Origin of the sequence: Lysinibacillus sp. KCTC 33748, from assembly GCF_002237755.1 — a bacterium.
GTDB lineage: Bacteria > Bacillota > Bacilli > Bacillales_A > Planococcaceae > Lysinibacillus.
In genome coordinates this window covers 1-57,671 of record NZ_MWSJ01000016.1, presented here as the reverse complement: position 1 = coordinate 57,671, position 57,671 = coordinate 1, and the positions used below count along the sequence as shown (strand labels likewise).

Here is a 57,671-nt window from a genome sequence, read left to right as displayed (position 1 = left end):
CTACTGGCGATTTTATAATCATTAACAAGGCTCCAAATCCCGGTGGTCCTTTTGGAACAATGTGGATGAGTTTATCTAAAGAGCATTACGGTATTCATGGAACTAATGATCCTAGCTCTATTGGTCATGCTGTTTCACGTGGCTGTATTCGTATGCATAATAAGGATGTCGAAGAGCTTGCAAGCATTGTCCCAATCGGTACTGGAGTTTTTATTCATCCATAAAAAGCCTCCAGACTAAAAACATTCCTAAAATTTTATCGGAATGTTTTTTAGTTTTATCGGAACATTATGTAGATTTATCGGAATGTTTTCCAAATTCATCGGTACATTATGCTGATTTATTGGAATAAAAAAGCAACCTGAAATCAAACCTCAGATTGCCATCGCTTTTAACCTTCACCTCTAGATTGTGCAAGCTTCGATAAATAGTATTGCTCCTCTCTTAGCATATGATCCGCCATTAGAGCTGTAAACGTTCCTAATACTTCTGCACTTAACTCCATTTCCTCTAACTCGCGTAAAAACGTTTTGAATAATTTCATTTCTAGATCTACATCTTGATTAAAGCGAGTTAATGCAGGGAAAGAGTCTATATTTGAACGTAAATATCCTGTAAGCTCCACTGCTTTTAAATAAAACTGTTCAAAATGTTGGGCAAAGGTAGTACTTTTTTGTCTCAATCTTCTTTCTACGCCATCCAAATCGTCATGAATAATACCTGCATGTCCTGAAGCATCTAAAAGCCAGAGTAAGTGATGATGTAGCTCATGAAAGATTGGCGGGACTTCCCCTTTCTTCAGATAGCTAAGTACATTTTGATATTCCTCTAGTTCATTCACCATGTGATTAATAAAGGAAGGTGATAAATGGATATTAATATTTCCCGATAATTGCTTTCGAAGGATATAAAATTTAAATTGCTTTAATTGCGTTACAGCTTCATCGACAGTAAGTGAAAAAGAAGCCGCATTATTGGCATCAATTGAATTCACATAGGTAAGAAGCTGAGAAAATTGATGAATAAATGAACTTGCTCTTTTTATATCCTCTGTTTCCGATGGATACAATGAATCATGAATAAATTGAGAATGGTCTTTTAATATTCTTAGCCAAAACCTATGTTCAAACATCGCATGCTGTAAGTAATTCGACAACCAGTCACATCCCCTTTATGCTCTACGTTCCTCTATTCTATTCTTCTTGAAAACCTAATATTATTGCCAAATGTTCTTTTCGTATAGGATGAAACGCTTCAAGCTATACTACATAATGCGAAATAAATCCAATGACATCCAAAACACTTGAAAATTAGGAGGAGATATACTTGTCCACAAAAAACAATACAGTATCAATTTTCGCCTTAGGTGGCATTAATGAGATTGGTAAAAATATGTATGTAGTACAGGTTGGGAATGATATTTTAATTATCGACTGTGGCGCTAAATTTCCAGACGAAAGCTTATTAGGCATCGATTTAATCATTCCTGACATTACGTACTTACAGGAAAATAAAGAGAAAATTAAAGCATTAATTGTGACACATGGTCACGAGGATCATATTGGCGGTATCCCTTATCTGCTTAAAAAAATAAATGTCCCTATTTATGCTACACGCTTTACGCTTGGGTTAATCCAACTAAAGCTGAAAGAGCATAAGCTTTTAAGAGAGTCAGAATTAATTGAAATTAATTCCGATTCATCTTTAAATTTCGGACAAGTTGATGTTAGTTTCTTTAGAACAAACCATAGTATACCTGATTGCTTAGGTATCGTTATGAATACACCTGAAGGAAATGTTGTACACACTGGCGATTTTAAATTTGATTTAACACCTGTCAATGATCAGTTTGCAGATATTCATAAGATGTCCGAGATTGGATCAGAAGGTGTACTATTACTTATTTCTGAAAGTACAAATGCAGAACGACCTGGTCTAACTCCTTCCGAGAAGCTTGTCGGTAATCATATTGAAGATGCTTTTTTACATGCCGACCGTAAAATTGTGATCTCTACTTTCGCCTCTAATGTTAATCGCATACAGCAAATTGTAAATGCAACGATTGCTACAAATAGAAAGCTTGCATTACTTGGCCGTAGTATGGTGAATGTTGTAGATGTCGCACTTGAGCGAGGCTATTTAGACGTTCCAGAGGATTTGTTAATTGATGCACGCGAAGTGAAATATCTCCCCCCTGAAGAAATTGTTGTACTATGTACGGGAAGTCAGGGAGAGCCATTAGCTGCACTCTCTCGCTTAGCAAGCGGCAATCATCGCGAAGTGAAAATTTTACCTGAGGACACAGTTATTTTAGCTTCATCCCCTATTCCAGGGAATGAGAAAGGTGTATCACGGATCGTTGATAATTTATTCCAGCTAGGTGCGAAAGTTATTTATGGTTCCTCTAGTCATACAGGTATGCACGTTTCTGGTCATGGTCATCAGGAAGATTTAAAACTGATGCTGACACTAATGAAACCTAAATTTTTCATTCCGATTCATGGTGAATTCCGTATGTTACATCAGCATCGTTTACTAGCTGAGTCCGTTGGTGTCAAAAGAGGACATACGTTTATTATGAAAAACGGGGATGTTGTTGATATTGAAAATTCCATGGCTAGACAAACACGTAAAATTCCTTCAGGGGATACGTATGTCGACGGAATCGGTATCGGTGAAGTCGAAGGAATAGTTTTACGCGATCGTAAACAGCTTTCTGAAGACGGTATGCTTGTCATCGTGATCACACTTAATAAAGTAGATGGTGCCTTTATTTCAGAACCAGATACAATTTCACGAGGCTTTGTTTATGCTAAAGACTTTGAGGCGCTTTTAACGAAAGTAAATATTCTCGTGAAAGAAACGGTAAATGAGCTTCAAGAAGAAAATAAGCAGCAAATACATGTTTTAAAAAGAGAAATCAAAAGAGCTGTCGGTCAGTATCTATTTTCGCAAACAAAAAGAAAACCAATGATTTTACCAATAATCATTGAAATTTAAAAATGTCGGTGTAAAGGCACAAGCCCAAACACCGACATTTTTATCCCGTAAATTGAGGCTGTGATGAATTTATTTATGCTCACCCTTAAAAATTTTATATAACATATGATTGTAAAGATACTGAGCCTGTTGAAACCCATAATGTAAACTTTTTGAATGATGTTCAACTTGCACCGAAACATTGTCAAAATGCTGCGGTAGCCCCTCTACTGCTGTCAACAACGGCTCTTTACTTTTTAATAAAAGCTGAATCGTATTTAAAGTTTGCACTATTTTATTTTGGATATCTATCATCGGAAGATTAATCGGTATATGGTACAAATGCTGCCATTCTTTATTCATTTTATACCATCTAAGAAAATGTAATAAATAATCGCTTAAAACAATTGTTTCATTTGGAATAATAGCAACGATCTCACTTGCGATACATAGTTCAGTTTCACTCTGATATATATATTTATTGGTGTCCTTCAAATTAGCTTTAGTAAGAATGATGGTTTTAGCTGGTACCGGTACACATTTACAATGTTTTCCAAAGGTAATATTAACTTTTGGTAATTGCTCAATATCACCGTCTAGCATTAACTTTTTTAAATTATCTGCTGTAATGAGAGGTACACCGATGTTTGTAAAATACTTTTTGCTCGGTATTATTTTTCCCTCTTCTATTGTAGCAACCTCATCTAATCGATAACACTTTACCATGCCTGAATCCTCCAATCCTCCACTTAATTAGGTATACTCTAAAACAAGCTACTGAAGAATCAACCACACTGTTTTACACAAGTCTTTTCTCATAATAAAAACCCCTACTAATTATTGTACCATTTTACTATAACATTTTGTCTATTATACCACTATAATGGTATAGGCATTTTTAATGTTTTTCACTAGCTTTTTACATAGAGGTGAATCATATGTCAGACTTTTTAAAGCTAGTAGGCGAACAACTCCGTATTATTAGAGTTTCAAAGGGGCTTAGTCAGGAAGAAGTAGCAGAAAAAACAGGGAAACTAGGTTTTAGTAAAGGACGAATCTCAAACATTGAACATGGGCAATCTAATATCACATTAAGCACTTTAGAAACGCTGATGAAAGCATTAGATATTGCACCTGAGGAGCTTTTTAATTTTCAAAAATTATCTGGTGTCACTGATATTGAAGAAAAGAACATTATGCTCGACATACATCGATCATTATTAAGGGAGCGCAATTTAGACGAGGTGAAATACGTAGTACGTATTACGAATGATTTTTTAAATACTATTGATTCACAATCAAAGAAAAATAGCTCCAATAATCAATAACGTTGGAGCTATTTTAGCGAGCTACAATTTTTTTCTAAAGTTCTACTTAATGTGTAGGGCTTTGGTTGACCCGCTTCGCTCACATTTAATAAATCGCATACGTATGAACAAGTGCCCTATTTTTAATGTGGACTTCTCTATTTGCTTGAATAGAGTAAAATCCCCCTATACAAAAAATCCATTTAGTTTAAAACCAAATGGATCTGTTTATTACATTCCAAATTTTTGACGATAGCCGCATTTTCTACATAGCTCTTCGACTGCTTCCCTACGTGAAAATCCATCGACAATATTATTCGCACGTTCACCTTGAACAATGTCTGTGAAGGATTTCTCGTTCACATTCCCCAAATTAATGACGCCCTCACCGTCAAGACAGCATGGCACTACTGTACCATCCACTAAAATAGCGGCTTGGCTTCTAAGTGCATGGCAAAAGCCTTTTCCTTCATCCTCAGGCTCCAATAAACTTGGCCACTTGAATTCATGATCCTGATTTAAATAAATATTATTAGCAATCTTTACACCTTTACCAGGCTGTACTTTTTCTTCGATGCGATAATCCAGATTATATTCATTTTCTAGAATTTCGAGTGTTTCACGATTTCTTCGTGCCGCGATATCTGTCATATGATCCTTTTGTAAATTCCATAAACGATATGAAATAATCGTATTATAATCTTTTGAATCACGCACAAAGTCTAATATATCCCCTAAGTATTTCTCACGATTTTCCGACCCCTCATGACCGTCGAAACTATGCAATGAAAAATTGATTTGGCGTAAAGCTGGTTTCCCTAATATCTTTTCACGATTCTTTTTAATCAGTGTACCGTTCGTTGTAATATTAACTTTAAAACCTTTCTCATGTGCTGCGTCAAGCAACTGATCAATACGCGGGTGTAAAAGAGGCTCTCCTTTTACATGCAAATAAATATATTTCGTATGAGGACGTATTTCATCCAATATTTTATTAAATTGTTCTACTTTAATAAGTCCCTTTGCACGAGCAGTTGGAGGACAAAAGCTACATGCTAAATTGCAGACACTCGTTATTTCTATATAAACCTTTTTAAATGTTCTCAACGTTGATTCACCGTTCCAGTTCTTCTTATATTCAAATCCTATTCATTTTAACAAATTTTACGATAAGGAACAGTTTTTCAGTCTCCATCCCTCACATTATTTATCAACTTAGGGCTACATGAACAAGTAAACTTGAGAAAGATTAATAACTTAGTATTAATGCTGAAAATAAGGAGGTGAAAACTATGTCTGACGATAAATTTGATAATGAACGTTCAAAGGAGCCAGCTAAAAATAATATTACCATCCATCTTACTATTAATATTGGCAATACAGATAACCATGTTAAACAAAAGGCTGAAGGTAGAGGACAAATAAATAATGATGTAGGTACTAACGCCAACCAAGGCGACCAAAACGCCAAAAACGGTAGTACTAGAAATGTAAACTCACAATTGGCTGATGGAGACGGCAGAAGTGAAATCGCTGGTGACGATAATGATGAAACTTGGGGATAACAAAGAATAAAAGTAAAGGACAGCTTAGTAATCAACAGCGATATCCATTCATCTTCGAAACATAGTGAAAGTAGTGAAGATGAATCCTCTCCATTGTTAGATGAATATAAAAACGAATAAAACTTATGGGCTCATCACCAAAGTTCTGGATAAAATATATTGAAAGTACGCTATGTTATAAATTGATCTTCGTTACGGCTGGGCGACTCCTCGGGGATCAGCGGTAGAGGAACGAAGGCTAAAACCACCACGTTCTGTGATAACGCCTCCAGGAAGCTGAGCGAAAGCGTAGCGACAGCAACAACAAATGTTTTAACTGTGCGAAAGCGAAGCGTCAGCAACAAAGCGCCCAGTAGGAACGGAAATCAACCCTACATTATGGAAATGAACCTTTATGTAAGACTTTCAAAAATTAAAACTTCTATCTGCTGGAATATTTTATACCAACAGATAGAAGTTTTTTGTTACACATTACGTTTATAGTTTTTTGTCCCATCATATGAATAAAGCATTGGCTTTCCATCCACATATGTTTCTAAATGAACAGGACGACCCCATAGCTGATAAACATAGGGCAAAACGTTCTCTAAATAGTGCGGATCGAGCTCCGTTCCCTCAAAGCCATGCGATAAATAGAGCTCTCCATTGCGAAGGTAATCGCCATTTTTAACGACGATATACGGGAATCCCCCGTTTACACGCATCGATACGAGCTGATCACGTACCATTTCATGATCCTTATCTGTAATACGGTATTCATTCCCCTTTTTCTGGAACAAATAAAGATCCTCTCGCTTAGCTAGATCCTTCGTTAAATAGTTGCGTATAAAGGATATGTCCGACTCTATCTCTCTTACCTCAAACATTTTCTCTCGACCTGAGTTAGGTTGAACGCCTAGCTTTCTCATCTCTTCTGTCGGATGATTATAACGGTTTTCAATATCCTCGAAAATTTTCACACCAAGGTAATAAGGATTAATCGTCGTTTTTGAAGGCTGCACAACACCTGCATTTAATTTCGCATACTCAATCGTTTCAGCTGTTGTTAGCTTGAGCTCACGCATAATACGTTGATGCCAAAAAGAAGCCCAACCCTCATTCATAATTTTTGTCTCTAATTGTGGCCAAAAATAAAGCATTTCCTCACGCATCATCGTTAATATATCTCGCTGCCAGTCCTCGAGCTCTCGACTGTGCTCCTCTAAAAATAGCAATAAATCTTTTTCTGGTTTTGGGGGGAAGTGCTTTATTTTTCGCCTGATCGATTTATACTCTTTTTCCTTTTCATCTAACTTCCATAGATCATCATACGGCGATTTTGATTGAGAAATCTCCTCTTCAAATTCATCCTCCGTATTCCAAGCCAATTTTGGTCGTAAAAGGGATGGGTCGATATGCTCCTGAATCGCTAAAATCGCATCTAAAAACTGCTCGACTTCATCCTTTCCATATTCTCTTTCATAACCAGCTATCCTTTCAGCTGTTGCCGTCATGCTCTCCACCATATCTCTTCTAGTATTGGAGAAGCGTACATTATTCTTAAAGAAATCGCAGTGCGCCAATACATGCGCAATAATTAATTTATTTTGTGTTAACGTATTTGTATCAAGTAAAAATGCATAACATGGGTTTGAGTTAATCACTAGCTCATAGATTTGACTTAGCCCTAAATCATATTGAAGCTTCATTTTATGAAATTGTTTACCGAAGCTCCAATGTGAAAATCGAGTAGGCATACCATATGCGCCAAATGTATAAATAATATCTGCCGGACAAATTTCATAACGCATCGGAAAGAAATCTAAGCCAAAGCTTGAGGCAATTTCTGTAATTTCATCAATCGCTCGTTCAAGCTCTTTCATCTCCACTTTTTAGTCCCCTCCTTTGAACATGGTTTATGATTCATTTTTTTTGAAAAAGCTCTTTAAGGCATCGTATACATCGCCTTTTTTTCTTAAAATATGATACCTAAACTTAGGATCATCTACTTTTTTATAGGTGTACATAAGTGTAGAGAAGCGGTTATGCTGATTGACTTCCCCATATCCAAACATGCTCGATACTTCCATCAACTCTCCCACTAGCTTCAAGCACTTTTCATTATCCATTGATATATTTTCACCATCTGAAAAATGTACTGGATAAATATTGTAGCGAGAAGGATTATACTTTTCCCGAATTAGCTCCAATGCCTTTATATAGGCAGATGAACAAATCGTCCCTCCACTTTCTCCCTTCGTGAAAAATTCTTCTTCTGTCACTACTTTTGCCTCTGTATGATGCGCAATAAACTCAATTTCCACGGTTTCATACTTGGAGCGCAAAAATTTTGTCATCCAAAAGAAGAAGCTCCTAGCACAATATTTTTCGAAAGAACCCATCGAGCCACTTGTATCCATCATGGCAAGAACTACTGCCTTTGATTCAGGTTTTTCCACTTCATCCCACGTTTTAAAACGTAGATCATCATTATGAATCGGCGTAATTTCTGGTTTTCCTTTCATCGCATTACGCTTTAGCGCATTAAGGATGGTGCGCTTTTTATCGACATTTCCCATTAAACCTTTTTTCCTAATATCGTTAAATTCGATTTTTTCCGTTTTAATATCCGCTTTTTCTTTTTGCTGCAGGTTTGGTAGTTCAAGCTCGTTAAATAATACATTTTGAACCTCTTCAATGCTTACTTCAGCTTCATAATAATCATGGCCTGGCTTGTCACCAGCTTCTTTTCCTTTACCATTAGCCTGATTGCCTTTGCTTGCATCACGCGCAACCACATCACCTACATTACTGTCTCCTTGCCCTTGCCCAACATGCTTGGAGTTATCATAGTTATATCGAATTTTATATTCATCAAGTGAACGTATAGGGATTTTTATAACCTCGCGACCATTGGACATGACAATACTTTCTTCACTAACTAAATCAGGTAAATTATTTTTAATAGCATCTTTTACTTTTTCCATATGCCGTTGCTGGTCCTGGTGCCCTTTACGATGGAGGGACCAATTTTCCTGAGAAATGGCAAAACGTTTATTTTCGTTTTCAGTCATTTTTATCCTCACCCATCTATCAAATTCGTTTTTTCTATACTATGCTAGTGATTCACTTTCTTGAACTTTTTTAGAAAAATCAATTACACTTCGTGGTTACTTCACTTATGGCAAAAACTAAGTGAATGAAGATCAATTTCGCCTTGGCGTAATTGTTGTTATTGTTGTTGCTGTCGCTTCGCTTTCGCACAGATAAAACCTTGTTGTTGCTGTCGCTTCGCTTTCGCACAGATAAATCCTTGTTGTTGCTGCCGCTCGCTTTCGCACAAATAAAACCTTGTTGTTGCTGCCACTTCACTTTCGCACAGATAAAACCTTGTTGCTGTCCCACAGAAATTTGCCACAGGACATAGCGAGTTCCTCTATTTCAGTAGATGTTTGGACACCCACTGAATGAAGATAAAAGGAGTGCCCTTAAATGGACACTCCTATTCACTCCTATCAATAGTCTTATAATTTCCTCTGAATAGGTCAAAATTATTAACGATTTAACAGGCTACCTACGTACTGCAATAATTCATTAGCAGATGTTGGATTATAGCCATGTTCATCAACAAGTCTCGCTACAACTTCATTAATCTTCTTCAGCTGTAATTCATCTGGCATTTTTGAAGATGTTGTAATTTTCACGACATCCTTGAGATCCGCAAATAGTTTCTTCTGTATTGCCTCTCGTAATCTTTCATGAGAATTATAGTCAAAACGCTTACCTTTTCGAGCATAAGCAGAAATACGAATGAGTATCTCTTCACGGAATGCTTTTTTCGCATTTTCCGAAATGCCAATTTGCTCCTCGATAGAGCGCATTAATTTTTCATCTGGATTCATTTCCTCACCAGTCAATGGATCTAAAATTTTATTTTTATTACAAAACGCTTCTACATTATCAAGATAATTATTCATTAATGTTTTTGCAGACTCTTCATATGAATAAACGAAAGCTTTTTGCACTTCGTTCTTCGCAATATCATCATACTCTCTTCGAGCAACTGCAATATAGTTCATATATTTTTCTCGATCTTCCTGAGAAATTGAAGCATGTTGGTCAAGCCCATCTTTTAGTGCACGCAGAACATCTAACGCATTAATGGATGGTACCTCTTTTCGGATAATAGCAGAAGAAATACGATTAATAATATACCGTGGATCAATACCGTTCATGCCTTCGTTCGGAAACTCTTTTTTAAGTTCCTCTAAGTCAACGGAATTAAATCCCTCCACATTTTCTCCGTCGTACAGTCGCATTTTTTTAATAAGATCCACACCTTGTTTTTTCGGTACTTCCAGTCTTGTTAGAACCGAAAAGATTGCTGCGGCCTTTAATGCATGTGGCGCAATATGAACATGGGACATATCGCTCTCTTTAATCATTTTTTCGTAAATCAATTCTTCCTGACTAACTTTTAAGTTATACGGAATCGGCATCACAATAATACGAGAATGTAATGCTTCATTCTTTTTATTTGAAATAAATGAGCGATACTCCGTTTCGTTTGTATGTGCAACAATTAACTCATCTGCACTAATTAACGCAAATCGCCCTGCTTTAAAATTACCTTCCTGCGTTAAAGACAATAAATTCCACAAGAATTTTTCATCAAGTTTTAACATTTCTTGGAATTCCATCATACCTCTGTTTGCCTTATTTAGCTCACCATCAAAACGATAAGCACGAGGATCAGATTCTGAACCAAATTCGCCAATTGTGGAAAAATCGATACTACCTGTTAAATCAGCAATATCTTGCGATTTAGGATCTGATGGTGTAAATGTTCCTATGCCTACACGTTTGTCTTCCGAAAAAGTAATACGTTCAATCATCACATTTTCAATGCGTCCATCATACTCCTTTTCAAGACGCATCGTATTTAAAGGCGATAAACTTCCTTCAATTCGTATACCATACTCCTCGTAAAATTCATTACGCAAATGATGTGGAATTAAATGTAGTGGATCTTCATGCATTGGACATCCTTTAATTGCGAAAACCGCGCCTTCATCTGTTCGCGAAAATTGCTCAAGTCCGCGTTTCAACAAGGTCACTATTGTTGATTTACCACCACTTACTGGTCCCATTAATAACAAAATACGTTTTCTAACATCTAATCTTCGTGCTGCCGGATGGAAATATTCCTCCACCAGTCTTTCAATTGCTGTTTCAAGCCCAAAAATTTCTTGCCCGAAAAATTTGTACATTTTTTGCCCATCGCGTTCCTCTACACCACTACTCTTTATCATATTGTAGACGCGTGAATGGGCTGTTTGAGCGACTTCAGGTCTTTCCTTGATGATGTTTAAGTAATCTGCAAATGTACCTTCCCACTTTAGCCGGTTTTCTTCTTCGCGATAGCTTTTCACTTTATCTAAAATGTTAATAGCCTTCCCTCCATTCAGGGCTTGATTTATAACATAGTATGAAGGAAATGGCATTATGATACCCAATACTTTTTCTTTGTCAAAGTTTCTTCTTATTGCCTTTAATTTTTTCCTACTGAATAAGGAATTTTATCGCAAAAACAAAAATAACGGATTTAAACATGAACCATTTCACCTGACGCTTTTTAGCCAATTTCCAGGGATTATTTTTTTGAAACTATGCCTGAATATAAGTTGATCTTCGTTACGACTGGGCGACTCCTTGGGGATTAGCGATATAGAGGAACGAAGGCTAAAAGCATCACATCCTGCGATAACGCCTTCGTGACCAACATCCTGTTGCCCCGACGCCCCAGGAAGCTCTGCGCGAAAGCGAAGCGGCAGCGAAAAATGTTTTATCTGTGCGAAAGCGTAGCGACAGCAACAACAAATGTTTTCTGTAGCGAAAGCGAAGCGGCAGCTACAAAGCGCCTAGTCGGAACGGAAATCAACCCTACGCTATGAGGTTTTTTTCACGAAAATTGCTCATTTTTACCGCTTCGTTTTCCCACAAAAAGTACTGAATGAAGATAAAAAATTCGGTTATTCTAACGTTAGAAAGGAGGTCCTTTATTGAATCGCCATTTTATATTCCTTTTATCATGGATGTTATTATGGAGTTTTACTCTCCCCACTGTTGCGTTCGCAAAAGAAGAACCTACACAAGAAGAAATTGTGCAGCAACGTATGGCCTACTACGTACAATTTGACGAATTACTCATCCCTTGGCATTTCTTAGCAGCCATTGACCAATACGAACGCAATTTGCAATCCGTTCGTAAAGATATTCCGGAACGGGATGGTATTATTTCCATTCAATTTTCTGATGAATATTGGTCAGGCGCTTTAAATCCTGTAAGAGATGATACTCGCCCAGATACTATTAGTTACTTTGGCGGAATGGGGTTAGATGGCAACGGTGATGGAGTTGCCAGTCCAAAGGATGATACCGATACAATATTCTCCATGGCTACTTTTTTAAGCAAATTTGGAACAACTGATGAAGACTTTAAATTAGCTTTATGGGAGTATTACGGAAGTGAACAGGCTGTAAATCAAATCTTCACCATTTCCAAAATGTATAGTCATTTCAAAACAACTGAGCTTGACGATCACACATTCCCAGTCCCTACTAATTATGATTACAGCTATCGAAGTACATGGGGTGCCAATAGGGGCTGGGGTGGACGACGTATTCATGAAGGTACAGATATTTTCGCTAGCTATGGTACTCCAGTGCTCTCTACCTCTTATGGGGTAGTAGAGATAAAGGGCTGGAACCAATTTGGTGGTTGGCGCATAGGCATTCGAGATAATCACAACTCCTATCATTATTATGCCCATCTCGGTAGTTATAATAAGAAAATTAAAGTAGGAGACCTTGTCGAACCTGGAACTGTCCTCGGTACTGTTGGTAGCTCTGGCTACGGTAAAGAAGGAACTTCCGGAAAATTCCCGCCTCATCTTCACTACGGCATTTACAAATTCAATGGACGTACAGAATGGGCATTTGATCCATATCCATCTTTACTGCAATGGGAACGACAAGCAAAAAAAGCAAAGCAAAACAGTAATTAAATGTTGCACACAAAAAAGAAGGATAGATAAAATTATCCATCCTTCTTTTTTGCTACATATATCCGGTAATTTCTAAAGCTTCTATGATTTTTTAGCCGAGCTCAGTCGCTAATCTACCACAAGCTTTCTACCTCTGATCTGTCCGTTTCTCCCCTTCAATTTTTAGAACTAGCTTGTTGCTATTTCCCTGAGGGAATTTTCCCAGCTCCGTATCTTTGCCCTGAGCGTCTACAATTCCATAAGTGAATAAGCCACGCATATACTCGTCCAAGAAATAAACATAGCTTTTAAAGGTTGGTTTCGCTCCCCACTCTCGTTTAGCCACATCATCCTTCTGCCATTTAATGACTGCCAGACCTTTATTATTCACTTCATAATAAGCATCGCCAGAGCCGGCGAGATCCAGCGGGAAACGCAATGCTTCTCCTTCTGGAAACGTGTAATAGAAGTAATTATACCCTTCACCAGCATGAAGAGGTGGCACTTCCTCTGTAAGTTTTTCTAGTCCGAGCGCAATATGACGCGCCTTCATGAGATCCCCGTGCATCAGTGTCTCGTATTCTTCCTGACCCGCAGGTGTACGGACAATAACCCGTTTATCTTTGTTATTGTAATAGACATAACCGTCAAGTGTCTCGCTAATGAAACGAATTGGCACATAAGTGCTACCGTTTTTATTTACTACTGCAGCATCTAATTTTATTGTTTTCCCATTAACCGTTGCTGTCTTTTTTCCCGCCACAAGCTGTACTTTCTTACTCTTATCTTTATTTTGAATCGTGACGATACCGGTCTTAGGATTATAAGCGAGCACAGGCCATGACGGGTCGCTCAGAGACCTTAGTTTAACCATTGTTCGTCCATCAACCGTAATAAAGTCATACTCAGCTTTACCGTTGACAAAAAGAGAATTAGAGGAAGCCGCATGTGCTGAAGTATTGCCAATAAAGCTCACAAGTATCACGAAGCCTATTATTTTGAAGCATTTGTTCATACCATATCCCTCCTATAATCGCATCGTTTTTCTGAACAATTATAATTCAAACTAAAATATGGATAATAATAGCAACAACTTTATAAAAGCTCATCAGTTAGGTATAAATACATAAAGGCATTAAAAAAACATCAGAATTTCTATTTAGACGTATATATTTAACTATCTATCATTCATAACTAGAAATTGTTATTGTACTAAAAAACCATTTTTAATTTTTTCCATTAAAAGGGCTTATGTATATATCTAATTAGTTATAAAATATATTTGTACTATAACAATTATGATTTCGATTTTTTTACAGTTCTACATTGAAAATGAACAATAAAAGGATGGGAAAAGATGAAGGGAATATATCAGTTTAAAACACTTAAAGCCCGAATTTTAAGTGCATTTCTTTTTTTGATTGTATTAGTTGTTGGTTTTACAGCCTATACGTACATTTCTAATAATAAGATGGAAAAACAAGCAGAAGGTTTAGTGAAAGAAGATTTACAAGTCTTAACAGCAAGTAAAGATTTAGCAATGTCTATGAGTGTTCGTCTCTCTGCAGCTTTAAGTTATGTTGTATCAGGTGATGAAAAATACATAGAAACTTTTAATGAATATCGTAAAATTGCTGAGGAAAGTAATAGTATTGTAGAAAAATACGAAAATACACCTGAACGTGTGGCACTAGTAGAAATGGCACGTACATGGAGCAATCGCGTAAATGCCGAAGTATTCGATGTTTATAAAAAAGGGGATAAAGAATTAGCATTAAAAAATTTAACAGCTATCAATAATCTCGTAACCGATGTTCGTCTTGGTTATGAAGAATTGGCCGATAAACGCTCAGTCGCCATTACTAAGGTAGGGGATGACGTAGTATCAACAGGTTTAAGCAATAAAACAGTTGGGCTAATTGTTAGCATTGTATTGACAGTCGCAGGTATCCTAATCGCTATTGTTACTGCTAGCAATATTTCTAAACCTATTACAATTGTCTCAAAGCGCATGAGCGAATTAGCGGATGGTAATCTGCAACATGAACTACTTCCAGTAACTCATCGAGATGAGATTGGTCAATTAATGCTTTCCGCAAATAATATGAATGAAAAGTTAAAGCAAACAATTAGCTCCATTCATACTGTTTCCGAAACAGTAGCAGCTAGTAGCGAAGAACTGGCCCAATCGGCTAATGAAGTACAATCAGGTACAGAGCAAATTACCGTAACTATGCAGGAGCTAGCCTCTGGCACTGAAACACAAGCATCTACTGCAGGTGATTTAGCCGAAACAATGACTTCTTTCCAACGTAGTATTCATGAAACAACACAGGAAGGCATTGAATTAAAAGCGCATTCCAATCTTGTACAAGAACTAACAACTACAGGTAAAGGCTTAATGGTACAATCAACACAACAAATGACAACCATTAATGAAATTGTTTTAGATTCAGTGAAAAAAGTTGAAGGCTTAAATGTGCAGTCTGCGGAAATTTCCAAGCTTGTTTCTGTCATTGATGATATTTCAAATCAAACAAATTTACTAGCCTTAAACGCTGCCATTGAAGCAGCTCGCGCAGGTGAGCACGGAAAAGGTTTTGCAGTTGTAGCCGATGAAGTTCGGAAGCTTGCAGAAGAAGTACAGTATTCTGTCACGGATATTTCAACAATCGTCAACCGAATACAAGGTGAAACTGGCAATGTAACAACCGCTCTACAATCCGGCTACGAGGAAGTAAAAAGAGGAACCGTACAACTAAATCAAACAAATGAAACATTTGAACAAATTTCGGAAGCTGTTGAGGAAATGATTCTTAACATAAATACCATTTCAAGCAATTTAAATAAAGTTGCTCAAAATTCCGAATCCATCAATGTCTCCATCGATGAAATGGCTTCTATTTCACAAGAGTCTGCAGCTGGTGTAGAACAAACAACAGCAACTGTAGAGGAAACAGCTGCTACTATGGAGGAAATTTCAAGGGGTGCAAATCATCTCGCTAGTATGGCCGAAGAACTAAATAGCCAATTACAGCAATTTAAAATTTAAGGTTCAAGGTGGTACCTGATCACTTCGGGGCGATTCTACTTAAAACAGCTATCTCGACATTACGGTCGAGATAGCTGTTTTCACCTTAATACTAATGCCTAACTGGTACCCTTTCCAGCTCATAACGATTGATTATCACGCTGATCTTCTGAAACCATTCCTCACATTGCTCCAGCACTTCTTGATACTCATCCTCTTCTCTTGATAGAGGCTCACTGTTATCCATAAAAACATATTCTAAAATGGGGTAAGATAAATTATCAGTTACAATTTTCAACGTCAACGAAGACATAGTGTCAGACTCAGAGTCCTCGTCATCTAATTCCTCTTCTTCTATATCCGTATCTTCGCCAAGTAATAAACCACTTATGAAGTTATTGCTCGTCCTAGCAATGTACATGTCGTCCTCTACTATAGCTACTTCATATATTTTTTCGAATGGAATTTCTTTTTTTATCAAATCCTCTTCTAAATCTTCTCTACTTGCTAGGATAAGTGTATTTGTAGGTTCATTTAATAATAAAGCACTTAAACAATCATTTGAGATGATGCACTGTGTATGAGGGATAGCCATAAGCTCCTCCTCACTCGCCTCTTTCATTTCATTTAATGTATTAATATAGATAAATCGTTCTTTCACATACCGAAAAATCCCTGCTATTACTAGCCCTAAGCCAATTACAAAATATACCTTACTAAATATAGCCGTTTCGACTGAGTTTGCTAGTAATATATAGATCATCCCAAGAAATAAAATAAAAAAGGTTTTCATCCATCTCCCACCCTCAAAAAGATAATCGATAGGATTATTTCATCCATATTAATTGAAATTTTATTCTAACGATTATCTTTTCATTCTTAATTTCTATAGGAATTATTTGTGCTGCTAGCATCCACATCAAACTTTGAAACGGATTTTTCAAGTTCCTCGGCCATTTTGTTCAGTTTTAAAACAGAATGGAGGATATCTTGATTGTAGCTTTCTTGTTCCATCGTTAGCTCTACAACACTTTCTGTTGCCTTTGCAGCCTTATTCGCAAGCATCGTTGTTTCCACAACTCCTGCTGTAATCTCCTCAGAAAATGCAGACATCTCTTCTGAGGTTACCGAAACTTGTTTTGTATGAGATACTACGCCCTGAATAGATTGGAGAATACTTTCGAATGATTTTCCGGCTTCTTCTACAGCACGTAAACCGTCTTCTACATTTTCAGTGACAACATTCATAGTTTGCACGGTTAAGCTTGTATCCGTATTTATTTTAGAAATCAAGTTTGATATGCTATTCGCCGATTTTTCTGATTGCTCCGCTAGCTTCCTTACTTCTTCAGCTACTACGGCAAAGCCCTTTCCAGATTCACCAGCTCTAGCTGCTTCGATCGCAGCATTTAATGCAAGTAGATTCGTTTGTGAAGCAATATCACGAATCATATTTATAATAAGTGATACTTCATTTGATTGACTCTCTAGTTTTTTTATGGCATTTTCGGATAATTGAACGGATTCATTAATAATATTCATTTGATGAACTACTTTTTCAATATTTCCATTTCCAAGCTCTACATTTTGTAAGCTAATAGATGATAATTGAGATACATTTGAAGAAGCCTCGGCAATTTGTTGAATCCCCTGCGACATTTGCTCTAATGTAGCTGAGCTTTCCTCTGAGTTTTTATACTGTGCATGTGCGCCAGCCGATACTTCCTGGATGGAGGCTGAAATATGACTAATTGCTTCATGTGCCTTTTCACTACTTTTTGCTACTCCGTTCGTCGTATCGATTAACTGCTTAGAGCCAGAATTGATTCCAATTATAATATTTTGCAGGTCCAACACCATTTGTTGGAATGCATTTGTTAAAACACCAATTTCATCTTTTCGATCTGTTTCTATTTTTACCGTTAAATCACCATTACCAACTTGCTTTACTTGTGATGTTAATTTTCTTATTGGCTTCGTTAAATAATCTGTAAAGAAATAAACAATGCCGATTCCTACTATTAATACTATTAGCGTAATCAATATAATTTTCATTTGACTCGCATTCATGGCCGCATAGACTTCTGTGGCATCTATATCTGCCCCTACTAAGCCTATAACTTCACCAGCATCATTTTTTATCGGTGCATAGATGGCAAGTACAGCGCCGTATTGTGAATCATTTGATAACTGAAATTGTATTTGCCCTGTTTCAAATACTTGCTTCATTTTAGGATAAGATTCTGGTGATTCCTCCTCAACCCCAATCGTTGAATCCTCACTCGGTACACTATCTACCATATAATAGTAGTCATATCCCTCACCATTTTTTATCCGAGTCATCGAATATAAACTAGATACTTTATGAAGCTCTTTAACAGAGCTTAATTCTTTTTGTAATTCATAATAAAAGTCATCTTTTTTTGCATCAATTTCTAATTTTTGATAGCCTTTAACATCTATCTTTGAGATTGCTTGATCCATCATATTTTTATTTTGCTCACCAACTGTCTCTTTCACCAGCTCCAATGACGAACGATAAATAAAAAAGCTAATCAGTAAACACGAAACAACAAGTAAAATAGAAAATACCATTAACATTTTAATTTTTAAGCTACTTCTCATCGTTGAACTCCTTTAAACTTTTTTTCTATGTGAATGCTTACTGTAAAATTTTAAATTTTAGTAGCAATAAATTTTACAATATTTCCCCTACTCCAATGTTGGTATTTTCGAAACATTCGAATTTACTTGCTAAAACTAGCTAGAATTGGTCATTTTTGAGTATTATTTTCTGCATAAAAAAAACACAAGAGCATGAAATTTCCATACTTTCGTGTCAGCTTGTCGACATAAAAATAACTATAAAATAATGTAAATCAATAAGCAAAGATTGATTTCTACTCCGAGTTAACGCTTTCCACGCAAGATAATCCTGCAGAAGTCTACGCATTGCTTTCGCTACAAAAGACATTTCCTTAAAAAAGTTAAAACAGCTACAACAAAATATTGTAGCTGTTACTATAAATTAAAATAATCAATTACCCCTAAATGATTATTCATATTAAAAATACTTATCCGTTTAGTGTCATAACTAAAACTGCCGGTATAAATGACACAGCAAACATACTCGCATACCACATCGATGTACGGCGTAATGAAAAACGAACTTGTTTCTTTTCTGCATAAAAAATGTCTATCATAATTGCAGCAACAACAAGTGGGATAGTAACACATGCGATAGCAACTAATAAAATTTTTAAACTGAACATAAAAGCACCCCTCTGTTCGTGAACATTTATTTTCCATCTTTGTGACAACTTTATGTCAATTTCAGTGTACACAATTCCGTCACAAAATGTCAACTACATTCGACTAAGAAAAATGTGCTTTTTGCAGAAAATTTTCGACTTATCATAGATATTTACGTAAAAACCTTCATAAATAAAGCAGCTGCAAAATTGCAGCTGCTTTATTTATGAGTAATTCATTGGCTATTCACTTGAATTTCCACTTGACTAAAATCAATAGAACGTTCCAGACTTCACGCTTCTTTTTAATCAATAATATATTTTAGTTCGAGCCATTTTAGTCTCTATATTTATATGTTAACCCTCTTAAAAAATTCCTTACAAAGCGATCGCCACATTCTTTATAGTTACGATGGCTTGGATTTCTTAAAATGGCACCTAATTCGCCTTTCGAGACGTTAACGCCACCATCATATAAAATATCGAGCATCTCCTCACTCGTTAAGGCTAACGCTATCTTCACTTTCTTTAATAGCATATTATTAGGACTTTCTTTTCCTGAAACAGGGGGTGGTCCTTCTGGCTGACCAGATTTAGGCTTTTGCGGACCTCGTTTAAATGTAATAAATCCATTTAAAAAAGCCTCTACCATTTTATTATTACATTTGATGTATTCTTCTGGTGCTTCTTCCTCATCATTTACTTTAATAAGCATGTTCAATACTTCTTCCTTCGTAAAGTCCATACCGCCTAGCTTAAAAATTTCAACCATATCTTTATTTTTGATATCTAATGCATATCTTAAACGAATTAAAATATCATTGTTCGTCATTTAAAAAACCTCCATTTTAACTGTAAAGCGCTTCTAACAATCGTATCTTCAAGATTGTAGCATTACTTTATTATAGCAGAGACATTCACAATTTTAGCTAGCTTTCCAAAAGTTACTTTACTATAGTATTTAGAATGCGCATTTTACTTTTTTAAATGTATGATTAGCCAACTCTCGACCATTCTAATCACAAGGAGGTGAGAAAAATGGCTAATCGTAGTTCAAATAAACTTCTAGTTCCTGGTGTACATGAAGCTGTTACTCAATTGAAGTATGAAATCGCACAAGAATTTAATGTACAATTAGGGCCAGAAGCCTCTTCTCGTGCAAACGGTTCAGTCGGAGGAGAAATTACAAAACGCCTCGTAGAAATGGCTGAAAAACGTTCAAAAGGTTTATTATAATAATAAATATCAAAAAGAACGAATCCCTTTTATTTTATTGGAATTCGTTCTTTCATGTTTTTGCTATTACATCATTCTACCCGTCCATCTCAATCAACATTGTTTGATTCGAAGTTATCAAGCAATGTACGCACTTCATCTGTTGATTTCGTGTTCATCAATTGATTTCTTAATTCACCAGCTCCACGGAATCCTTTGACATAAATTTTGAAAAAGCGATGAAGCCCAGAGATTGAACGTGGTAGTACTTCCGCATATTGATCTTGAAGATCCAGCTGCAGTCTTAAAAGATCAAGGTACTCTTTACTGCTATGCTCTTTTGGCTCTTTTTCAAAAGCAAAAGGATTTTTAAAAATACCTCGCCCGATCATAACACCATCAATACCATATTGTTCAGCAAGCTTCAGCCCAGTTTGACGGTCAGGAATGTCTCCATTGATTGTTAGTAGTGTATTTGGTGCGATACGGTCACGTAATTTTTTGATTTCCGGAATTAGCTCCCAATGTGCATCTACTTGGCTCATTTCCTTTCTTGTACGTAAATGAATAGAAAGGTTCGCAATATCCTGTTGTAAAATATGCGTCAGCCACTCCTCCCACTCATTTACCTCTTTAAAGCCAAGTCGTGTCTTCACGCTGACAGGTAGCCCTCCTGCTTTTGCTGCTTGAATAAGCTCGGCCGCAACGTCTGGACGCAGAATAAGGCCACTGCCTTTCCCTCTCGATGCCACATTCGGGACAGGACAGCCCATATTAATATCGATGCCTTTAAAACCTAGCTCCGCCACGCCAATACTCATTTGACGGAAATATTCGGGATTATCCCCCCAAATATGCGCCACCATTGGCTGTTCATCTTCTGTAAAAATCAAACGGCCACGCACACTTTTCATGCCCTCTGGATGACAATAGCTATCTGAGTTTGTAAACTCTGTGAAAAATACGTCCGGTTTACCGGCTTCACTTACTACATGACGAAAAACAACATCCGTCACATCTTCCATTGGTGCAAGTACAAAAAATGGTCGTGGTAAATCACGCCAAAAATTATCTATCATTTCAAACTCAATTCCTCTCAATATGGATACAACTTTAAGCTCTCGATCAAAAAAATATGAAGCAAATGTTCCACTTCTTTTTACACTTATATCATGCTCAATAACTGATTATCAAACACAAAAATCGGCAATGTTTATTTTAACGAAAAAAGCAGATGGTATAGATTTTTTCTATATCAACTGCTTTTCTATTATACTAACTCCAACCAAGCGACCGCTTCACAATGCGTCGAATGCGGGAACATATCCACAGGTTGAATCTCCTGTGTTTGATAACCCCCATCCTCCAAAATTCGAAGGTCACGTGCTAGTGTAGCTGGATTACAGGACACATAAACAACACGCTTAGGACGTTGCACTAAAATCGTCTGAAGAAGCGCCTCATCACAGCCTTTGCGTGGTGGGTCAACTACTAAAACATCCGCTTCTTTGCCTTCCTTATACCAACGTGGAATGACTTCTTCTGCTGGCCCGGCCTCGAAATACGTATTTGTAAACCCATTTAGTGCTGCATTGCGTTTTGCATCTTCAATCGCTTGCGGGACAATTTCAACACCCATAACAGCCTTTGCTTGTTGTGCAAGGAATAGTGAAATTGTGCCGATACCACAGTAAGCATCGATTACTCGTTCATCACCTTGTAAGTTAGCGTAGTCTAATGCTTGTTTGTATAGAACTTCCGTTTGCTCAGGGTTTACTTGATAAAATGAACGGGCTGATATTTCAAAGCGAACATCGCCAATTGTATCAATAATAACGTCCTTGCCCCACAGGTTTACGGTTTCATCACCGAAAATAACGTTCGTTTTGTCGCTATTAACGTTTTGCATAATAGATGTGACATTCGGGACAAGCTTCTGGATTGTCGCAACAGCAGCATCTTTTTGCGGGAATTTTTTCTTTTTAGTTACGAGAACAACCATCACTTCACCAGTTGCTCGTGCCTTACGAACAACTACGTGGCGCAGCATTCCCTCATGCGATAATTCGTTGTATGGTCGAACACCGATTGCCGCTAGTTCCTTTTTCAAACCTGCAAGAATAGCGTCCGCTTCTCCTGTCTGAATTAAGCATCGCTCCATATCCACAATGCTATGAGACTTCGTTTTGTAGAAACCAGCAATTGCTTGTCCTGCTTCATTTGAGGAGAAAGGTATTTGCGCTTTATTACGATAATGCCAAGGTTCTTCCATGCCCTTCACTGGTAGAACAGGCGCATCAATTTTACCAATGCGCTGCATGACATTACGCACCATGTTTTCTTTCCATTTTAACTGTCCTTCATAAGACAGGTGCTGTAATTGGCAGCCGCCACATTGTTTAAAATATTCACAAGGCGCATCAACACGATCTGATGATGGTTCGAGTATTTCTACGACCTTTGCGAAGCCGTAGTTTTTTAACGTTTTTACAACATGTACTTCCGCCGTTTCACTAGGAAGTGCACCTTGGATAAATAACGGATAGCCATCAACCTTTGCGACGCCATTTCCATCATGTGTTAAATCTTCTATATAAACTGTTAGTCGGTCATTCTTTTTCACGGGTGCTGACATTCGTACATCCTCCATTTCAATCTCTATATTGTAGCATGTTGAGGCGGATGAAAAAAGAACTTGGCTTCATATTGACGGCTCAAATGTTTTCAGCGACTGATCAGGTTAGACAAGATTGGGAACCGCTCTCTCTTCAAACTGATCACCTTTCCACGAGTAGAAAAAAGAGCCGCTATTCGCGACTCTTCCCCTCTTTCCTTACTGTATGGTAATCTCTAGGTGCCCACCAGAAAGCAGCGACTACACCTAGGATGACGACTATAAATGGTGCATAAAAAATCAAAAAACTTGTCATAGTTGTATCCCTCCTATGCGTGATTGTCTTCTTTTCCTGTCACATAATTTTTGTTGAAAAGGAATAGCTTCAACAACAAGAACAGTGATGGAATAAGCAGACATAGTCCCAAAACAAACGCAATGACGAGCGCAATTGCCATTTGTGTACTTGTAAAGCTATCGTAAATTGTTAAATATGGATACAGTAAATATGGGTATTGGGCAATTCCATATGCAAAGAATGCCACTGTAAATTGGGCAATCAATAAACTAACCGCTAGACCATAATTTTTTCGCATCCATATTAACACTACAGTAATAATAAACAGCACCGCAGAAATGGCAAACATCCACCATAAATTAACCATGTTATTGTAACTTTCAGGGTTAATGAATTTCATTTCGTACATAATGCCGAGCGCACTCACCATTAATGGTATCGCCCAAGCAAGCGCGTATTTTCGCATTAAATTTGTAGCTTCTCGATCCTTTGCTTTATGTGCATACCAAGTTAAAAACACGGCTGAAATATAAAGTACCGCTGCAATGCTCAGCACGACAATACTCCAAGCAAACGGACTCGTATACAACTTCCAATAATTCAAGACCGGTTGCCCATCAATAAGATCAACATAGCCGCCCGCAGCAATCGCGAATACAACAGAGAGTGAGGCAGGAATGAGTAATCCTGCTATACCATATGTCAACGTGTAACCAATATGCCCACGTGCGCCATATGATTCAAATGCATAGTAGGAGCCTCGTATTGCAAGAAGCACTAGCGAAATACTAACTGGAACAAGTAAAATCGTTCCATAATAGAAAGCTGTTTGTGGGAAAAATCCAACAATCCCAACAAAAAAGAATACTAAAAAGACATTCGTTACTTCCCAAACTGGTGATAAATAACGTTTAATAATATTCGTTAAAATGTGATTTTTTCCGATGAGTAGGCTGTAGGCATTAAAAAAGCCTGCACCAAAATCGATTGAAGCTACAATGACATAACCAAATAGGAAAATCCATAAAACTGAAATACCTAAAATCTCTAATGTCATAAGATGTCACCGCCTTTTTCATCATGGCGATCTTCTATTTCACGCTCAATTGGATTCTTTTTGAACATGCGAACCAACACTACGATACTTCCTACTGCTAATACCGCATATACACCAGTAAACAATAGCATCATTAAGTCTACATGATCACTCGTTGTGGCCCCTTCTGGTGTTCGCATTAATCCATATAAGATCCAAGGCTGTCGTCCCACTTCGGCAAGCCACCATCCTGCTTCAATTGCAATAATGGAAAGTGGTCCACCTGCAACAACAATCCATCTAAACCAACGTCTATGAATAAACTGCCAATCACGTGCTTTCCCGGTTACATAAAGCAATGAAACGAGTGCCATGAACATGCCAATAAACACCATGAGGTCAAACAGATAATGAATATACAGCGGTGGTCGATCTTCTTTAGCAAATTGATCTAAACCAATTACCTCTGCATTTGGATTATTATGTGCTAAAACACTTAAAGCATAAGGTACTTTAATAGCATATTTTACTTCTTCACCATCTAATACACCCAATAGTATAAGAGAAGCTTTATCTCCCGTTTCAAAGTGCCACTCAGCTGCAGCTAATTTTTCTGGTTGATATTCAGCTAAATATTTTCCTGAAAAGTCTCCAATAATCGCTGCTGCAATAGAGAAAATCAGACCAATCTTCATAAGTAGGTATAAAGATTTTTTATGGTATACATGCTTAGAACCTCTAAGTAGACGGTATCCTGCAATGGATGCTAACACAAATGCGGCCGTCATGTAGGCTGTAACGAGTACATGTGCTACCTTTGTCGGCATCGCTGGATTAAACATCGCTAAAAAAGGTTGAATATTTACAAGCTGTCCGTCCACAATGTCAAATCCTTGTGGTGCATTCATAAACGCATTGACAATTGTAATAAACACAGCTGACATTGATGCACCTACAGCAACCGGAATTAATAGTAGCATATGCTTTTTCTGACTATCGAAGCGATCCCAAGTATATAAGTAGATGCCTAGGAAGATGGCTTCAAAGAAAAAGGCAAACGTTTCCAAGAAAAGTGGTAATGCAATCGTTTGGCCAGCAAGCTGCATAAAATTCGGCCATAGTAAAGACAACTGTAAGCCAATTGCTGTCCCTGTTACAACTCCGACGGCAACTGTTATAACAAAGCCGCGCGCCCAACGTCTTGCCATTAAAATATAGTGCTCATCATTCTTTTTATACCCAGTCCATTGTGCGATCATAATCATTAATGGGACACCAACCCCAATCGTTGCATAAATAATATGGAACGATAAAGTTAGCTCCGTTAATGCTCTACTCCAAAAGACTGCTGATTCATTCACCATTTCATTGCCCCCCTAACCTCCAAATATTCTTCCAAGTATGGAAAGTAGCATGATAATTGCAACACCAAAGCTTAGCCAAATGAGCTTTCTTTCCTGTGACTTATACAACGGCAACACTCCCTTTCCCTTATCCATACCCCCATTTTCCACTATTGCAACGAAAAAAACCTTTATAATGGACCGGAATTTCGGCCTATTATAAAGGTTTCAAATTTTGTTCAAGTATTATACTCACATTTGCCAAACATTTTTCTTAATTCATTCACAATACCATTTAAAGGATGGGCATATACGCATATGTGGTGTTTAATCCATTAATACCCATAACAAAAGGATTTCTTTTAACTTCAATAGAACTATTTTTTATGTTTATTGTACACGGTCTTCTTCACGAATATCTGCTAGTGGGACAAAAATTTCAATATGACGCTTTAAGTTTTCAAATGTTGCAGGCGCGTCACCACCATATTCACCATCTAAGTTTAAATGAATTTCATCTTCAGTAGATACTTTGACGACACTTGCTTTTTTATAAATTACACGATCATCATTTAAATGCTCGCCTCTTAATGCCATTGCAGCAAGCTGAATAAATTCAGGCAGGTTTACTTTTTTCAATACGATTAAAGTAAAGTAGCCATCATTAATACTTGCGTCTGGTGCAAGCTTTTCAAAGCCTCCCACCGAATTTGTTAAGCCACATAAAAACATCATGGCATCCCCATCAAACACTTCGCCATCGTATTCAATACGCATGTGAGAAGCTTTAATCGATGGGATCATTTCCACTGCTTTTAAGTAGTAAGCTAACTGCCCTAGCATTGTTTTCATTTTACTTGGCACTTCATAAGTTAATTCTGTAATACGTCCGCCAGCAGCAATATTGATGAAATAGCGTTCCCCATTTAATAAACCAACATCTACTGGTAACGATTCACCTTTAATAATAATGTCAACGGCAGCTTCAATATTTCGAGGAATGTGCACGGCACGGGCAAAGTCATTCGTTGTACCCATCGGAATTAGACCTACTTTCGGCCGGTTCTCAAATGGACTTACACCTGCAACAACTTCATTTAATGTGCCATCTCCACCAACTGCAATAATTATATCAAAGCCACGTTCTACTGCATTTTTTGCAGCAATGGTCGCATCGCCTTCACAGGTTGTTGCGTGACAAGATGTCTCATAGCCTGCTACCTCTAATTTTGCCAATACTTCTGGTAGATGCTTTTTAAACACTTCACGCCCAGATGTAGGATTATAAATGATTCTTGCTCGTTTCATAACATACCTTCCTGCTTCATAAGATTCTATTTCTTTCAACGAATTATTCTTTTAAATGTTGCATTGAAGTCAACAAGAGCAAGGCATGTCCTCTTTTTTCTGACATGCAGCCTTGTGATTTACAATTATTGCAATGCAGCTGTTACTTGCTTTTTAAAATCCTCGTAAACATATGTCCAATATGATTTATTCGTCATATTCTCTTCACGAATTTCTGCATATAGCGCTTTTTGTGCATCTTCAAATGTAGGATCTTCTTTATCAGGTAAAGTAGCTCGTTTACTTACTACTAATTCCTGTAATTCTGGTGCTCGTGGTCCCCATTTTCCTACAACCTGACCAGCATCATCTAATAGAATATAAACCGGAATTGCACGGCCACCGTTTGTTAAATAACGATCAATCAAATCTGTATCCGCATCACGTAATACTGCGCGCATGTCTAGTTCTGCTGCCTCTGCAACTCGGCGAATGATTGGATTGTTTAACATTGCGTCCCCGCACCAGTCCTCAGTAATTGTTAAAATTTTTAGTTGATTGTTCTTCAATAGTTCGATAAAGCCATCGTTTATTGGCACTTCGAAACCATCATAAATACGGAAGCTTTCCTCTTTTAATGTCGTCATATGATCCATATATTGTTGAATTGAAATCGCATCATTGAAATATTGTTGTTCCGTTTTCATTGATAGACCTCCTAAAGTTTTATCATGTTCTTCTATATTTTGCTATGAATACTCCATTTAGACAACTATAAAGTGCTAATTTGGTATTTTTTAGTTCTTTTCTCCATAATTTCGAGTTTATTTCCGTTCCTGCTGAGCTTTTAAATCTCCCAGCCTCTACTCAAAAAAAGCCTTTTTATTGTTATAGATGCCCCTAAAGATTCTTTAGTATGTATTAATTTTTATTTATAAAAGGCCAAGAAAGCAAATTTGCTCTCTTGACCTTCCGTTGCAATTACAATTAACGTTTTGCAATTTCTTGTTGTAATAATTTATTGACCATAGGTGGGTTCGCTTGACCTTTAGTTGCTTTCATAATTTGACCAACTAAGAAGCCGATAGCGCGATCCTTACCGTTTTTGAAGTCTTCGATCGATTGTGCATTGTTGTCTAGAACTTCTGTAACGATAGCAAGTAATGCACCTTCATCAGAAATTTGAACTAAACCTTTTGCTTTAACGATTTCTCCAGCAGAACCGCCATTTTCTACTAATTCAGCAAATACCTTTTTACCGATTTTAGAAGAAATTGTACCGTCAGTGATTAATTTCACCATTTCCGCAAGGTTTTCTGGCGTTAATGCAGTATCTTTAAGGTCTTTTTGTTCTGCATTTAAGTATGCAGAAACATCACCCATAAGCCAGTTTGCTGAAAGTTTTGCATCCGCATCTTTAGCTACCATCGCCTCGAAGAAGTCTGAGATTTCTTTTGAAATAACAAGAACTCCTGCATCATATGGCGTTAAGCCTAATTCTTCAACATAGCGTTTTTTACGAGCATCTGGAAGCTCTGGAATTTCTGATTTTACTCGCTCTAACCATTCATCATCGATTGATAGGCGAACTAAATCTGGCTCTGGGAAGTAACGATAATCGTCTGTTCCTTCTTTTACACGCATAAGAATTGTTTTACCTGTTTTTTCATCGAAACGGCGAGTCTCTTGCTCAATTACCCCACCTGAAAGAAGGACATCAGCTTGGCGTAATTCCTCGTGCTCTAAACCACGGCGAACATAGTTGAAAGAGTTAAGGTTTTTAAGCTCTGTTTTTGTACCAAATTCTTCTCGACCATATGGACGAAGTGAAATGTTGGCGTCACAACGAAGTGAACCTTCTTCCATTTTACAGTCCGATACATCTGAATATTGGATGATTGATTTTATTTTTTCAAGATACGCATACGCTTCGTTTGGCGTGCGAATATCTGGCTCAGAAACGATTTCTACAAGTGGTGTACCTTGACGGTTAAAGTCAACTAAAGAGTGGTCTCCACTGTGAGACAGTTTACCAGCATCTTCTTCCATATGAAGACGTGTAATACCAATACGTTTTGTATAACCATCTACTTCAATATCAACCCAGCCGTTTTTACCGATTGGTTTATCGAATTGAGAAATTTGATAAGCTTTCGGATTATCAGGATAGAAGTAGTTTTTACGGTCAAATTTTGTTTCTTGTTCGATTTCCATGTTTAGTGCAAGTGCTGCACGCATTGCGAAATCTACAACATTTTTATTAAGTACAGGTAGGACCCCAGGATAGCCTAGGTCGATAACTGTAGTATTTGTATTTGGTTCAGCACCGAAGTGAGCTGGTGCTGGTGAGAAGATTTTTGAGTTCGTTTTTAACTCAACGTGTACTTCTAAACCAATGACTGTTTCAAAGTTCATGTTATTTTCCCTCCCAAATTTGAGGAACTTGTTTATGGAACTCCGTTGCTTGTTCAAAAGCATGAGCTACACGGTAAATTGTTGCTTCATCGAAATATTTACCGATAATTTGTAAGCCTAGTGGTAGACCATTTTCAATTCCACATGGGATTGAGATGGCTGGTACACCAGCTAAGTTCATAGGAATCGTTAAAATATCATTTGCATACATCGTCATTGGATCATCAACGTTTTCACCAATTTTAAATGCTGGTGTAGGAGAAGTTGGTCCAATGATTACGTCAAAGTCTTCGAATACTTTGTCGTAGTCTGCTTTGATAAGTGTACGTGCTTGTTGAGCTTTTTTATAGTAAGCATCATACGTACCTGCACTTAGCGAGTAAGTACCAAGCATGATACGACGTTTTACTTCATCGCCAAAGCCTTGTGCACGTGTTTCTTTATAAAGGTCCATCAAATTATCAACGTTTTCTGCACGGAAACCATAACGGATACCGTCAAAACGAGAAAGGTTAGAAGACGCTTCAGAAGAAGAAAGAATATAGTATGCTGCAAGTGCATATTTCGAGTGAGGAAGTGATACTTCTTCTACTGTAGCACCTAGGCCTTTTAATACTTCTAATGCATCAAGCACTGATTGACGTGCTGCTTCGCCAACACCTTCACCAAGGAATTCTTTTGGCACAGCGATACGTAAACCTTTTACGTCACCAGTAAGTGCTGCTGCGTAGTTTGGTACTTCTACGTCTGCAGAAGTTGAATCGTTTGCATCTAATCCTGCGATTGCTTCAAGTAAAAGAGCATTGTCTTCAACATTACGTGTAATTGGTCCGATTTGATCTAAAGAAGATGCAAATGCAACTAGACCAAAACGAGATACACGGCCATATGTAGGCTTCATTCCTACAACACCGCAATAAGCAGCTGGTTGACGGATTGAACCACCTGTATCAGAACCAAGTGAGAATGGTACTTCACCTGCTGCAACTGCTGCTGCAGATGCACCTGAAGATCCACCTGGTACGTGGTTTAAGTTCCATGGATTTTTTGTTGTTTTATAGTATGAGTTTTCATTTGAAGAACCCATTGCAAACTCGTCCATGTTTAATTTACCGATAGTGACCATACCTGCGTCACGTAGCTTTTTAACTACTGTTGCATCGTAAATTGGCATAAAGCCTTCTAAAATTTTAGAAGCACAAGTTGTTTCTAAGCCTTCTGTCACGATGTTGTCTTTAACACCGATAGGAAGACCGAAAAGTGGTCCACGCTCTTCAAATGGCACTTTATCCATTTCAGCTGCTTGTGCAGTTGCTTTTTCTTCGTTTGAAGCAAGGAAAGCTTGTACATCGCCGTCAAGCTTCGCCACACGTTCGAATGCTTCTTTTGTTAAATCAGCGATTGTTAAGTTACCCGCTTTAATATCAGCTTGTAGCTCCTTCGCTGAACGTTCAAATAACGTCATGAGGAATCCTCCTATGTTTTAGTATTACATGATAGCTGGTACTTTTACTTGACCATCTTCTTGTTCTTTTACGTTTAACATCATTACTTCACGGTCTAAACCTTTTGTTGCCACATCTTCACGCATTACGTTTACTAGTGGTAAAACGTGAGTTGTTGGTTCAACATTCGTTGTATCTAACTCGTTTAGTTGCTCTGCGAAGTCAGTAATTTTACCAAGCTGTTCAGCAAATTTCTCTGCTTCCTCTTCCGTAATTGCAAGACGTGCTAAGTTTGCCACGTGCTTAACTTCTTCTTTTGTTAATTTTGCCATTTTTCACACCTCCGAATACTCATTCAATTCATTGCTTTTGTCGATAACAATAGGGTTGAATAAAGTTAACCATGCAAATAATCATAACATTTTTCATATTAAAAATCACAACTTTCACCAAAAATAAAGAAACTTTCACTACTATGACGAAGTGTCGTCTTTATGGACTGTTTTTAGAGTCCTCCATTAAGACTTTGCTCTTTGTGAGCGGAGCATCGATCGCGTTGTTGTGCTTTCTTATGTATCCGTCACTTTGAGGAGTCTATCCATTTTTGCTTTTCTATCCATCATTTCGGTGAGGTTTTCCTTCACTTCGGGGAGCTTTCCGTCGTTCCAAGGATTCTTTCCGTCGCTTTCAACTCATATTCATCCCATAAAAAAATATAGTCAGCACAAGGCTGACTATATTTCTAATAGATATGGACGTATGGTTCTTTTTCGTTGGCATTCTTTACGATCAATGCCTCTGGACCGTTAATTGAGGTGATACTTACTTCAACATGAATATTATCAAATTGTTTGATCAGGACACCTGTTAAATATTGAGTGAATCCAATAATTTCAGGTTTACTAAAGAATTGGATGGGCACTTCAATCGATAATTTTTGAATTTTTTTGTTTTGGTAGAAGCCTGTTCCTACTACACTAGTATAGTTTGAAAAATACTTATCTACATCTTGTTTAAAATTCTCAAAGTTTTTGCTGTCATCACGGTATACATCCTGTGATTCACTCGTTGGGAACAGAATATATTCTTCATCCACAGCTTTCCAATCAGATACTTCGTTTTGTCCAGCTTTAGCTACGCCATAGTTAAAATATGTTCCTGGAACAATATCATTGCGCGCTTTTTGTTTAAATAAGCCTACTACTATCGGTACATCTTTCAATTCATCACGGGTTCTTAGACGAGACACAATTTCTGAGGCCATCTTCTTCCCTTGCTCAATCAGTTCTGCCTCCGAAATTGGTTTCTCATAGTATTCCCCATACTTTTCTTTTTGATAGTAATAAATAGAGTTTAAGGCAAGTCCTATCGAAATACCACTTAATTTTACTTTGTTATCACTAGTTTTTGTTAAATAATTTTGCTCAACAATATGTGATAAATAGATTGGAGCCTTTTCTGCACGTTCCTCTGCAGGCATTGAGTCCGTCGTCGGAGGATTTAAGCCGTCTTTCTCTTGTGAACTTCGGGCAAGCCAATTTTCCACTGTATTTTCCGCTAAATATTGCCCCTCTTGGAAGAAATAGTTTTCTGTGTCAAACTCATTTTGAGAAAGACGCATTAAACCTGTTTCAACTTCCTTCATATCATATTTTGTATAAATATTCGAAACTACTAATCCCCTACTAGCACTTTGTTTATAGGGTGTTAGCGTTCTATAATATGATTTATCAATCTGTAAGCTTGGAATAATTGTTGTTTCCGCTTTTTCCTGTTGCGTCTCCTGTGTTAGCTCTGTCTCCTTCTTATCAGAAGGCACACAGCCGACTAGCATTGCAGCAGCGATAATTGCTGGAATGAGTCGAAATGACTTCATTATTTTAGTACTCCTTTACTGATGTTCAGATTTTGCTTGACGAATTGTTCGTACCTATCTGTGGAAAGGACGAACAATTCATCTTTCTTTACTATAATATTTAGATCATCACCATAACGTGTGATTGATTTCCGTTCCAACTGGGCGCTTTGTAGCTGCCGCTTTGCTTTCGCTACAGAGCAAAGCTTCCTGGTGACGTCCAGTCTCCACTCCAATCAATTTATAAAGTATGCATTTAAACAAATGCCATCCTCAACTTTTGGTGATGAACCTGATAGTATCCATTATTGGGCAAGGTTAAATTGTTCGATCAGGCGATCTTCATTCCAAACTTCAATACCTAACTGCTCGGCTTTTGTTAGTTTAGAACCCGCATCTGCTCCTGCAATAACAAGATCAGTTTTTTTGCTGACACTGCCTGTAACAATACCACCTAACTCTTCTATTTTCGCCTTTGCTTCGTTACGTGTCAATTGCTCAAGTTTACCAGTTAATACGATTGTTTTTCCTGCAAGAGGATTATCCCCTACAGCTACCTCTACCTTTTTACCTTTATACTTCATATTGACGCCTACTTCAGCAAGGCGCCCGATGACTGCACGTGCATCCTCATTTAAAAAATACTCGACAAGTGATGAAGCCATTTTATCGCCGATTTCGTAAATCGCCACGAGTTGCTCCTCTGTTGCTACCATCACCGCTTCCATTGTTCCAAACTCCTCTGAAACAATTTTCGCAGCCTTTTCACCAACATGTCGTATTCCTAATCCAATTAGTAAACGCTCCATCGAATTTTCCTTAGAAGCCTGGATAGCATTGACTAAATTCGCCGCTGATTTTTCTCCCATACGCTCAAGCTCGACAAGCTGTTTCTCCGTTAAGTGATACAAATCAGAGACATCATGAATTAAATCTGCACGTAATAATTGTTCAACGACCTTATCACCAAGTCCGTCGATATTCATCGCATTACGCGATACAAAATATTTAATGCTCTCCGCGATTTGTGCAAAACATGCTGGATTTACACAACGTAAGGCCACTTCCCCTTCAATACGAATAAGTTCGCTATCACAAACAGGACAATTTTCAGGCATTACATACGGAACTGAGTCCTCAGGTCGCTGCTCCAGTATTACACCGACAACTTGTGGAATAATGTCTCCGGCTTTTCGGATAATGACTGTATCCCCTAGACGAATATCTTTATCACGAATTAAATCCTCATTGTGTAATGATGCACGTTGAACCGTCGTACCTGCCACTTGAACAGGCGATAAAATAGCAGTTGGTGTAACAACCCCTGTTCGCCCAACCGTTAAATCAATATCAAGTAATGTTGTGACTACTTCCTCAGCAGGGAATTTATAAGCAATTGCCCAACGTGGACTCTTTGCTGTATAACCTAGCTCATCCTGCTGGGCATAACGATCCACCTTAATGACAATACCGTCAATTTCATAGGCTAAATTCGGACGGTTTTCAGTCCATTTTTCGATAAATGCTAGTACCTCTTCTATCGTTGAACAGCGTTGACGCTCTTTGTTTGATGGGAAACCTAGTCCCTCTAAATAATCAAGCATCTCTGCATGACCGTCAATACCATATGCCTCACCATCTCCCCCAATTGCATAAATAAAGGTAGATAGTTGACGACTCGCTGCTATTTTAGGATCTAACTGGCGTAAAGAGCCTGCAGCCGCATTTCTCGGATTTGCAAACAATTCTTCTCCATTTTCAGCACGTAGAGAATTCAATTTTTCAAATGATTTTTTAGGCATATACGCCTCACCACGTACTTCAATTGTAAGTGGCTCCTTCAATCGAAGTGGTATTGCTCGAATCGTTTTTAAATTTGCTGTAATATCTTCCCCTACAACACCGTCTCCTCGTGTTGCTCCTTGTACAAAAACGCCGTTTTCGTATTTTAAAGAAATAGCAAGACCATCGATTTTCAGCTCGCAAACATAGGAGAATTTATCACCGATTGCTTGACGCACTTTACGGTCAAATTCACGTAAGTCTTCTTCATTAAAAGCGTTTGATAGACTTAGCATAGGGTAATCGTGCGTCACTTTTTTAAAGCCTTCTACCACCGCTCCACCAACACGTTGTGTCGGTGAATCTGGATAAATAAGTGACGGATTTGCTTCCTCTAATGCAATAAGTTCATGTAATAATTGATCGTAAACACTATCTGCTACGACAGGTTTATCCAATACATAATAGGCATGACCATATTCATGTAACAATTTATTTAATTCAACAACGCGCTGTTCAATTTCGTTCATTTAAGTTCCCCCGGTTACCCTTTTTCAATAGGTGCAAATTGCGCTAGTAATCGCTTAATACCAATAGGTTGTGGAAAGGCAATATCTAGCTCTGTACTATCACCCTCACCTTTTACACTAACAACCATACCTGTTCCCCATTTTTTATGGATTGCTTTGTCTCCAGCCTTCCAGCCAAATTGGTCTCCACCAGTTGTTTGTAAACGAGCTGTTGCAGGCTGTGTTTTCTGAATTGCTCCAAGTGAACGCTTTTGATAGCCACCTGCTGAACGATTGCTAGAGGCAAACGGAACTTCAGGCTTCGCACCACCCTTGGAAACCGATTGTGTAATATCCTCCGAAATTTCACCTAAGAAACGCGAGACATTGTTATAGCTAGAACGACCAAATATCGTACGACTTTGTGCACTCGTTAAATATAAACGTTCTTCTGCACGTGTTATACCTACGTACGCTAAACGACGTTCTTCCTCCATTTCATCCATATCATCAAGTGAACGAGAATGCGGGAAGATATTTTCCTCCATTCCAATGATAAAGACGATTGGGAATTCTAAGCCCTTTGCGGCATGCATTGTCATTAAAATAATATTGCCCTTCGATGCATCATCTTTATCAAGTGCATCTATATCTGCAATTAGCGCTAAATCTGTTAAAAAGGCAACTAAGCTCTTATCATCACTACGCTCCTCGAAAGCCTTTGTTACAGATAAAAATTCTTCAATGTTTTCTAAGCGGCTTTCTGCTTCAATCGTCTTTTCGTTTTGTAGCATTGCACGATAACCAGATTTGTCAATGACCTGCTCTACAATTTCTGTCACCGATAAATATTCTTGCATCTCTGTAAAACCTTTAATCATCGCATAAAATTGCTCAGCTGAATTAGCAGCCTTCCCTGTAAGCCCCATGAATACAAGATCATTCATGGCATCAAAAATTGAGCGCTCTTGATCAATCGCATAGCGCGCCATTTTTTCAAAGGAAGTTGCACCTATACTACGCTTTGGTTCATTAATAATACGAGCAAGTGATAAATCATCATCATTATTGGCAATAAGACGCAAGTAGGCAAGTAAATCCTTAATCTCTTTACGATCATAGAACTTAGTACCACCAACTATTTGATAAGCCATATTAGACTTAACAAGCACTTCCTCCATCACACGAGACTGCGCATTTGTACGATAGAGTATTGCAAAGTCATCAAATGAACGATTTTCTTTTTGAATATGTTGTTGGATTGTTTGTACAACGAATTGTGCTTCCTCTTGCTCGTTATACGCTTTGTACAATACGATTTTTTCACCCTCTGCATTTTCTGTACGCAGTTCTTTTGGATAACGTGTTGTATTATTTTGAATGACGTCATTTGCTGCTTGTAGGATGCGTTTTGTGGAGCGATAATTTTGCTCAAGCATAATGACCTTAGCACTTGGGTAATCCTTTTCGAATGAAAGAATATTGCCAATGTCCGCACCACGCCAACGATAAATCGATTGGTCTGAATCACCGACAACACAAATATTTTTAAATTTCTTGGCAAGCATCTGAACAAGTAAATATTGAGATTTATTCGTATCTTGATATTCGTCTACATGGATATATTGGAATTTATTTTGATAGTATTCAAGCACTTCTGGTACACGCTTGAATAATGTAATAGTCGTCATAATTAAATCATCAAAATCGAGTGATTGATTGCGGCGTAGTCTTTTTTCATACCCTTTATAAACTCGGGCGATTGTTTTTTCGTAAGGATTATTTTCATTGATTTGACCTGCATAATCGTCCGCAGCTATACATTCGTTTTTTGCCGAACTAATCGCATTTAAAATCGCACGAGGTTCAAAACGTTTCGTGTCAATATTTTCATCCTTCATAACATTTTTAACAACTGATAGCTGATCAGTGGAATCTAAAATTGAAAAGTTACGTGATATCCCTAGCTGATCAATATTGCGTCGTAAAATTCGCACACACATGGAGTGGAAAGTCGATACCCACATACTATCGCCAGTTCCATTACCGAGAATGCCATCTATACGCTCTCGCATTTCACGTGCAGCTTTATTTGTAAATGTGATAGCTAAAATCTTTGACGGATATATCTCTTTTTCGATGATTAGGTATGCAATACGATGTGTCAATACACGTGTTTTCCCTGATCCAGCACCCGCCATAATTAGAAGCGGTCCTTCAGTTGTTTTGACCGCATTTTCCTGCTCAGTGTTCATACCTGCTAATAAGTTTTTCGTTAACTGCTCCATTTCGCACCGCCTTACAAACGTTTATTTATCAATTATGCCTCGGCATAATTGCGTCCGGAATCGGCTTTGTGCTTTCACAAAGCACTCCTTTTCGATTCCGTGACATCCGCCGGAGGCTTTAACTTCTTTCAGCAACCTGCTGAAAAAGTTAAATTATATATTATTTTTTACAGCCTTAACAGTCGCAAGTGCAGCTTTTAAATCTTCGTAAATAATATTACCAACTACTACTGTATCTGCATATTTTGCCATCTCTGCTGCTTGCTTAGCAGATGTAATGCCGCCACCGTAAAACAGTCGTGTATTTTTCAGTTCATTTTTAACAGCACTTACAACTTCAATATCACCATAAGTACCGCTATACTCTACATAAAATACAGGTAATCTAAAGAAATTTTCAGCCATACGTGCGTAGGCAACAACATCATCAATGGATAGATCGGTTTTCGCCTTCGTTACTTCCGCTACTTTACAAGTCGGGTTTAAAATACAATAACCTTCAGCTACTAATTCATCCCATACCATAATATCTCCATATTCTTTAATTGCTTCATGGTGTAGATTTTTAATCCACTTTGGATCATCACTATTTAACACGGTTGGAATGAAATAATAGTCATAACCTGGTGTTACCGAATCAATATTAGAAATTTCAAGCGCTATCGGTACTTCAAAGCGTCTTACACGAACAAGCAAATCTAATACGCCATCTAAAGTTACATTGTCTGTTCCGCCAACTATAATAACATCTGTCCCTGATTCGCAAATTCTTTCTAGTGCCTCATCTGAAATATCCTTAGCTGGGTCAAGCTTGAACACATGTCTCCATTCTAAATAATCCATCTATTTTACCACCTATCATTTTCTATCTATTCGTTTACAAGTATAGCTTATGACTGTCTACAAAAAAATGAAAAAGACTGAGCAGAACCTCTACCCAGCCTCTTTACCTACTATTCTTTTGGTGCTTGAAATGGCTTTTCATCTGGATACAAACGACCTAACATTTCATCATATGTATCGTTCCCATAATCAAAGCAACGACGTACACGCGAAATAGTTGCTGTACTTGCACCTGTTTCCTTTTTAATGGATTCGTACGTTTTCTTTAAACGTAGTAAATGCGCAACCTCAAAGCGTTGTGCCAACGATTGAATTTCACTAATCGTACATAAATCATCAAAAAACTTATAACATTCTTCGATGTCTTTCAGCTCTAACACTGCTTTAAATAATTGATCTGTTTGATGCCCACGAATTTTTTCGATTTGCATGCAATCTTCCTCCCTTTAAGGCTGCGTTTTCACCATTGCTTTTAACCCTGGTGAAGTTGGTATGAAGTGAACCCAAGATTTCCCTGGTACTAGCTTCACAAGTTCCCCAGACTCTTCTACAGCCATTGGTATTCCATCAATATTAGCCCATTTGACTTCTCTCATATAGCCATTTTGAAATACATACGCATTTCCACCAGAAGTTAAATCAATTTCTTGGCGCCCCTCATTATCAATCGTCCGATGTTTCATTTCAAAAAATAGAACATTTGCAATAGATAATGTGTCACCTGTTAACATATCCTTTGTGTCAACGCCAGCCGATTGTCGTCCATAACGATTATTTTGATGATCATACAAATACGAATTATGGAAATACTCACTATTTCCGTAGGTAACGTCAACTCGACTTGTTTCAATGCCTATTTTACCACGTTCATCGGGTTCATAAAAAGCCTGACTTACTTTTTCACGGTAACTCATTGAAGCGCCTACTTTTTTCGCCCCATCTACTATATTTTCAGACGTAATATACGAGTTATGCGGAGCAACACGATCTTTCGAACGTTTAAAAAGTGCGCCATCATATTCCATGCCATTTATATTGTCGACTACATCATTAGTAAGCATCGATTTTGCCTCAGGGCTATAGCCATGTGCTACATAAAATGCATCAAAGCCTTTTGCAAGATCAATAAAATAAGATCGAGCACTTCGAACTGGCCCTACAGTTTCTGGAAGTTCACTTTGATACACTGCTAATAAACGCGTAACATCGCCTTCAGCTAGCATTTCATAAATAATATCCGCCGCTTCAATTCCTGATTGCGGACGTGCTTTCGGATGATTATTAATTGTAACCATAATTGGGCGTTGCGTAATTTCTTCCTTCACAGCTTCACCTGTTAATGGAGCAAACTTATCCCCCTGTTGAGCAGGATCTTCCATAACAGTTTCTTCATCAACCTTGTTCGTATCGTCTTCCTTTACTTCCGACGAATCTTTAGAACATCCTCCTATCAACAAAGTACTAAAAGCCATTGCGATAAATAGTTTCTTCGATTTGAACACAAGCATTACTCTCCTTTAATCAATTACACCTAACTGTAATTGTTGTGGCTATACCATAAGGAAGCTTCAACTAACGCATCACTGCTGGTAATAATAACTTATTCTTCATAACATCGAAAATCCCTTTTGGTGTTATCCGGATATATGGTAAATGTGTAGATTGTAAGAATAATAAAGAATAAATGGCGTCTCCTAAGTGGTAACCACGTTCCGCTAATGCTTGTTTTAAGACCTTCTCTTTTTCCGATAGTTCCTTAACATCTCCATCATGTAAAAGTCCACCAATCGTTAATGGAATAGCTGCAATTACTTCACCCTTTTCAGCAAGTACAATCCCACCACGCATTGCCTTCATTTCTTCAAAAGCTGTAATCATATCATCTTTATTTTTTCCGATTAGCAAAATATCGCCTGTATTCGAATATGATGAAGCAAAGCCTTGTACACTAGTAGCAAAACCTTTAATCATCGTGTTAACATGCCAATTGCCATCTCTATTAATAAGCATTAAATAACATTCATCATGATCTGCTAACTGCCCTTCTCTAGTAATTAATGAGTTATATGGTTTGGTAATAACATCATTTACTAACTCAATTCCAAACGGCATCGAAAATTGAAAATCATGAGACGTTAATGAAAAATCTAAGTCAAACGCAGGTAACGCTGAATAGTCAATTGCAGCAAGTCTTTGCACTTGCTCTCCATCGCGTTTTAACCAAACACCCTTCGATAGTACACTCTCAGGAACTGGGTGCCATTCATCTTGTAAAATATTTAAGGAAGCAAATCGACCAGTTGCGATAAAGCCATGTAAGCTGGTCATATTATAATAGCGTGCCACATTATAGGAAGCCATTTGATAAGCATCGATTGGTGCTACACCTGCATCTAAGGCTGCTTGAATACATTTATCCATCACGCCATCTTCATGGAAAGAAGGTGTTGAGCCATCTGTTGTCATCATTAAATGATCAAAAATAGGCAGCTCTTTTTCGACAATTCCTTTTAATAGATGTGGTAAGTCTGGACGTATTGAAGAATAACGCAGCGTTACAGCATATCCTTGCATAATACGTCGTTCCACTTCTTCAACTGTCATCGCTTCATGATCACCATCTGCACCAAGTAACTTCATACGTGCTAAAGTTCGTTCTGATGCGCCAGGGAAGTGCCCTTCTATTTTTTTTCCGTAGCCTTTAGCCATTTGCATGCGATAAAGCATTTGGTCATCTCCATGTAACAACCTTGGCCAGCCTGTTAATTCTCCACCAAGTAAAACATCATCTCGTTCTAACCATTCTAAAATGGACGTATTAGAAAAAATCTCTTCCTCCTGCTCCATCTCAGTTTGCGAATCAAAACGAGTCCACCAATAAAATGAAAACGGTAGTTTTTTCAAATCATCCAAAATTGAAAACGCTTTCTTATTTTCTAAAGATAAAACGAAGCTTAAATTATCTGAAATAAAAGTTGTAGTGCCTAGCTGTCCACAAAAGTCAGCAAAAGATTGTGGATGGTATAACTGGAACGGATGAACATGTGGCTCAATATATCCTGGCACAATTGTTTTATTCGTACAATCGACCACCTCTGCTCCCTCTGATAACGGAGGCATTCTATCACCAGCATAGACAATACGATTTCCTAAAATCCAAATGTTCCCTACTACCCATTGTTTGAGCATGCTATGTAAATAACGCGCATTTTTTAATACAATATCAGGTGCTTTTTTACCATCAATTACAGCTAATTGTTGGCGTAATTCTGTAATTTTCCATACTGGACCCATTCTATTCGCCCCTTCCTAAATTACGTAAAATTTCATCGTGTAAATCCTATTTGAAATCACATACTACTACTGCATAAACGCTTTCTTTCATAAATTTAGTGCTTTATGCAATCATCTTGTTTCAATCGTAACACAGCACTTTCATAAAGCAAAGTGCCCCCCGCTTTATTTTTTCCACAATGACTAAAGGAGGAAATATGATGATGCAGGAAACGAATTTAAGCGAAAAAAATGCCTTCTGTCGCTTTGCAATGGGTACAAGTTTAACGGCATTTGGTATCGCTAAGGTCTCAAGAAATCCTAACTGTACGGCAGGTCGATTGATGATTGCTTTTGGTGCCATGAAAATGGCTGAGGGTATCTTTAAGTATTGCCCGACTAAATCTTTACTGAGCTCAAGTATGGAGAGTGCTATGAACACCAGCAACAATAATAGCAACTCTTTTATGCAAAGTATGCTCAGTGGCCAAAATTCTATGTCATCTGAACAAATCGAAAAACTCATGAAGGATTTCTCCTCTGTTATAACTGGAAATATGTCAGGATCAAGCGCAACTGCGTCAAAGCAATCTGACTCCAGCACTTCCAATCAAACTTCCTCAGAAAGTAAAAGTTCCACAAATAATGCACAAAATCCTTCTTAGTCAAAGGAGCCGTCTCAACTATACAGTTGAGACGGCTTTCACCCTTGTAAATCATACGTTTGAAAACAATAAGAAGTTTCACAGTATGATTAAAATATTTAATTTAGGTTCGATATTAATCATTTTCATTAATTCAAAGGCTCTGATTTCCGCTACGGGCTACTCGCTTTCCTGCGGGCGAACGTCGAGCCGCTTCCTCCGCTATGCTCCGTGCAGGGTCTCGTCTGTCTCGCTTTCCCGCGGGAGTCGAGTAGCCCTACGCTACAATCAGTTAAAAATGGAAATATATTTGCCAAAATAGCAATAAAAAAATCCTTTTATCCCTCAATAATAAAACTTTGGGACGACATTTATTAAAACATTCGCGATGTAAATAAGTTGATCTTCGTTTCGAATGGGCGACTCCTTGGGGATCAGCGTCACAGATGAAACCCCGCAGCGAAGCGACAGCAACAACAAAGCGCCTAGTCGGAACGGAAATCAACCACACGCTATGATAGAAAGCAAAATGTGAAAAAATTATCCTTTTATCGGGCAATTATAAATCTCTATATTTCCCTACTCTATGCGCTTGATATTTATTTTATCATTAACTCAGTCACTACTTAAACGTACGCCAGCCTATATCTTTACGGAAGAAGAAATTGTCCCATTTTTCTGTTGCAATGCCTGCGTATACTTTTTCTTGTGCTTCCTTTAAAGTGGAGGCTTTTGCTCCAACTAATAAAACTCGGCCACCATTCCCTACAAACTTCTCATCTACAAGCTTTGTACCTGCGTGGAATACCGCATGTGAAGCTGATAGAGACTCTAAGTTTGGTAATGCATTGCCTTTTTCAACGTCCCCTGGATAACCTTCTGCGGCAATTACTACACCAAGCATTGCTTCTTCAGACCATTGCAAATCAAATGGCTTTTCATCCATTAATGCCATCATAAATTCGCCAAAGTCAGATGCCATACGTGGTAAAACTACTTGTGTTTCGGGATCTCCGAAGCGTGCATTAAACTCAATCACTTTTGGACCATTTTTCGTTAAAATCAATCCTGCATATAAAATTCCTGTGAACGATACACCATCTGCCTCCATACCTTTCACGGTCGGTTCGACAATTGTCTTATAAGCTTCATCCACTACGTCTTGTGAAATTTGAGGCACCGGGGAATAGGCGCCCATACCACCTGTGTTAGGTCCTTTATCGCCATCATAGGCACGTTTATGGTCTTGAGCAATGACCATTGGATATATGTGACCTTTATGGACAAACGACATAAAGGAGAATTCTTCCCCGTCCAGGAATTCTTCAATGACAACACGTGAAGAGGATTCACCAAAACGTTGGTTCCCAATCATATCCTCTACAGCTGCAATTGCTTCATCTTCAGTCATTGCTACAACTACACCTTTACCAGCTGCCAACCCATCCGCTTTGATCACAATCGGTGCACCTTGCTCTTTAATATAAGCGATAGCCTTTGCAGCCTCAGTAAACGTTTCATGGGCCGCTGTTGGGATATGATATTTATTCATAATATCTTTCGCGTATGATTTACTGCTTTCGATTTGGGCCGCTGCCTTTGTTGGACCAAATACTCGTAAACCGCGAGCAGTAAAGAAATCTACTATACCTTCAGCAAGTGGTTGCTCAGGTCCTACAAAGGTTAAATCTATTGCATTTTCTTTTGCAAATTGTGCAAGACCTGCAAAATCCATCGTATCTATTGCAACGATTTCTGCATCATTTCTCATGCCATCATTACCAGGTGTTACAAATACTTTATTCACAGATGGTGAAATACTAAATTGTTTGGCGATAGCATGCTCACGACCGCCGCTTCCAATGACTAATACTTTCATTTTAGGGAATCCTCCTATTTGTAAGTAAGACCGAGATGAAACAACATCTCGGTCTAGTTTTTAACGTGTTTTAATTAGTGTTTGAAATGACGTACGCCAGTGAATACCATTGCAATGCCGTATTCATTTGCTTTATCGATTGAATCCTGATCTTTTATAGAGCCACCTGGTTGAATAATTGCTGTAATTCCAGCCGCTGCAGCTGCTTCTACAGTATCGCTCATTGGGAAGAATGCATCTGATGCTAACGCTGCACCTTTTGCTTTTTCGCCAGCTTGCTCAAATGCGATTTTAGCTGCTCCAACACGGTTCATTTGGCCAGCGCCAACACCCAGTGTCATTTGAGAATCTGTAACGACGATAGCATTAGATTTAACATGCTTCACAACTGCCCAGCCTAGTTGTAATGCTTCCCATTCTTGTGCTGTCGGTTCACGGTCTGTGACAACTTTAATATCTGCATTAGAAAAGCCGTAGCGATCTGGTTCTTGTACGAGAAGGCCGCCTTCAACTGATACAACATTGAATTTGTCTTGTTTTGCTTGCCCGAAAGGAATTGTTAATAGACGAATATTTTTCTTCTTCGTTAAAATTTCAAGTGCTTCTTGGGAGAAAGCTGGTGCAATAATAATTTCTAAAAATATATGGCTTAATTTTTCAGCTGTTGCTGCATCCACTTCCATATTTAAAGCAATAATGCCACCAAAAATAGACGTTGAATCTGCTTCATATGCTTTATCAAACGCTTCTTCTAATGTTGCACCAGTTCCAACACCACAAGGATTCATGTGCTTTACAGCTACAGCAGCAGGCATTTCAAACTCTTTCACAATTTGCAATGCTGCATTCCCGTCCTGAATATTGTTGTAAGATAATTCTTTACCATGCAATTGCGTTGCATAAGCTAATGAAAAATCAGAACCTAGACGTTTTTGATAGAACGCTGCTTTTTGATGAGGATTTTCACCATAGCGTAAGTTTTGTTTTAATTCATATGTCATTGTTAAGTTCTCTGGGAACTCTTCTTCTGTTAAGTGGTTTGATATATATGAATCATAAGCAGCTGTGTGACGGAAAACTTTTGCAGCTAATTTACGACGTGTTTCAATAGTCGTTGCACCATTAGCTTTCAGTTCCTCTAATACGTTCGCATAGTCATTGCTATCCACAATTACTGTTACATATTGATGGTTTTTTGCTGCAGAACGTAACATTGTTGGACCACCGATATCGATATTTTCGATCGCATCATCCCATGTTACATTAGGCTTTGAAATTGTTTCAACGAACGGGTAAAGATTGACACAAACAATCTCAATTGGCTCAATTCCATGCTCATTCATTTGAGCTTGATGAGAAGCATCGTCAAATTTTCCTAATAGTCCACCGTGAATCATTGGATTTAAAGTTTTTACACGGCCATCTAAAATTTCAGGGAATTTAGTTACTTCATCTACTGCTGTTACGGCAACATGATTGTCTTGTAACATTTTTTTCGTACCACCAGTTGATAAAATTTCATAACCTAATGCTACTAGTTCTTTTGCAAATTCTAAAATACCATCTTTATTGGAAACACTGATTAATGCACGTTTTGTCACAACAATATCCTCCTAATTTTTAGGATCACCACCTAAACGTATGCTTGATTTCCGTTCCGGCTGGGCGCTTTCCTGGGGGCGTCCGATGAGCCGCTTCACTCGCGTTGCTCGCTCCAGGGTCTCGGGCCAACACGACGTTGGTCACGAAGGCGTTATCACAGGATGTGATGCTCTTAGCCTTCGTTCCCCTATCGCTAATCCCCAAGGAGTCGCCCAGCCTCCACTCCAATCAACTTACTTACATAGTAGACGTTTTAACAAAAGTCATCCACAACTTTTGGTGATGAACCAATTTTTATCGTGTTTGCCACGAAAATGTCTTGCTATTATTGATAGAGTAGAGTTAGGCTGTATTGTTCCAGAAACCTAACTCCTCACCACTGAATTACTTTAACAATTGCTGTAAAGCTTTTGTATATAGTACATGCTCTTCCCTATGAATTGCCGCTTCTGTTGCCTCACGGTCACCTTCAACGACTTGAACTGCCGCTTGTGCAATAATAGGCCCTGTATCCATACCTTCATCTACAAAATGGACTGTTACCCCAGTTATCTTGACTCCGTGTTCCATCGCTTGACCAATGGCATCTTTACCTGGGAAGGCCGGCAATAGTGAAGGATGAATATTCACAATGCGCTGAGGGTAGGCAGTTAGCAATACCTCACTAATTAAGCGCATATAACCTGCAAGCACAATCCATTCTACATGACGTTCGTGAAGAGCCTCGATAATAGCAGTTTCGTAATCTGCTTTTGATGAAAACTCTTTCGGACTTAAAGCAAGCACTGGAATACTATAGTTTTCAGCACGTGTCACTACATATGCGCTAGGCTTGTCTGTCACAACAAGTTCAATCTTTGCATGTAGTTCGCCACGTTCAATGGCATCTTGAATAGCTTGAAAGTTACTGCCGCTACCTGAAGCAAAAACGGCAATTTTAGTCGGTGCAGTCATTACACTAAACTCCCATCATGTGAGCCATTGAATACAACACCTTCGCCTTTCACAACGCGACCAATTTTGTATGCTTTTTCACCATTTGCCTCTACTGTTGCAAGCACTTTATCTACTTCAGCTGCAGGTACAGCTAACACAAAGCCAATGCCCATGTTAAAGACATTATATAAATCCTTGTCCTCTAACTGTCCTTTTTCTTTTAAAAACTCAAAAATGCGTAAGACTGGCCAAGAACCTAAGTCAATTTCAGTTGCTAAACCTTCTGGCATCATACGTGGTAGGTTTTCATAAAAGCCACCGCCCGTTACATGGGCACAGCCATGAACGTCTGCTGCTTTTAAAGCTGCAAGTACAGGTTTCGCATATAATTTTGTTGGCACTAACAAGGCTTCTCCTATAGGACCAAGATCCTCGTAGCCTTCCACAATCGAATCAACAGCGTACTGATTATCTGCAAAGACAATTTTTCGCACTAATGAGTAACCGTTTGAATGCACCCCACTTGAAGCAATACCAACAAGTACGTCACCCTCCACGATGTTCTCACCTGTTACGATAGCTGATTTTTCACAGGCGCCCACTGCAAAACCAGCTAAATCATACTCATCTTCTTCATAAAGACCTGGCATCTCTGCAGTTTCACCACCGATTAATGCCGCACCAGATTGCACACAGCCATCTGCAACGCCTTTTACAATTTGCTCAATTTTCGCTGGCTCTGCCTTGCCAAGGGCTACATAATCTAAAAAGTACAATGGTTCTGCACCTTGCGCTACGATATCATTGACACACATCGCTACACAGTCCACACCAATTGTGTCATGCTTGTCCACCATAAACGCTAGCTTTAGCTTTGTCCCAACACCATCTGTACCTGAAATAAGAACAGGTTCCTTAAGATTTAGTTCTGACAAGTCAAACATACCACCAAAACCACCGAACGTGCCCATCACACCTAGACGGTTTGTACGTTCAACGTGAGACTTCATTCGTTTTACGGCTTCGTAGCCTGCTTCAATATTTACACCTGCTTGTTCATATGCTTTTGACACGCAGAGTTCCTCCTTATCATCCAAATCTAGATCTGTCATCATTGCTAGATGTATTTAGATGTTTTTCTTAACGTAATAGTTCTTTTTCATGCGGTAAGATTGTATCTGGGAAAATTTCTGTTGGATATTTACCTGTAAAGCATGCTAGGCATAATCCTCGGTTTTCATCTTCATAAGGTCTTGCAATCGTCTCCACCATGCCCTCAACGGAAAGAAATGTTAGTGAATCAGCTCCGATAGTTTCACGGATTTCATCTACATTGTGGCTAGAAGCAATCAATTCTTCATGTGTTGAAGTATCGATGCCATAATAGCAAGGATCCGTCATCGGTGGCGAAGAAATCACAACATGAACTTCTGCTGCCCCTGCATCTTTTAACATTTTTACAATACGTCGTGAAGTTGTACCACGAACAATCGAATCGTCCACCATCACTACTCGTTTACCTTTTACGACTTGAACAACTGGAGAAAGCTTCATTTTCACACCGCGTTCACGTAATTCCTGTGTCGGTTGGATAAATGTACGGCCTACATAACGATTTTTAATAAGACCTAGTTCATATGGAATTCCGCTTTCCTCTGCAAAGCCGATTGCTGCTGAAATACTTGAGTCAGGGACACCTGTAACAACATCAGCTTCAATATGTGCACATTCACGAGCAAGCTGTTTTCCCATACGTTTACGCGCCATGTGGACGTTAATACCATCAATATCAGAATCAGGACGTGCTAAATATACGTACTCCATCGCGCACATTGCACGTTTATCCATCTCTACAAAACGATCAGATTTTACACCTTCATCGTTAATAATTAATAACTCACCAGGTTCAACAGAACGAACAAATTCTGCACCTATTAAATCAAATGCACAAGTTTCAGAGGCCACAACCCAACCATCTCCTAGCTTTCCAAGAGATAATGGACGTAAACCATGTGGATCACGTGCGACAAGCATTTCATCTTTAGTCATAATTAAGAACGAGTAAGCACCCTTTAATAATGAAAGGGCATTTTTCACCTTTGCACGGAATGGTGAAAGCGAGCTTTTCTTAATAAGATGCCCAAGCACTTCAGTATCAGAGCTAGAATGGAAAATACTACCTTGACGCTCTAAATACTGTTTTAAGTGCGCTGCATTGACTAAATTACCGTTATGAGCAATTGAAAGGCTACCAGTTGACGAGTGGAATAATAACGGCTGTACATTTTCAATACCGCCACCTCCAGCAGTCGTATAACGGACATGGGCAATTGCTGCTTTGCCGTCCACTGCCTTTAATTTGTCTTCGTTGAAAACATCATTAACTAGTCCTTCGCCTTTCACCGCGCGAAGATGCTGACTGTCAGAAACGACGATTCCAGCGCCTTCTTGGCCACGGTGTTGAAGAGCATGAAGCCCGTAATAACTAAGGTGTGCTGGATTTGGGTTACCCCAAATACCAAACACCCCACATTCTTCGTTTAAGCCTCTGAGTTCAGCAAGCATGGGATTGCTCCTTTCCAATTAGAACGGAATTCCTCCACTGTACCTTCTACAAGCACACCGTTGTCACCGTTGATTTTAACAAGCGCATCGTTTGTTACGACACCAATTTTCTTTGCGTCTTTTACAATTTCTACAAATGCAGATGCATTTTCTTCTTTCACTGTTACAACGAAACGAGATTGTGTTTCACTGAATAATGCTGTTGTAGCAGAGCCTGTTAATGTCACATCAAGACCTAAGTCATTAGCGCCAAATGTTGTTTCAGCTAGCGCCACTGCAAGACCACCTTCTGCTACATCATGTGCAGATTGTACGATTCCTGCTTTAATTGCTTTAAGTAATGCTTGTTGACGGGCAGCTTCGATCTGTAGGTCAATCGCTGGTGCTTTCCCTGAAATAACCCCATTATTGAATAATTTTTGAAGTTCCGAACCACCGAATTCAGTTTTTGTATCGCCGACCACAAATACTACATCACCAGCAGCTTTTACTTCTTGAGTTGTTACATGTGCTAAATCTTCAATTAGTCCAACCATACCGATTGTTGGTGTTGGGTAAACCGCTTCACCAGAACGTTCGTTATAAAGAGACACGTTACCACCGATTACTGGTGAATTCAGTGCTGTACAAGCCGCTGAAATACCATCAGCTGATTTTTCAATTTGCCAGAAGATTTCTGGTTTCTCAGGATTGCCGAAGTTCAAGCAGTCAGTAATCGCTAATGGTGTACCACCAGTTGCTACGATATTACGAGCTGCCTCAGCTACTGCAATGGCACCGCCTACTTCTGGATCTAGGAAAATATAACGAGAGTTACAGTCTGTAGTCATTGCTAATCCTTTGTTCGTACCGCGCACACGGATAACGGCTGCATCAGAACCTGGCGCAACGACTGTTGATGTACGAACTTGATAATCATATTGATCGTAAACCCATTCTTTTGAAGCAACTGTTGGCGCTTTTAAAAGTGCATTTAATGTTTCTTTGTAATCTGTTACCGCTGGTTCTGTGTTTTCCATCGCCTGGAACTCTGCATAGTAAGCAGGCTCTGCAGATGGCTTATGATAAACTGGTGCATCTTCTGCCAGTGCATCAGCAGGTACTTCCGCTACAACTTCACCGTTATGTAAAAGGCGAAGCATTTTATCATCAGTCACTCGACCAATTGCCACAGCATCTAAATCATATTTATCGAAAATCGCTTTAATTTCATCTTCGCGACCTTTTTTCACAACAAGTAGCATACGCTCCTGAGATTCAGATAACATCATTTCATATGCTGTCATACCTGTTTCACGTTGAGGTACTAAGTCTAAGTTCATTTCTACACCAGAACCAGCCTTAGAAGCCATTTCTGCTGATGAAGAAGTAAGACCAGCAGCACCCATGTCTTGAATACCTACTAGAGCGTCAGATTTTACAACTTCTAAACATGCTTCAAGTAAAAGTTTCTCCATAAATGGATCTCCTACTTGTACTGCAGGACGTTGGTTCTCAGATTCTTCAGTTAACTCCTCAGAGGCAAATGTTGCACCATGGATACCGTCACGACCTGTTTTAGCACCAACATACATGACTGTATTCCCTACACCAGCTGCGATTCCACGTTGAATATCTTTGTGGTCAATTAAACCTACACACATTGCATTAACTAATGGATTACCTTCATAGCAAGGATCGAATTGAATCTCGCCACCTACTGTAGGAATTCCGATACAGTTACCATAGCCTGCGATACCAGCAACAACTTCTTCAAATAAATATTTACCACGTGCTGACTTTAATTCGCCAAATCGTAGTGAGTTCAGCATTGCAATTGGACGCGCACCCATTGAGAAAACGTCACGGATAATACCACCAACACCTGTGGCAGCACCTTGATAAGGCTCAATTGCTGAAGGATGGTTATGCGATTCCATTTTAAATACAACTGCTTGTTCATCACCAATGTCTACGATACCAGCACCTTCACCTGGACCTTGTAAAACTTGTGGACCCTTCGTAGGGAATTTACGTAACACTGGTTTTGAATTTTTGTATGAGCAGTGCTCAGACCACATTACTGAGAAAAGACCTGTCTCTGTCCAGTTTGGTAGACGTCCTAAAATACCTTCTACCATTGCAAATTCTTCGTCTGACATTCCCATACCAGCGTATAGCTTTTGATCTTTAATTTGCTGTGCTGTTGGCTCAAACTTAGTTGTTGACATGATTTTCCCTCCACTGCTTCACAATTGATTTAAATACTGCTAGACCGTCTGCTCCGCCCACCAGTGCATCAACAGCTCGCTCTGGGTGAGGCATCATACCTAGTACATTGCCGCGCTCGTTTATAATCCCCGCGATATCTTCTAAAGAACCGTTTGGATTTTCGCCTGAGTATGTAAACACGATTTGATTGTTATCTTTTAATGCTTGTAAAGTTTCCTCGTCACAGTAGTAGTTACCTTCACCATGTGCAATTGGAATATTGATTACTTGACCTTGCTCATATTGGTTTGTGAATAATGTATTATTGTTTTCAACTTTAAGCTGGATTGTGCGGCACATGAATTTCAAATTTTTGTTTCGAAGTAATGCACCTGGTAATAAACCTGCTTCAGTTAGGATTTGGAATCCATTACATACTCCTAATACCGGCTTCCCAGCATCAGCTGCCTTTTTGACCTCTGCCATAATATTAGATTGATTGGCCATCGCACCACAGCGAAGGTAATCTCCGTATGAGAAGCCTCCCGGTACTAAAATACCATCAAAGCCACTTAAATCTGTTGCTGTATGCCATACATATTCTACTTCTTCACCTAGCTCGTCTTTAATCGCATGATACATATCGATATCACAGTTTGACCCAGGGAACACGAGTACTGCGAATTTCATGATTAGTTAGCCTCCTCGACTTCGTAACGGTAGTCTTCGATTACAACGTTAGTTAAAACCTTTTCACACATTTCTTTTACTAGAGTATCAATATCACGTTCTGTATCTTTAATTGCTAGTTCAAGATATTTACCAATACGTAAATCTTCTACTTCAGCGTAACCCATTTTCACTAAAGAACCTTGTACAGCTGAACCTTGTGGATCAAGAATGCTCTCACGTAATGTTACGTAAATTTTAACTTTTTTCATTGTTATTTGCCTCCGAGTCTAGAAAGTATAATAGTATAAACTTCAGTTAAATTACCAAGGTCTCTACGAAAGACATCTTTGTCTAACTTTTGCTTTGTAGTTGCATCCCAAAGTCTGCATGTATCTGGTGATATTTCATCTGCCAACAGTACATTTCCATCATTGTCACGTCCAAACTCTAATTTAAAGTCAATTAGTGTAACGTTGACATCTGCAAATATAGGTTGCATAACTTCGTTAACTACAATTGCTCCATCATAAATGGCTGTCACTTCCTCAGGTGTTGCAAGATCAAGTACGTCAATATGCTCCGTCGTAATGAGCGGATCGCCTAGTTCATCGTCTTTATAATAAAACTCAACGATTGGGCGTTTTAATGGTGTACCTTCCTCCAAACCGAGACGTTTCGCTAAGCTACCTGCTGCTATATTACGAACTACGACCTCTATAGGAATAATATCTACCTTTTTTACAAGCTGCTGCGTATCAGATAATTGTTTCACGAAATGTGACGCAATTCCGTTAGCTTGCAATTTTTCGAAAATTAGAGAGGTAATGCGATTATTTAATACGCCTTTACCTTCAATTTCTTCTTTTTTCTCACCATTAAATGCTGTTGCACTATTCTTGTATTCAACGAGTAACACATCTGGCTCCTCTGTTGTATACAATTTTTTTGCTTTACCTTCATACAAAAGTTGACCTGTAGTCATTTCGTTACTCCCCCTGATATTATGAAATACACGCGTATTGTTCAGAATTGAATCGTATACGATTCAATTCTGTAACATCCGCTAGTGGCTCTACTCAATCAATGTTAGTTAAGTCCAAGACGCTCAAAAATCATATCTACATGCTGTAAATGGTAGTTGTAGTCGAAGCACTCATCAAGCTCTTCTTTCGTTAAATACGATGTGATTTTTTCACTTGCATCGACTAACGTACGGAACTGAACTTGCTCATCCCACGCCTGCATCGCTAAAGGTTGTACTGTATCATACGCTTCCTCACGCACTAACCCTTTATCGATAAGTGCTAATAAGATGCGTTGAGAGTAAATTAGACCAAAAGTGCGACCCATATTACGTTTCATGTTTTCAGGGAATACTGTTAAGTTTTTCACAATGTTACCGAAGCGATTTAACATATAGTTAAGTGTAATTGTTGCATCCGGTAAAATAACACGCTCTGCAGATGAATGTGAAATATCACGCTCATGCCATAATGCTACGTTTTCATAAGCCGTTAGCATATAGCCACGCATTAAACGTGACATACCAACCATGTTTTCAGACCCGATTGGATTTCGTTTATGAGGCATCGCTGACGAACCTTTTTGCCCTTTTGCAAATCCTTCCTCAACTTCACGTGTTTCAGATTTTTGCAAGCCTCGAATCTCTGTTGCAAATTTCTCTATTGATGTTGCGATTAATGCCAACGCCCCAAAATACTGTGCATGGCGATCACGTTGTAATGTTTGTGTTGAAATAGGTGATGCTGTAAGTCCTAATTTAGCGCATACATATTGCTCAACTCGAGGATCGATATTGGCATATGTTCCAACTGCACCAGACATTTTTCCTGTTTCAATTACTTTTGCTGCTGCTTCAAAGCGCTCTAAGTTACGCTTCATTTCTTCATACCATAAAGCTAATTTTAAGCCGAAAGTTGTTGGCTCAGCATGAACACCGTGTGTACGTCCCATCATGACCGTATGCTTATACTCTTTCGCTTTCGCTGCTATAATGTCAATGAAATTCATGATGTCTTTACGTAGAATATCATTTGCTTGTTTAATTAAAAAAGAAAGGGCTGTATCGACTACGTCCGTTGAAGTTAAACCATAGTGCACCCATTTTCGCTCATCACCAAGTGTTTCAGATACGGCACGAGTGAATGCTACAACATCATGACGTGTTTCTTTTTCAATCTCTAAAATACGATCCACATCGAATGAAGCATTTTCACGGATTTTAGCTACATCTTCTTTTGGAATGTCGCCTAATTCTGCCCAAGCCTCACATGCTAAAATTTCAACCTCTAGCCAAGCTTGATATTTATTTTGTTCTGTCCAAATTGCGCCCATTTCGGGTCTTGTGTAACGTTCGATCATTGCGTTTCTCCTTCTATTCTGGCCAAATACCAGAACTCTCGATTTGTTGTAGTGTTTCTTCTAAGTTTTTCGTCATAATCGTTACGTGGCCCATCTTACGGTTCACCTTAGCTTCAGCTTTCCCATAAAGATGTATAGACCATTCAGGATATTTAGCAATTGAGTTACTAAGTGGCATGACATGTTGCCCTAAAACATTTATCATAATTGATGGTGCCCAAAGTTGTGGTTTACGCAATGGCCAACCACAAATAGCGCGTATATGCTGATGGAATTGTGAAACATTACATGCTTCTATTGAATAGTGACCTGAATTATGAGGTCTTGGTGCTAATTCATTAATAACAATTCCACCATCTTCTAATACAAACATTTCTACTGCTAATGTGCCCACTAAATTTAAGTAATCAGCTATTTTCAAAGCTTCGCGCTCTGCAGCCTTTGCTGTTTCCTCTTTTATACGAGCTGGCACGATCGTTTCATGTAAAATATGATGAACATGAATATTTTCTCCAACTGGCTGACAATATGATTCACCATTACCGTTTCTTTGAACAATGACAGACACCTCTTTAACGAAAGGTACAAATCCCTCAACAATACATTGTGAATGAGAGAAAAGCCCATTTGCTAACGATAGGTCTTCTGCAGATTTTAAAAGCTGCTGTCCCTTGCCATCGTAACCACCTCTTGCTGTTTTGACTATACAAGGATAACTAATCATATCGATATTGGCTAGTAATTCTTCATATGTATTTACAACCAAATAAGGGGCTACCGGACAACCTGCGTTCATAATCGCTTCTTTTTCAGTCACACGGTTTTGTGTAATGCGTACTAGCTCTGCTCCTTGTGGTACGTAAGCCATTTGTGTTAAACGTTTTAAGCCATCATAATCGATGTTTTCAAACTCATACGTTATAACGTCACTTACCTCAGCAAGTTCTTCTAAAGCTGCCTCATCATCATATGGTGCTACAATACGAACATCCGCAACCTGTCCACATGGTGAATCCATTAATGGTTCAAGAACAGCAACTTTAAAGCCGGCCTCTTTTGCAGCAAGTGCCATCATACGACCAAGTTGCCCTCCTCCGATAATGCCTATCGTCTGCCCTGGATAAATTATCTTTGTCACACTAAGTCACCTGTGCTTTCCAGTACTTGTTGCTTCGTGGCTTCACGTCTAGCATCTAGTTTATTAGCAAGCTGTGCATCTGTTGTCGATAAAATTTGTGCTGCAAGCAAGCCTGCATTCGTCGCTCCTGCTTTGCCAATCGCTACTGTTGCTACAGGTACACCTCCAGGCATTTGAACGATTGATAATAGTGAATCAAGACCGTTAAGAGCACGAGATTGCACAGGTACTCCGATTACCGGTAACGTTGTTTTAGCTGCTACCATTCCTGGTAAATGTGCAGCTCCACCTGCACCAGCGATAATTACTTGAATTCCTCGCTCACGTGCTGATTCTGCATACTCAAACATTAAGTCAGGAGTACGATGTGCAGACACTACCTTTTTCTCGTATGGTACTTGTAATTCATCTAAAATATCACATGCATGTTTCATTGTTTCCCAGTCACTTGAACTCCCCATAATGACACCGATTTTCGGATTCATGATTGTCGCTCCTTTTTAACGTTAGAAAAATGATCAAATATATTAAAGCTACTACAATTCTTTACTTAATCAATTAGGCCTCTGCATAATTGCGTCCGAAATCGGTTTTGTGCTAGCACAAAGAACTCCTTTCCGATTTCCGTGACATCCGCCGGAGGCTTTAACTTATATCAGTGGATGTTACACCCTCTGATCTAAATTAAACAAAGAAAATCCTCAAATAAACTACTCCCTACCATACACGTGAAAGCAGCTTACTTGAGGACTTATTATGAAAAGAATATGCGAATGTACATTTCTGTACACACACCCTTCCGTAACATGCCAAAAGTGCTTTCCCGCATAGTCCGGCATTTACGGTGCCGGGTAGAGACACTAGAGCCAATCCTCTAGCATATATGTGGGATTTATTTGTTTTTCCTTCTCACATTTTAACAAGTCATTCCACTATCGTCAATGCAAAAATGCGAACATTTTATTTTAGGTATTTATAAACGTTCGGATTTTAGTCAAAATCACTCGGATTCTTGGCAGTTCATCGCTTTAAATTGTATTTTTTGACGCAAATACGTTGGTTCTCCATTGACTAAGTGAAAAATAGGTTCTTCTTTTCTTCCCACTGCCATATAGCCATCTTGACGCATTCTTTCCAAACAATCTTCAATTGACTCATTTTCTTCTACTTCATACCAAATTTGCTTTTTTCCCAAATCTTTCTTCCTTTCGATCTTGTATCCAATAATTTTTTCCTCTTATGAGTTTCATTATACCTTTAGTTTGACCCATTAGTATGTTTGATTTGTTAATAAAATGCTCTTCACCCTAACGTTAGGTTGATTTCCATTCTGACTGGGCACTTTCCTGAGGGTGTCCGATAAACCGCTTGCGCCAGTAGTTGTGAGAAAGAGAAGCCTCAGCAACGACGCGATGTTGGTCACAAAGGCGTTCTCACAGGATGTGATAGGTTTAACCTTCATTCCCTTTCTGGCTCTCTACAGGGACTCGTCTGTGACGCTATTTCGCAAGGAGCCGAACACCTTCACTTCAACTATTTGGTAATGGTCTACGTTAAATAAATGCCATTCTTAACTTTTGGTAATCTGTGCTTTACAGTTACAATTTTAAAAAAAATTAAAAGAACTGCAGAGACAATATCTGCAGTTCTTTATTAAGGTGTTGAAACCCCATTACGTATACACCTAAGAAAAGGAACAATAAAAAATATTAAGCACAATAAGAACTCGACGAAAATCAGCTTTAATGCCAAAAATCGCACTAATTATTCCTAGTCCTCCTAGATATATATTATAGATACAAACAATTTTCAACTACATAATTTGCTAGTAAAACTTGCCCTATTTCATTCTTTGAGCAATAAGTGATGGATATATTTTATATATTGAGGCGATGCACACTGTGAGGCTTCCGTTTGAAACGTTCTGGCGACCGACTACGCATATTTTCAAGCATCTCAGCAAGTTGTACGACGTTCTATCCACCTATTCGTTAGATTCCTATCTGTAGCCTTTGTTTCTATAGACAGAATGAGTAGCTTCCTCCATAAACACTACACAGACAGTCTGCTATGCTAGTTTTCTCGGCAGGAGTGTCGCTCCATTATAGTCATTTCTCGACGTATAGTATACAACCTATTTTTTCATTATGTGAATTTTAACTTTTAATAATTTTATCTTTTTATAAAACAAAAAAGCCGAGGAATATATCCTCGACTTTTTAAGGTGCCTAGCGACGTCCTACTCTCACAGGGGGAAGCCCCCAACTACCATCGGCGCTAAAGAGCTTAACTTCCGTGTTCG

The 57,671-nt window shown here is 38.5% G+C and carries 50 protein-coding genes, 1 rRNA gene and 1 riboswitch (1 of these 52 running past the window's edge); of the genes, 8 read left to right on the top strand and 43 right to left on the bottom strand.

Translation table 11 applies throughout. The features are described 5' to 3' along the window. On the top strand, positions 1-224 hold the final stretch of the coding sequence (locus tag B1B04_RS17500) for a L,D-transpeptidase family protein (protein ID WP_079562688.1). 271 nt of this gene lie to the left of the window's left edge; the window shows 224 of its 495 coding nt (coding positions 272-495); the start codon falls outside the window, past its left edge; it ends in the stop codon at positions 222-224. Positions 225-391: 167 nt separating this feature from the next. Here the strand turns inward: B1B04_RS17500 and B1B04_RS17495 are convergent, their stop codons facing one another. Beyond that, entirely contained in the window at positions 392-1,156 is a 765-nt protein-coding gene (locus tag B1B04_RS17495; RefSeq protein ID WP_079562687.1) for a DUF2935 domain-containing protein, read from the bottom strand. Positions 1,157-1,326: 170 nt separating this feature from the next. On the opposite strand from B1B04_RS17495, the gene B1B04_RS17490 reads away from it, so the two are divergent. Beyond that, on the top strand, positions 1,327-3,000 hold the full coding sequence (locus B1B04_RS17490) for a ribonuclease J (RefSeq protein ID WP_079562686.1): 1,674 nt from the start codon (positions 1,327-1,329) through the stop codon (positions 2,998-3,000). A 69-nt stretch (positions 3,001-3,069) separates the two neighbouring features. Here the strand turns inward: B1B04_RS17490 and B1B04_RS17485 are convergent, their stop codons facing one another. Beyond that, positions 3,070-3,705 (bottom strand): restriction endonuclease subunit S, encoded by a 636-nt coding sequence (locus B1B04_RS17485; protein ID WP_240518326.1) that lies wholly within the window; start codon positions 3,703-3,705, stop codon positions 3,070-3,072. A 212-nt stretch (positions 3,706-3,917) separates the two neighbouring features. Between B1B04_RS17485 and B1B04_RS17480 the strand changes: the two genes are divergently transcribed. Continuing rightward, positions 3,918-4,307, top strand: coding sequence for a helix-turn-helix domain-containing protein (locus B1B04_RS17480; RefSeq protein WP_079562684.1), 390 nt, complete (start codon positions 3,918-3,920; stop codon positions 4,305-4,307). Between the two features lie 210 nt (positions 4,308-4,517). Here the strand turns inward: B1B04_RS17480 and B1B04_RS17475 are convergent, their stop codons facing one another. After that, positions 4,518-5,393, bottom strand: coding sequence for a radical SAM/SPASM domain-containing protein (locus B1B04_RS17475; protein ID WP_079562683.1), 876 nt, complete (start codon positions 5,391-5,393; stop codon positions 4,518-4,520). Between the two features lie 185 nt (positions 5,394-5,578). Between B1B04_RS17475 and B1B04_RS17470 the strand changes: the two genes are divergently transcribed. Continuing rightward, positions 5,579-5,851: a hypothetical protein gene (locus tag B1B04_RS17470; RefSeq protein ID WP_240518325.1), complete on the top strand. Its 273-nt coding sequence runs from the start codon at positions 5,579-5,581 to the stop codon at positions 5,849-5,851. Between the two features lie 464 nt (positions 5,852-6,315). On the opposite strand, the gene B1B04_RS17465 is transcribed toward B1B04_RS17470, so the two are convergent. From B1B04_RS17465 to B1B04_RS17455, 4 genes are all read right to left on the bottom strand, one after another. Continuing rightward, on the bottom strand, positions 6,316-7,713 hold the full coding sequence (locus tag B1B04_RS17465; protein WP_079562731.1) for a SpoVR family protein: 1,398 nt from the start codon (positions 7,711-7,713) through the stop codon (positions 6,316-6,318). A gap of 33 nt (positions 7,714-7,746) precedes the next feature. Then, complete coding sequence (yhbH, locus tag B1B04_RS17460; RefSeq protein ID WP_079562682.1) at positions 7,747-8,904, bottom strand: sporulation protein YhbH; 1,158 nt, start codon at positions 8,902-8,904, stop codon at positions 7,747-7,749. 79 nt (positions 8,905-8,983) lie between these two features. Next, positions 8,984-9,235, bottom strand: a complete 252-nt coding sequence (locus B1B04_RS25430) for a hypothetical protein (RefSeq protein ID WP_139376985.1) — start codon at positions 9,233-9,235, stop codon at positions 8,984-8,986. Positions 9,236-9,384: 149 nt separating this feature from the next. Next, a complete protein-coding gene (locus B1B04_RS17455) occupies positions 9,385-11,280 on the bottom strand; it encodes a PrkA family serine protein kinase (RefSeq protein WP_079562730.1) in 1,896 nt (631 codons plus the stop codon). A 612-nt stretch (positions 11,281-11,892) separates the two neighbouring features. On the opposite strand from B1B04_RS17455, the gene B1B04_RS17445 reads away from it, so the two are divergent. Next, positions 11,893-12,897: a M23 family metallopeptidase gene (locus B1B04_RS17445; RefSeq protein WP_079562680.1), complete on the top strand. Its 1,005-nt coding sequence runs from the start codon at positions 11,893-11,895 to the stop codon at positions 12,895-12,897. 127 nt (positions 12,898-13,024) lie between these two features. Here B1B04_RS17445 and B1B04_RS17440 read toward each other — a convergent pair whose 3' ends face one another. Continuing rightward, the gene (locus tag B1B04_RS17440; protein ID WP_079562679.1) at positions 13,025-13,891 is read right to left on the bottom strand and encodes a copper amine oxidase N-terminal domain-containing protein; all 867 of its coding nucleotides are present in this window, start codon (positions 13,889-13,891) and stop codon (positions 13,025-13,027) included. 342 nt (positions 13,892-14,233) lie between these two features. On the opposite strand from B1B04_RS17440, the gene B1B04_RS17435 reads away from it, so the two are divergent. Continuing rightward, positions 14,234-15,928 carry a methyl-accepting chemotaxis protein gene (locus tag B1B04_RS17435; RefSeq protein ID WP_079562678.1) on the top strand — a complete coding sequence of 565 codons (1,695 nt, stop codon included), beginning with the start codon at positions 14,234-14,236 and terminating at the stop codon, positions 15,926-15,928. Positions 15,929-16,019: 91 nt separating this feature from the next. On the opposite strand, the gene B1B04_RS17430 is transcribed toward B1B04_RS17435, so the two are convergent. From B1B04_RS17430 to B1B04_RS17415, 4 genes are all read right to left on the bottom strand, one after another. After that, entirely contained in the window at positions 16,020-16,700 is a 681-nt protein-coding gene (locus B1B04_RS17430) for a hypothetical protein (protein WP_079562677.1), read from the bottom strand. Positions 16,701-16,786: 86 nt separating this feature from the next. Next, a complete protein-coding gene (locus tag B1B04_RS17425; RefSeq protein ID WP_079562676.1) occupies positions 16,787-18,532 on the bottom strand; it encodes a methyl-accepting chemotaxis protein in 1,746 nt (581 codons plus the stop codon). A gap of 449 nt (positions 18,533-18,981) precedes the next feature. Continuing rightward, a complete protein-coding gene (locus tag B1B04_RS17420; protein WP_079562675.1) occupies positions 18,982-19,179 on the bottom strand; it encodes a hypothetical protein in 198 nt (65 codons plus the stop codon). Positions 19,180-19,495: 316 nt separating this feature from the next. After that, positions 19,496-19,990, bottom strand: coding sequence for a YehS family protein (locus B1B04_RS17415; RefSeq protein ID WP_079562674.1), 495 nt, complete (start codon positions 19,988-19,990; stop codon positions 19,496-19,498). A 206-nt stretch (positions 19,991-20,196) separates the two neighbouring features. On the opposite strand from B1B04_RS17415, the gene B1B04_RS17410 reads away from it, so the two are divergent. Continuing rightward, complete coding sequence (locus B1B04_RS17410; protein ID WP_079562673.1) at positions 20,197-20,394, top strand: alpha/beta-type small acid-soluble spore protein; 198 nt, start codon at positions 20,197-20,199, stop codon at positions 20,392-20,394. An 89-nt stretch (positions 20,395-20,483) separates the two neighbouring features. Here B1B04_RS17410 and B1B04_RS17405 read toward each other — a convergent pair whose 3' ends face one another. The 17 genes from B1B04_RS17405 to B1B04_RS17325 all read right to left on the bottom strand — a co-directional run bounded on the left by B1B04_RS17405 (position 20,484) and on the right by B1B04_RS17325 (position 41,382). Further along, the gene (locus tag B1B04_RS17405) at positions 20,484-21,452 is read right to left on the bottom strand and encodes a tRNA dihydrouridine synthase (protein WP_079562672.1); all 969 of its coding nucleotides are present in this window, start codon (positions 21,450-21,452) and stop codon (positions 20,484-20,486) included. A gap of 191 nt (positions 21,453-21,643) precedes the next feature. Then, positions 21,644-23,008, bottom strand: coding sequence for a 23S rRNA (uracil(1939)-C(5))-methyltransferase RlmD (gene rlmD / locus B1B04_RS17400; RefSeq protein ID WP_079562671.1), 1,365 nt, complete (start codon positions 23,006-23,008; stop codon positions 21,644-21,646). 172 nt (positions 23,009-23,180) lie between these two features. Next, positions 23,181-23,303, bottom strand: coding sequence for a cytochrome bd oxidase small subunit CydS family protein (cydS, locus tag B1B04_RS26470; RefSeq protein WP_256469478.1), 123 nt, complete (start codon positions 23,301-23,303; stop codon positions 23,181-23,183). Positions 23,304-23,316: 13 nt separating this feature from the next. Then, complete coding sequence (locus B1B04_RS17395; RefSeq protein ID WP_079562670.1) at positions 23,317-24,342, bottom strand: cytochrome d ubiquinol oxidase subunit II; 1,026 nt, start codon at positions 24,340-24,342, stop codon at positions 23,317-23,319. Then, entirely contained in the window at positions 24,339-25,685 is a 1,347-nt protein-coding gene (locus B1B04_RS17390; RefSeq protein ID WP_079562669.1) for a cytochrome ubiquinol oxidase subunit I, read from the bottom strand. The genes B1B04_RS17395 and B1B04_RS17390 overlap by 4 nt, the downstream gene beginning before the upstream one ends. A gap of 369 nt (positions 25,686-26,054) precedes the next feature. Further along, positions 26,055-26,972 (bottom strand): diacylglycerol kinase, encoded by a 918-nt coding sequence (locus B1B04_RS17385; protein ID WP_079562668.1) that lies wholly within the window; start codon positions 26,970-26,972, stop codon positions 26,055-26,057. Positions 26,973-27,097: 125 nt separating this feature from the next. Continuing rightward, positions 27,098-27,658 carry a thioredoxin family protein gene (locus B1B04_RS17380; protein ID WP_079562667.1) on the bottom strand — a complete coding sequence of 187 codons (561 nt, stop codon included), beginning with the start codon at positions 27,656-27,658 and terminating at the stop codon, positions 27,098-27,100. 280 nt (positions 27,659-27,938) lie between these two features. After that, positions 27,939-29,366: an Asp-tRNA(Asn)/Glu-tRNA(Gln) amidotransferase subunit GatB gene (gene gatB / locus B1B04_RS17375; protein ID WP_079562666.1), complete on the bottom strand. Its 1,428-nt coding sequence runs from the start codon at positions 29,364-29,366 to the stop codon at positions 27,939-27,941. Position 29,367: 1 nt separating this feature from the next. Next, a complete protein-coding gene (gatA, locus tag B1B04_RS17370; RefSeq protein ID WP_079562665.1) occupies positions 29,368-30,831 on the bottom strand; it encodes an Asp-tRNA(Asn)/Glu-tRNA(Gln) amidotransferase subunit GatA in 1,464 nt (487 codons plus the stop codon). A gap of 24 nt (positions 30,832-30,855) precedes the next feature. Next, the gene (gene gatC / locus B1B04_RS17365) at positions 30,856-31,143 is read right to left on the bottom strand and encodes an Asp-tRNA(Asn)/Glu-tRNA(Gln) amidotransferase subunit GatC (protein ID WP_010857153.1); all 288 of its coding nucleotides are present in this window, start codon (positions 31,141-31,143) and stop codon (positions 30,856-30,858) included. A 410-nt stretch (positions 31,144-31,553) separates the two neighbouring features. Beyond that, positions 31,554-32,687 carry a CamS family sex pheromone protein gene (locus tag B1B04_RS17360; protein ID WP_079562664.1) on the bottom strand — a complete coding sequence of 378 codons (1,134 nt, stop codon included), beginning with the start codon at positions 32,685-32,687 and terminating at the stop codon, positions 31,554-31,556. Between the two features lie 284 nt (positions 32,688-32,971). Further along, on the bottom strand, positions 32,972-34,978 hold the full coding sequence (gene ligA / locus B1B04_RS17350) for an NAD-dependent DNA ligase LigA (protein WP_079562662.1): 2,007 nt from the start codon (positions 34,976-34,978) through the stop codon (positions 32,972-32,974). A gap of 14 nt (positions 34,979-34,992) precedes the next feature. Beyond that, on the bottom strand, positions 34,993-37,245 hold the full coding sequence (gene pcrA / locus B1B04_RS17345; protein WP_079562661.1) for a DNA helicase PcrA: 2,253 nt from the start codon (positions 37,243-37,245) through the stop codon (positions 34,993-34,995). 153 nt (positions 37,246-37,398) lie between these two features. Continuing rightward, complete coding sequence (gene pcrB / locus B1B04_RS17340) at positions 37,399-38,088, bottom strand: heptaprenylglyceryl phosphate synthase (protein ID WP_079562660.1); 690 nt, start codon at positions 38,086-38,088, stop codon at positions 37,399-37,401. A 110-nt stretch (positions 38,089-38,198) separates the two neighbouring features. Next, positions 38,199-38,519 (bottom strand): YerC/YecD family TrpR-related protein, encoded by a 321-nt coding sequence (locus tag B1B04_RS17335; protein WP_004225717.1) that lies wholly within the window; start codon positions 38,517-38,519, stop codon positions 38,199-38,201. Between the two features lie 15 nt (positions 38,520-38,534). Beyond that, positions 38,535-39,590, bottom strand: coding sequence for a DUF3048 domain-containing protein (locus B1B04_RS17330; protein WP_079562659.1), 1,056 nt, complete (start codon positions 39,588-39,590; stop codon positions 38,535-38,537). Positions 39,591-39,660: 70 nt separating this feature from the next. After that, entirely contained in the window at positions 39,661-41,382 is a 1,722-nt protein-coding gene (locus B1B04_RS17325; RefSeq protein ID WP_079562658.1) for an adenine deaminase C-terminal domain-containing protein, read from the bottom strand. A gap of 200 nt (positions 41,383-41,582) precedes the next feature. Here B1B04_RS17325 and B1B04_RS17320 point away from each other — a divergent pair, with 200 nt between their 5' ends. After that, complete coding sequence (locus tag B1B04_RS17320) at positions 41,583-42,026, top strand: YgaP-like transmembrane domain (protein ID WP_079562657.1); 444 nt, start codon at positions 41,583-41,585, stop codon at positions 42,024-42,026. A gap of 601 nt (positions 42,027-42,627) precedes the next feature. On the opposite strand, the gene purD is transcribed toward B1B04_RS17320, so the two are convergent. The 14 genes from purD to rrf form a co-directional block, all read right to left on the bottom strand. Then, positions 42,628-43,884: a phosphoribosylamine--glycine ligase gene (purD, locus tag B1B04_RS17315; RefSeq protein WP_079562656.1), complete on the bottom strand. Its 1,257-nt coding sequence runs from the start codon at positions 43,882-43,884 to the stop codon at positions 42,628-42,630. Positions 43,885-43,958: 74 nt separating this feature from the next. Next, positions 43,959-45,485 carry a bifunctional phosphoribosylaminoimidazolecarboxamide formyltransferase/IMP cyclohydrolase gene (gene purH, locus B1B04_RS17310; protein ID WP_079562655.1) on the bottom strand — a complete coding sequence of 509 codons (1,527 nt, stop codon included), beginning with the start codon at positions 45,483-45,485 and terminating at the stop codon, positions 43,959-43,961. A gap of 385 nt (positions 45,486-45,870) precedes the next feature. Beyond that, on the bottom strand, positions 45,871-46,440 hold the full coding sequence (gene purN, locus B1B04_RS17300) for a phosphoribosylglycinamide formyltransferase (protein ID WP_079562653.1): 570 nt from the start codon (positions 46,438-46,440) through the stop codon (positions 45,871-45,873). Further along, positions 46,440-47,495: a phosphoribosylformylglycinamidine cyclo-ligase gene (gene purM / locus B1B04_RS17295; protein ID WP_079562652.1), complete on the bottom strand. Its 1,056-nt coding sequence runs from the start codon at positions 47,493-47,495 to the stop codon at positions 46,440-46,442. Before purM ends, purN begins: the two co-directional genes overlap by 1 nt. A 67-nt stretch (positions 47,496-47,562) precedes the next feature. Then, entirely contained in the window at positions 47,563-48,987 is a 1,425-nt protein-coding gene (purF, locus tag B1B04_RS17290) for an amidophosphoribosyltransferase (RefSeq protein WP_079562651.1), read from the bottom strand. Further along, positions 48,963-51,197, bottom strand: a complete 2,235-nt coding sequence (purL, locus tag B1B04_RS17285; protein ID WP_079562650.1) for a phosphoribosylformylglycinamidine synthase subunit PurL — start codon at positions 51,195-51,197, stop codon at positions 48,963-48,965. The genes purF and purL overlap by 25 nt, the downstream gene beginning before the upstream one ends. Next, complete coding sequence (purQ, locus tag B1B04_RS17280; protein ID WP_079562649.1) at positions 51,184-51,867, bottom strand: phosphoribosylformylglycinamidine synthase subunit PurQ; 684 nt, start codon at positions 51,865-51,867, stop codon at positions 51,184-51,186. Before purQ ends, purL begins: the two co-directional genes overlap by 14 nt. 2 nt (positions 51,868-51,869) lie before the next feature. Further along, a complete protein-coding gene (gene purS, locus B1B04_RS17275) occupies positions 51,870-52,118 on the bottom strand; it encodes a phosphoribosylformylglycinamidine synthase subunit PurS (protein WP_079562648.1) in 249 nt (82 codons plus the stop codon). 2 nt (positions 52,119-52,120) lie between these two features. Beyond that, positions 52,121-52,831 (bottom strand): phosphoribosylaminoimidazolesuccinocarboxamide synthase, encoded by a 711-nt coding sequence (gene purC, locus B1B04_RS17270; protein ID WP_079562647.1) that lies wholly within the window; start codon positions 52,829-52,831, stop codon positions 52,121-52,123. A gap of 104 nt (positions 52,832-52,935) precedes the next feature. Further along, a complete protein-coding gene (purB, locus tag B1B04_RS17265) occupies positions 52,936-54,231 on the bottom strand; it encodes an adenylosuccinate lyase (RefSeq protein ID WP_079562646.1) in 1,296 nt (431 codons plus the stop codon). Positions 54,232-54,244: 13 nt separating this feature from the next. Next, positions 54,245-55,369 carry a 5-(carboxyamino)imidazole ribonucleotide synthase gene (gene purK, locus B1B04_RS17260; protein WP_079562645.1) on the bottom strand — a complete coding sequence of 375 codons (1,125 nt, stop codon included), beginning with the start codon at positions 55,367-55,369 and terminating at the stop codon, positions 54,245-54,247. Beyond that, positions 55,366-55,854: a 5-(carboxyamino)imidazole ribonucleotide mutase gene (gene purE / locus B1B04_RS17255; RefSeq protein ID WP_079562644.1), complete on the bottom strand. Its 489-nt coding sequence runs from the start codon at positions 55,852-55,854 to the stop codon at positions 55,366-55,368. Before purE ends, purK begins: the two co-directional genes overlap by 4 nt. 323 nt (positions 55,855-56,177) lie before the next feature. Continuing rightward, positions 56,178-56,276: riboswitch (purine riboswitch) on the bottom strand. 93 nt (positions 56,277-56,369) lie between these two features. Next, positions 56,370-56,564 (bottom strand): NETI motif-containing protein, encoded by a 195-nt coding sequence (locus B1B04_RS17250; RefSeq protein ID WP_079562643.1) that lies wholly within the window; start codon positions 56,562-56,564, stop codon positions 56,370-56,372. 1,031 nt (positions 56,565-57,595) lie between these two features. Further along, positions 57,596-57,671 (bottom strand): 5S ribosomal RNA (rrf, locus tag B1B04_RS26735); the annotation flags it as partial.

Coding starts and splice junctions, on each gene's coding strand:
- ligA (WP_079562662.1), bottom strand. CDS start 34,978: ATGAACGAAATTGAACAGCGCGTTGTTGAATTAAATAAATTGTTACAT.
- B1B04_RS17485 (WP_240518326.1), bottom strand. CDS start 3,705: ATGGTAAAGTGTTATCGATTAGATGAGGTTGCTACAATAGAAGAGGGA.
- B1B04_RS17380 (WP_079562667.1), bottom strand. CDS start 27,658: ATGAAAACGGAACAACAATATTTCAATGATGCGATTTCAATTCAACAA.
- B1B04_RS17320 (WP_079562657.1), top strand. CDS start 41,583: ATGATGCAGGAAACGAATTTAAGCGAAAAAAATGCCTTCTGTCGCTTT.
- purB (WP_079562646.1), bottom strand. CDS start 54,231: ATGATCGAACGTTACACAAGACCCGAAATGGGCGCAATTTGGACAGAA.
- cydS (WP_256469478.1), bottom strand. CDS start 23,303: ATGACAAGTTTTTTGATTTTTTATGCACCATTTATAGTCGTCATCCTA.
- B1B04_RS17430 (WP_079562677.1), bottom strand. CDS start 16,700: ATGAAAACCTTTTTTATTTTATTTCTTGGGATGATCTATATATTACTA.
- purD (WP_079562656.1), bottom strand. CDS start 43,884: ATGAAAGTATTAGTCATTGGAAGCGGCGGTCGTGAGCATGCTATCGCC.
- B1B04_RS17435 (WP_079562678.1), top strand. CDS start 14,234: ATGAAGGGAATATATCAGTTTAAAACACTTAAAGCCCGAATTTTAAGT.
- gatC (WP_010857153.1), bottom strand. CDS start 31,143: ATGGCAAAATTAACAAAAGAAGAAGTTAAGCACGTGGCAAACTTAGCA.
- B1B04_RS17335 (WP_004225717.1), bottom strand. CDS start 38,519: ATGCAAATCGAAAAAATTCGTGGGCATCAAACAGATCAATTATTTAAA.
- B1B04_RS17465 (WP_079562731.1), bottom strand. CDS start 7,713: ATGAAAGAGCTTGAACGAGCGATTGATGAAATTACAGAAATTGCCTCA.
- yhbH (WP_079562682.1), bottom strand. CDS start 8,904: ATGACTGAAAACGAAAATAAACGTTTTGCCATTTCTCAGGAAAATTGG.
- purS (WP_079562648.1), bottom strand. CDS start 52,118: ATGAAAAAAGTTAAAATTTACGTAACATTACGTGAGAGCATTCTTGAT.
- B1B04_RS17405 (WP_079562672.1), bottom strand. CDS start 21,452: ATGATAGATAATTTTTGGCGTGATTTACCACGACCATTTTTTGTACTT.
- purQ (WP_079562649.1), bottom strand. CDS start 51,867: ATGAAATTCGCAGTACTCGTGTTCCCTGGGTCAAACTGTGATATCGAT.
- B1B04_RS17415 (WP_079562674.1), bottom strand. CDS start 19,990: ATGACGAACAATGATATTTTAATTCGTTTAAGATATGCATTAGATATC.
- B1B04_RS17480 (WP_079562684.1), top strand. CDS start 3,918: ATGTCAGACTTTTTAAAGCTAGTAGGCGAACAACTCCGTATTATTAGA.
- B1B04_RS17360 (WP_079562664.1), bottom strand. CDS start 32,687: ATGAAGTCATTTCGACTCATTCCAGCAATTATCGCTGCTGCAATGCTA.
- pcrA (WP_079562661.1), bottom strand. CDS start 37,245: ATGGAGCAGTTAACGAAAAACTTATTAGCAGGTATGAACACTGAGCAG.
- gatB (WP_079562666.1), bottom strand. CDS start 29,366: ATGAACTTTGAAACAGTCATTGGTTTAGAAGTACACGTTGAGTTAAAA.
- purF (WP_079562651.1), bottom strand. CDS start 48,987: ATGCTTGCTGAACTCAGAGGCTTAAACGAAGAATGTGGGGTGTTTGGT.
- B1B04_RS17440 (WP_079562679.1), bottom strand. CDS start 13,891: ATGAACAAATGCTTCAAAATAATAGGCTTCGTGATACTTGTGAGCTTT.
- B1B04_RS17425 (WP_079562676.1), bottom strand. CDS start 18,532: ATGAGAAGTAGCTTAAAAATTAAAATGTTAATGGTATTTTCTATTTTA.
- gatA (WP_079562665.1), bottom strand. CDS start 30,831: ATGACGTTATTTGAACGTTCAGCGAAGGAGCTACAAGCTGATATTAAA.
- purN (WP_079562653.1), bottom strand. CDS start 46,440: ATGACTGCACCGACTAAAATTGCCGTTTTTGCTTCAGGTAGCGGCAGT.
- B1B04_RS17420 (WP_079562675.1), bottom strand. CDS start 19,179: ATGTTCAGTTTAAAAATTTTATTAGTTGCTATCGCATGTGTTACTATC.
- B1B04_RS17390 (WP_079562669.1), bottom strand. CDS start 25,685: ATGGTGAATGAATCAGCAGTCTTTTGGAGTAGAGCATTAACGGAGCTA.
- rlmD (WP_079562671.1), bottom strand. CDS start 23,008: ATGTCAGCACCCGTGAAAAAGAATGACCGACTAACAGTTTATATAGAA.
- purE (WP_079562644.1), bottom strand. CDS start 55,854: ATGAATCCGAAAATCGGTGTCATTATGGGGAGTTCAAGTGACTGGGAA.
- purC (WP_079562647.1), bottom strand. CDS start 52,831: ATGACTACAGGTCAACTTTTGTATGAAGGTAAAGCAAAAAAATTGTAT.
- B1B04_RS17395 (WP_079562670.1), bottom strand. CDS start 24,342: ATGACATTAGAGATTTTAGGTATTTCAGTTTTATGGATTTTCCTATTT.
- pcrB (WP_079562660.1), bottom strand. CDS start 38,088: ATGGATTATTTAGAATGGAGACATGTGTTCAAGCTTGACCCAGCTAAG.
- B1B04_RS17410 (WP_079562673.1), top strand. CDS start 20,197: ATGGCTAATCGTAGTTCAAATAAACTTCTAGTTCCTGGTGTACATGAA.
- B1B04_RS17325 (WP_079562658.1), bottom strand. CDS start 41,382: ATGGGTCCAGTATGGAAAATTACAGAATTACGCCAACAATTAGCTGTA.
- purL (WP_079562650.1), bottom strand. CDS start 51,197: ATGTCAACAACTAAGTTTGAGCCAACAGCACAGCAAATTAAAGATCAA.
- B1B04_RS17385 (WP_079562668.1), bottom strand. CDS start 26,972: ATGAAACGAGCAAGAATCATTTATAATCCTACATCTGGGCGTGAAGTG.
- B1B04_RS17470 (WP_240518325.1), top strand. CDS start 5,579: ATGTCTGACGATAAATTTGATAATGAACGTTCAAAGGAGCCAGCTAAA.